General features: G+C 61.9%; 53 protein-coding genes (2 of these 53 running past the window's edge). 22 read left to right on the top strand and 31 right to left on the bottom strand.

The window, feature by feature from the left end:
• Positions 1-602, top strand: the 3' portion of a protein-coding gene (locus MUY21_RS13365) for a lytic murein transglycosylase (protein ID WP_248410906.1). The gene continues 145 nt to the left of window position 1, outside the view; only the last 602 of its 747 coding nucleotides appear in the window; its start codon lies beyond the left edge, outside the window; its stop codon occupies positions 600-602.
• A gap of 164 nt (positions 603-766) precedes the next feature.
• Positions 767-1,432, top strand: a complete 666-nt coding sequence (locus tag MUY21_RS13370) for a DUF6064 family protein (protein WP_248410846.1) — start codon at positions 767-769, stop codon at positions 1,430-1,432.
• A 25-nt stretch (positions 1,433-1,457) separates the two neighbouring features.
• Here MUY21_RS13370 and prfB read toward each other — a convergent pair whose 3' ends face one another.
• The 6 genes from prfB to MUY21_RS13400 form a co-directional block, all read right to left on the bottom strand.
• A complete protein-coding gene (gene prfB / locus MUY21_RS13375) occupies positions 1,458-2,585 on the bottom strand; it encodes a peptide chain release factor 2 (protein WP_248410847.1) in 1,128 nt (375 codons plus the stop codon).
• Between the two features lie 90 nt (positions 2,586-2,675).
• Positions 2,676-3,785, bottom strand: a complete 1,110-nt coding sequence (gene ugpC / locus MUY21_RS13380; RefSeq protein ID WP_248410848.1) for a sn-glycerol-3-phosphate ABC transporter ATP-binding protein UgpC — start codon at positions 3,783-3,785, stop codon at positions 2,676-2,678.
• Positions 3,786-5,444 (bottom strand): alpha-amylase family glycosyl hydrolase, encoded by a 1,659-nt coding sequence (locus tag MUY21_RS13385; protein WP_248410849.1) that lies wholly within the window; start codon positions 5,442-5,444, stop codon positions 3,786-3,788.
• A gap of 3 nt (positions 5,445-5,447) precedes the next feature.
• On the bottom strand, positions 5,448-6,584 hold the full coding sequence (locus MUY21_RS13390) for a carbohydrate ABC transporter permease (RefSeq protein WP_248410907.1): 1,137 nt from the start codon (positions 6,582-6,584) through the stop codon (positions 5,448-5,450).
• Positions 6,581-7,576, bottom strand: coding sequence for a sugar ABC transporter permease (locus MUY21_RS13395; RefSeq protein ID WP_248410850.1), 996 nt, complete (start codon positions 7,574-7,576; stop codon positions 6,581-6,583). Before MUY21_RS13395 ends, MUY21_RS13390 begins: the two co-directional genes overlap by 4 nt.
• A gap of 83 nt (positions 7,577-7,659) precedes the next feature.
• The gene (locus tag MUY21_RS13400; RefSeq protein WP_248410851.1) at positions 7,660-9,012 is read right to left on the bottom strand and encodes an ABC transporter substrate-binding protein; all 1,353 of its coding nucleotides are present in this window, start codon (positions 9,010-9,012) and stop codon (positions 7,660-7,662) included.
• A 284-nt stretch (positions 9,013-9,296) separates the two neighbouring features.
• Between MUY21_RS13400 and MUY21_RS13405 the strand changes: the two genes are divergently transcribed.
• From MUY21_RS13405 to MUY21_RS13420, 4 genes are read left to right on the top strand one after another with little or no spacing between them, the layout of a single operon-like run.
• Positions 9,297-10,358, top strand: a complete 1,062-nt coding sequence (locus MUY21_RS13405) for a substrate-binding domain-containing protein (protein WP_282569062.1) — start codon at positions 9,297-9,299, stop codon at positions 10,356-10,358.
• Between the two features lie 33 nt (positions 10,359-10,391).
• Positions 10,392-11,723, top strand: a complete 1,332-nt coding sequence (locus tag MUY21_RS13410; RefSeq protein ID WP_248410853.1) for a GH1 family beta-glucosidase — start codon at positions 10,392-10,394, stop codon at positions 11,721-11,723.
• On the top strand, positions 11,720-12,679 hold the full coding sequence (locus MUY21_RS13415; RefSeq protein WP_248410854.1) for an ROK family protein: 960 nt from the start codon (positions 11,720-11,722) through the stop codon (positions 12,677-12,679). The genes MUY21_RS13410 and MUY21_RS13415 overlap by 4 nt, the downstream gene beginning before the upstream one ends.
• A 39-nt stretch (positions 12,680-12,718) precedes the next feature.
• Positions 12,719-13,375, top strand: coding sequence for an NnrU family protein (locus MUY21_RS13420; protein WP_248410855.1), 657 nt, complete (start codon positions 12,719-12,721; stop codon positions 13,373-13,375).
• Here the strand turns inward: MUY21_RS13420 and MUY21_RS13425 are convergent.
• On the bottom strand, positions 13,350-14,324 hold the full coding sequence (locus MUY21_RS13425; protein WP_248410856.1) for a helix-turn-helix domain-containing protein: 975 nt from the start codon (positions 14,322-14,324) through the stop codon (positions 13,350-13,352). The two genes, MUY21_RS13420 and MUY21_RS13425, sit on opposite strands and share 26 nt — an antisense overlap.
• Positions 14,325-14,404: 80 nt before the next feature.
• On the opposite strand from MUY21_RS13425, the gene MUY21_RS13430 reads away from it, so the two are divergent.
• The 5 genes from MUY21_RS13430 (at position 14,405) to MUY21_RS13450 (ending at position 20,949) form a co-directional block, all read left to right on the top strand.
• A complete protein-coding gene (locus tag MUY21_RS13430; protein ID WP_248410857.1) occupies positions 14,405-15,316 on the top strand; it encodes a 3-keto-5-aminohexanoate cleavage protein in 912 nt (303 codons plus the stop codon).
• On the top strand, positions 15,313-16,707 hold the full coding sequence (locus tag MUY21_RS13435; protein ID WP_248410858.1) for a carnitine 3-dehydrogenase: 1,395 nt from the start codon (positions 15,313-15,315) through the stop codon (positions 16,705-16,707). Before MUY21_RS13430 ends, MUY21_RS13435 begins: the two co-directional genes overlap by 4 nt.
• The gene (locus MUY21_RS13440; RefSeq protein WP_248410859.1) at positions 16,707-17,867 is read left to right on the top strand and encodes an acyl-CoA dehydrogenase family protein; all 1,161 of its coding nucleotides are present in this window, start codon (positions 16,707-16,709) and stop codon (positions 17,865-17,867) included. Before MUY21_RS13435 ends, MUY21_RS13440 begins: the two co-directional genes overlap by 1 nt.
• A 262-nt stretch (positions 17,868-18,129) precedes the next feature.
• Positions 18,130-20,163, top strand: coding sequence for an acetate--CoA ligase family protein (locus MUY21_RS13445; RefSeq protein ID WP_248410860.1), 2,034 nt, complete (start codon positions 18,130-18,132; stop codon positions 20,161-20,163).
• Complete coding sequence (locus MUY21_RS13450; RefSeq protein ID WP_248410861.1) at positions 20,164-20,949, top strand: carnitinyl-CoA dehydratase; 786 nt, start codon at positions 20,164-20,166, stop codon at positions 20,947-20,949.
• 4 nt (positions 20,950-20,953) lie between these two features.
• Here MUY21_RS13450 and MUY21_RS13455 read toward each other — a convergent pair whose 3' ends face one another.
• On the bottom strand, positions 20,954-22,837 hold the full coding sequence (locus tag MUY21_RS13455; RefSeq protein ID WP_248410862.1) for an SLC13 family permease: 1,884 nt from the start codon (positions 22,835-22,837) through the stop codon (positions 20,954-20,956).
• Between the two features lie 226 nt (positions 22,838-23,063).
• Here MUY21_RS13455 and MUY21_RS13460 point away from each other — a divergent pair, with 226 nt between their 5' ends.
• Positions 23,064-23,543: a hypothetical protein gene (locus MUY21_RS13460; RefSeq protein WP_248410863.1), complete on the top strand. Its 480-nt coding sequence runs from the start codon at positions 23,064-23,066 to the stop codon at positions 23,541-23,543.
• A gap of 91 nt (positions 23,544-23,634) precedes the next feature.
• Here MUY21_RS13460 and MUY21_RS13465 read toward each other — a convergent pair whose 3' ends face one another.
• The 11 genes from MUY21_RS13465 to MUY21_RS13515 form a co-directional block, all read right to left on the bottom strand.
• Positions 23,635-24,117 (bottom strand): fasciclin domain-containing protein, encoded by a 483-nt coding sequence (locus tag MUY21_RS13465; RefSeq protein ID WP_248410864.1) that lies wholly within the window; start codon positions 24,115-24,117, stop codon positions 23,635-23,637.
• A 145-nt stretch (positions 24,118-24,262) separates the two neighbouring features.
• Positions 24,263-25,399, bottom strand: coding sequence for an N-acetylglucosamine-6-phosphate deacetylase (gene nagA, locus MUY21_RS13470; protein ID WP_248410865.1), 1,137 nt, complete (start codon positions 25,397-25,399; stop codon positions 24,263-24,265).
• Positions 25,399-26,640 (bottom strand): class II D-tagatose-bisphosphate aldolase, non-catalytic subunit, encoded by a 1,242-nt coding sequence (locus MUY21_RS13475; protein ID WP_248410866.1) that lies wholly within the window; start codon positions 26,638-26,640, stop codon positions 25,399-25,401. The genes nagA and MUY21_RS13475 overlap by 1 nt, the downstream gene beginning before the upstream one ends.
• On the bottom strand, positions 26,633-27,544 hold the full coding sequence (locus MUY21_RS13480; RefSeq protein WP_248410867.1) for an ROK family protein: 912 nt from the start codon (positions 27,542-27,544) through the stop codon (positions 26,633-26,635). The genes MUY21_RS13475 and MUY21_RS13480 overlap by 8 nt, the downstream gene beginning before the upstream one ends.
• On the bottom strand, positions 27,541-28,593 hold the full coding sequence (locus MUY21_RS13485) for a tagatose-bisphosphate aldolase (protein ID WP_191285696.1): 1,053 nt from the start codon (positions 28,591-28,593) through the stop codon (positions 27,541-27,543). The genes MUY21_RS13480 and MUY21_RS13485 overlap by 4 nt, the downstream gene beginning before the upstream one ends.
• Positions 28,590-29,594 carry an SIS domain-containing protein gene (locus MUY21_RS13490; RefSeq protein WP_229836576.1) on the bottom strand — a complete coding sequence of 335 codons (1,005 nt, stop codon included), beginning with the start codon at positions 29,592-29,594 and terminating at the stop codon, positions 28,590-28,592. Before MUY21_RS13490 ends, MUY21_RS13485 begins: the two co-directional genes overlap by 4 nt.
• Entirely contained in the window at positions 29,591-30,727 is a 1,137-nt protein-coding gene (locus MUY21_RS13495) for a Gfo/Idh/MocA family oxidoreductase (protein WP_248410868.1), read from the bottom strand. Before MUY21_RS13495 ends, MUY21_RS13490 begins: the two co-directional genes overlap by 4 nt.
• Positions 30,724-31,824 (bottom strand): sn-glycerol-3-phosphate ABC transporter ATP-binding protein UgpC, encoded by a 1,101-nt coding sequence (gene ugpC, locus MUY21_RS13500; RefSeq protein ID WP_248410869.1) that lies wholly within the window; start codon positions 31,822-31,824, stop codon positions 30,724-30,726. Before ugpC (MUY21_RS13500) ends, MUY21_RS13495 begins: the two co-directional genes overlap by 4 nt.
• Before the next feature lie 78 nt (positions 31,825-31,902).
• Positions 31,903-33,108 (bottom strand): sugar ABC transporter substrate-binding protein, encoded by a 1,206-nt coding sequence (locus MUY21_RS13505; RefSeq protein WP_248410870.1) that lies wholly within the window; start codon positions 33,106-33,108, stop codon positions 31,903-31,905.
• Positions 33,109-33,129: 21 nt separating this feature from the next.
• Positions 33,130-33,972 carry a carbohydrate ABC transporter permease gene (locus MUY21_RS13510; RefSeq protein WP_248410871.1) on the bottom strand — a complete coding sequence of 281 codons (843 nt, stop codon included), beginning with the start codon at positions 33,970-33,972 and terminating at the stop codon, positions 33,130-33,132.
• Position 33,973: 1 nt separating this feature from the next.
• Positions 33,974-34,906 carry a sugar ABC transporter permease gene (locus tag MUY21_RS13515; protein ID WP_248410872.1) on the bottom strand — a complete coding sequence of 311 codons (933 nt, stop codon included), beginning with the start codon at positions 34,904-34,906 and terminating at the stop codon, positions 33,974-33,976.
• Positions 34,907-35,127: 221 nt separating this feature from the next.
• On the opposite strand from MUY21_RS13515, the gene MUY21_RS13520 reads away from it, so the two are divergent.
• Both MUY21_RS13520 and MUY21_RS13525 read left to right on the top strand, forming a co-directional pair.
• Entirely contained in the window at positions 35,128-35,883 is a 756-nt protein-coding gene (locus MUY21_RS13520; protein WP_248410873.1) for a GntR family transcriptional regulator, read from the top strand.
• 1 nt (position 35,884) lies between these two features.
• Positions 35,885-37,663, top strand: a complete 1,779-nt coding sequence (locus MUY21_RS13525) for a family 20 glycosylhydrolase (protein ID WP_248410874.1) — start codon at positions 35,885-35,887, stop codon at positions 37,661-37,663.
• Positions 37,664-37,691: 28 nt separating this feature from the next.
• Here MUY21_RS13525 and MUY21_RS13530 read toward each other — a convergent pair whose 3' ends face one another.
• Together MUY21_RS13530 and MUY21_RS13535 are read right to left on the bottom strand one after the other, a co-directional pair.
• Positions 37,692-37,955, bottom strand: coding sequence for a hypothetical protein (locus MUY21_RS13530; protein WP_248410875.1), 264 nt, complete (start codon positions 37,953-37,955; stop codon positions 37,692-37,694).
• Between the two features lie 65 nt (positions 37,956-38,020).
• Positions 38,021-39,853 (bottom strand): Na/Pi symporter, encoded by a 1,833-nt coding sequence (locus MUY21_RS13535; RefSeq protein ID WP_248410876.1) that lies wholly within the window; start codon positions 39,851-39,853, stop codon positions 38,021-38,023.
• Between the two features lie 111 nt (positions 39,854-39,964).
• Between MUY21_RS13535 and MUY21_RS13540 the strand changes: the two genes are divergently transcribed.
• Genes MUY21_RS13540 through MUY21_RS13555 form a run of 4 tightly spaced genes read left to right on the top strand, consistent with a single transcriptional unit; the run spans position 39,965 to position 43,794 of the window.
• The gene (locus MUY21_RS13540) at positions 39,965-40,480 is read left to right on the top strand and encodes a TRAP transporter small permease subunit (protein ID WP_248410877.1); all 516 of its coding nucleotides are present in this window, start codon (positions 39,965-39,967) and stop codon (positions 40,478-40,480) included.
• Positions 40,477-41,790, top strand: coding sequence for a TRAP transporter large permease subunit (locus MUY21_RS13545; protein ID WP_248410878.1), 1,314 nt, complete (start codon positions 40,477-40,479; stop codon positions 41,788-41,790). Before MUY21_RS13540 ends, MUY21_RS13545 begins: the two co-directional genes overlap by 4 nt.
• 13 nt (positions 41,791-41,803) lie before the next feature.
• Positions 41,804-42,823, top strand: coding sequence for a TRAP transporter substrate-binding protein (locus MUY21_RS13550; RefSeq protein WP_248410879.1), 1,020 nt, complete (start codon positions 41,804-41,806; stop codon positions 42,821-42,823).
• A gap of 56 nt (positions 42,824-42,879) precedes the next feature.
• The gene (locus MUY21_RS13555) at positions 42,880-43,794 is read left to right on the top strand and encodes an alpha/beta fold hydrolase (protein ID WP_248410880.1); all 915 of its coding nucleotides are present in this window, start codon (positions 42,880-42,882) and stop codon (positions 43,792-43,794) included.
• On the opposite strand, the gene MUY21_RS13560 is transcribed toward MUY21_RS13555, so the two are convergent.
• From MUY21_RS13560 to MUY21_RS13575, 4 genes are read right to left on the bottom strand one after another with little or no spacing between them, the layout of a single operon-like run.
• Complete coding sequence (locus MUY21_RS13560; RefSeq protein WP_248410881.1) at positions 43,791-44,567, bottom strand: ABC transporter permease; 777 nt, start codon at positions 44,565-44,567, stop codon at positions 43,791-43,793. The genes MUY21_RS13555 and MUY21_RS13560 overlap by 4 nt on opposite strands.
• Positions 44,564-45,316 carry an ABC transporter permease gene (locus tag MUY21_RS13565; protein WP_248410882.1) on the bottom strand — a complete coding sequence of 251 codons (753 nt, stop codon included), beginning with the start codon at positions 45,314-45,316 and terminating at the stop codon, positions 44,564-44,566. The genes MUY21_RS13560 and MUY21_RS13565 overlap by 4 nt, the downstream gene beginning before the upstream one ends.
• A gap of 8 nt (positions 45,317-45,324) precedes the next feature.
• A complete protein-coding gene (locus MUY21_RS13570; protein WP_248410883.1) occupies positions 45,325-46,095 on the bottom strand; it encodes a transporter substrate-binding domain-containing protein in 771 nt (256 codons plus the stop codon).
• A 32-nt stretch (positions 46,096-46,127) separates the two neighbouring features.
• Complete coding sequence (locus MUY21_RS13575; RefSeq protein WP_248410884.1) at positions 46,128-46,928, bottom strand: ATP-binding cassette domain-containing protein; 801 nt, start codon at positions 46,926-46,928, stop codon at positions 46,128-46,130.
• An 83-nt stretch (positions 46,929-47,011) separates the two neighbouring features.
• On the opposite strand from MUY21_RS13575, the gene MUY21_RS13580 reads away from it, so the two are divergent.
• From MUY21_RS13580 to MUY21_RS13595, 4 genes are read left to right on the top strand one after another with little or no spacing between them, the layout of a single operon-like run.
• Positions 47,012-47,659 carry a TetR family transcriptional regulator C-terminal domain-containing protein gene (locus MUY21_RS13580; protein ID WP_248410885.1) on the top strand — a complete coding sequence of 216 codons (648 nt, stop codon included), beginning with the start codon at positions 47,012-47,014 and terminating at the stop codon, positions 47,657-47,659.
• Positions 47,656-48,843, top strand: a complete 1,188-nt coding sequence (locus MUY21_RS13585) for a pyridoxal phosphate-dependent aminotransferase (RefSeq protein ID WP_248410886.1) — start codon at positions 47,656-47,658, stop codon at positions 48,841-48,843. Before MUY21_RS13580 ends, MUY21_RS13585 begins: the two co-directional genes overlap by 4 nt.
• Entirely contained in the window at positions 48,840-50,432 is a 1,593-nt protein-coding gene (locus tag MUY21_RS13590; protein WP_248410887.1) for a 5-guanidino-2-oxopentanoate decarboxylase, read from the top strand. Before MUY21_RS13585 ends, MUY21_RS13590 begins: the two co-directional genes overlap by 4 nt.
• Positions 50,433-50,446: 14 nt before the next feature.
• Entirely contained in the window at positions 50,447-51,229 is a 783-nt protein-coding gene (locus MUY21_RS13595) for an arginine deiminase family protein (protein ID WP_248410888.1), read from the top strand.
• 62 nt (positions 51,230-51,291) lie between these two features.
• Here MUY21_RS13595 and MUY21_RS13600 read toward each other — a convergent pair whose 3' ends face one another.
• The 6 genes from MUY21_RS13600 to MUY21_RS16170 form a co-directional block, all read right to left on the bottom strand.
• Positions 51,292-52,959, bottom strand: coding sequence for a BCCT family transporter (locus MUY21_RS13600; protein ID WP_248410889.1), 1,668 nt, complete (start codon positions 52,957-52,959; stop codon positions 51,292-51,294).
• 44 nt (positions 52,960-53,003) lie between these two features.
• Positions 53,004-53,420, bottom strand: coding sequence for a universal stress protein (locus tag MUY21_RS13605; RefSeq protein WP_248410890.1), 417 nt, complete (start codon positions 53,418-53,420; stop codon positions 53,004-53,006).
• A gap of 300 nt (positions 53,421-53,720) precedes the next feature.
• The gene (locus MUY21_RS13610) at positions 53,721-55,106 is read right to left on the bottom strand and encodes a HAMP domain-containing sensor histidine kinase (protein WP_248410891.1); all 1,386 of its coding nucleotides are present in this window, start codon (positions 55,104-55,106) and stop codon (positions 53,721-53,723) included.
• Positions 55,103-55,768 (bottom strand): response regulator transcription factor, encoded by a 666-nt coding sequence (locus tag MUY21_RS13615; RefSeq protein ID WP_248410892.1) that lies wholly within the window; start codon positions 55,766-55,768, stop codon positions 55,103-55,105. The genes MUY21_RS13610 and MUY21_RS13615 overlap by 4 nt, the downstream gene beginning before the upstream one ends.
• Positions 55,769-56,362 (bottom strand): PepSY domain-containing protein, encoded by a 594-nt coding sequence (locus MUY21_RS13620; RefSeq protein ID WP_248410893.1) that lies wholly within the window; start codon positions 56,360-56,362, stop codon positions 55,769-55,771.
• A protein-coding gene (locus tag MUY21_RS16170) for a PqqD family protein (protein WP_248410894.1) crosses the window boundary here: on the bottom strand, positions 56,359-56,809 show its end. Its footprint extends 827 nt past the window's final position; only the last 451 of its 1,278 coding nucleotides appear in the window; its start codon lies off the right edge, out of view; the stop codon is at positions 56,359-56,361. The genes MUY21_RS13620 and MUY21_RS16170 overlap by 4 nt, the downstream gene beginning before the upstream one ends.

Here is a 56,809-nt window from a genome sequence, read left to right on the forward strand (position 1 = left end):
GCGCCGACCGCAACCAGAAGTCGTTCAAGTATTCCCTGTCCAAGTTCATGTCGGTGCGCGGGGCCGACACGATCGTCGCGCAGGCTCGCAAGCGCAAGGCCGGCAATCCGGGCTTCTATCAATCGCTCGAAAAACATTTCGGCGTGCCTGCCGGGGTGCTTCTGGCCATTCACGGGATGGAAACGGGGTTTGGCGGCTTCATGGGCGACACGCCCGTGGTCTCGGCGATCACCACGCTGGCCTATGATTGCCGCCGACCGCAGTTTTTCATTCCCCACGCCATCGGGGCGCTGAAGCTGGTCGACCGGGGCACGATCACCGCCAATACGCGCGGCGCAAAGCATGGAGAGCTGGGCCATACGCAATTCCTGCCGGGCAATGCCTATACCTATGGCATCGACGCTTCGGGGGATGGGCGCGTGGACCTTTACAACCTTGCCGATGCGTTGGCCTCGACTGCGAATTTCCTGCGCAAGAAGGGCTGGAAGCCCGGCAAAGGGTATCAAAAGGGCCAGCCCAATTATCGGGTGATCAAGGAATGGAACGCGGCCAGCGTCTATCAGCAGGCCATCGCGATCATGGCGGCGCGGATCGACGGCTGATCCATCGCGCCGCTACGTGACGGTGCGTAATGTGCGGTCACGATCTGTGCCAGCACAATCTCGCAACCCTTCATTGACGCGCGTCAATGAGGCATGCGCAGCTTCGCCTAGACTGGAAATGTTGATCCTTGCAGGTCGACATGTCTTTGCAGGAGGGCGCGAAAATGCTGAGTTCAGAGCAATGGTGGGGCATAATCGCCGTGTATGGCGAGCGGATCTGGCCCGCACAGATCATCCTGTATCTAGCGTCGCTTGGCGCGATGGCGCTGGTATTTGTCCGTCCGGGTATCGTCGCCGACACCGTGATGCGCACCTGTCTAGCTGCCTTGTTCGCCTGGATCAGTGTTGTGTTCTTTCTGACGATCGGTCGAGATCTGGCCGGGAATTATGTGTTTGCCGCACTGTTCGGCGTCGTTGCGCTCGTATTCGCGGCCGACCTGTTTCGCAAGAGGATGGCGTTCCGCCCTCCGGCGGCTGGATGGCAACGGCCCGTTGCGATGGTGCTGGCGGTCACGATCGCTGCCTATCCGGCGATCAGTCTTGCCATGGGACACACATTCCCCCGCACGATTTTCCTGGGCGCGTTTCCCTGCCCGACCAGTGCGCTTGCGCTGCTGATGCTGACCTTCGCGCTGCCGCGGGCCGACAAGATCGCCTATGGCGTGCTGCTGTTCTGGGCGGTTCCGTTACCGATTTTCATCCAGATCCCGAAATATGGCGTGTATGAAGACGCGATCATGTTGGTCGCCGGGCTTTATGCACTGGTATTATTGATCCTGCGCTGGTCGGACCCGGCCGCCGGGCGGACAGCCGTATCAAGGGCAAGCTGAGCGCGCCGGACAGGGGTGCCTGCGATCAGTCGTCCAAATTCGCCTCGGCCCGCGATTTCCCGGCCACGTCCTGCGCCAGAACGGCGGCCATGAACGCATCCAGATCGCCGTCCAGCACACCTTTAGTGTCCGAGGTTTCGTGCCCCGTCCGCAGGTCTTTCACCATCTGGTAAGGTTGCAGCACGTAGGACCGGATCTGGTTGCCCCAGCCCGCATCACCCTTGTTTTCATGGGCGGCGTTGATGGCTTCGTTTCGCTTATCCAGCTCCATCTGGTATAGCCGTGACTTCAGGGCCTTCATGGCGATATCGCGGTTCTGGTGCTGCGATTTCACCGAGCTGGTGGTCACGATTCCCGTTGGGATGTGAGTGATCCGCACCGCAGAATCGGTGGTGTTCACGTGTTGCCCGCCCGCACCGGATGACCGGTATGTGTCGATGCGAATGTCGGACGGGTTCACTTCAATCTCGATATTGTCGTCCACCACCGGATAGACCCAGACCGAGCTGAACGACGTGTGCCGCTTGGCCGCTGAATCATAGGGCGAGATGCGCACCAGCCGGTGCACGCCGCTTTCCGATTTCAGCCAGCCATAGGCATTGTGCCCGGAAATCTTGTAGGCGGCGGATTTGATCCCCGCTTCGTCCCCTGCGCTTTCAGATTGCAGCTCGACCTTATAGCCGTGCTTTTCGGCCCAACGGACATACATCCGCGCCAGCATCGACGCCCAGTCGCAGCTTTCCGTACCACCGGCACCCGCGTTGATTTCCAGAAACGTGTCATTGCTGTCGGCTTCGCCGTCCAAAAGCGCCTCCAACTCGGCGGCGGCGGCTTTTTCGACCAGCTTGGCCAGAGCGGCTTCGGCATCCGCAACGACCTCGGTGTCCTCTTCCATTTCGCCCAGTTCGATCAGGTCGATATTGTCCTGAAGATCCTGCGCCATGGCCTTGTAACTGTTGACGGAATCCAAAAGCGCCTGCCGTTCGCGCATCAGCTTCTGCGCGCGGTCGGGGTCGTTCCACAGATCCGGGTCTTCGGTCATCGCGTTGAATTCCTCCAACCGATGTTCGGCCGTGTCCCAACCGATCCGCTGACGCAACAGCGCCAGGGATTTTTCGATGGCCTCTACGTTGTTCTGAGCCTCTGCCCGCATGGGTGCGTCCCTTGTCCGAAAACCTGTCCCCCGCAATATCAACAGGGGCGCGGATGGGCAAGATGCGCGCGCAGGCCGCGGGTGCAAAACTCAACCGCGCATCGTCACCCCGTCATGGAAGATCTGCAGCTTCGAGGGGTCTGCCGTCAGGCCCACGGTCTGACCTTTCAACTGCTCGTGAATCCCCGGCAATTTCGCAAGCAGGTGGGTCTGGTTGGCGCTGTCCGCGCCCTCGCCCACTGACATTTTCGAGGGCAGATACAAAAGCGTAACCTCGCCCAAGGCTTCGACGATTTCAACCTTGCCGGTGAAAATCGCATCGCCATCGGTCTGCACCAGATCTTCTGGCCGGACACCCAGATTGACCTGTTTGCCCATGTCGGATTCGGTGGTGGCAATATCCGCCCGGCCCACGCCGCCCGCATCCAGCGTCACCTCGGTCTGCGGGCCGGTGGCGGTGATCTTACCGGGCAGAAGGTTCATGGCGGGCGATCCGATGAACTGGGCAACAAATTCAGTGCGGGGACGTTCGTAAAGCTCCAGCGGGCTGCCCACCTGCGCGATGCCTTTGTTGGCCAGCACCACGATCCGGTCGGCCAGCGTCATCGCCTCGACCTGATCATGGGTCACATAGATCATCGTGCTTTCGGGCATCGCCTCTTTCAGTTGCGAAATCTCGATCCGCGTCGCGACCCGCAAAGCGGCGTCGAGGTTCGAGAGCGGTTCGTCAAACAAATAGACCTTCGGATCGCGCACAATGGCCCGCCCGATGGCAACCCGCTGCCGCTGCCCGCCGGACAGCGCCTTGGGAAGGCGGTGCAGATACGGGTCCAGTTGCAGCGCCTTTGCCGCGCGGTCGACCGCCGCGTCGATCTCGGCCTTCGGCTTCTTGGCGATGTTCAGCGCAAAAGCCATGTTGTCGCGCACGGTCATATGCGGATACAGCGCATAGGACTGGAACACCATCGCAATGCCGCGCTGGCTGGGGGGCACATCGTTGACCACCTCGCCGTCGATTTGCAGCGTGCCATCGGTGATCTTCTCTAGCCCGGCAATCATCCGCAGCAGGGTGGACTTGCCGCAGCCCGAGGGGCCGACGAACACGATCAACTCTCCGGTCGTGATGTCCAGGTTGATGTCGCGAAGGACATTCACCTTGCCATAGGTCTTGACGACATTGGTCAGTGTCAGATTGGCCATTTACTTGTCTCCCTCGGGTTTCATCACCAGTGACTGCCAGGCACCCAGCATCACGGGCGCGCGCGCCGTCAGCGTAGTCTGCATTCCTTCCACCGCCGCCCATGTGCCTTCGGGCGGGGTCACGGTCTGATCCGCATCGCCAAGGTTGAAGGCACACCAAAGCACCTGATCCCCTGCCCGTCGCAGGAAGCTCAGCGCCGTGCCTTCCACGCGCATCGCCTCCATTGCGCCCTTTGCCAGCGCGGGATGCGCCCGCCTGAGCGCAATCGCACGGCGATAGTGATGTAGAAGCGATCCGGGTGCTTCGTCTGCAACGGCCACCGCGCGGCGCAGATGGTCCGACGCGACCGGAAGCCATGGTCTGACCGACGTGGTGAAACCGCCCTGACTGTTCGACGCCTCCCACACCATCGGGGTGCGGCAGCCATCGCGGCCCTTGAATTCGGGCCAGAACTCGATCCCATAGGGGTCTTGCAGGTCGTCAAAGGACAGTTCGGCCTCGGTCAGACCCAGTTCCTCGCCCTGATACAGACACGCCGACCCACGCAGGCACATCAGAAGCGTTGCAAAGAGTTTTTGCGCTTCTTCCGTCAGGTTCCAGCGCGTCGCGTGGCGCACCACATCGTGATTGGAATAGGCCCAGCAGGCCCAGCCGTCCCGCGCCACCTCTGCCACCCGATCCATCAAAGCGGCGATGCTTGTGGCATCCGGCCGGTCGCCCGACAACAGCTCGAACGCATAACACATCTGAACAAGGTCGTCGCCCGCGGTGTATTCGCCCATGATCTCCAGCCCGCGTTGGGCATCGCCCACCTCGCCAACGGCGGCGGCGCCATAGGGGTCCATCACGGCGCGCAGCTTGCGCAGGAACTCCAGCGTTTCCGGGCGGTTTTTATCGTAGATATGTTCCTGATGATTGTAAGGGTTCACCGCTGGCGCAATCGAGCTGTTGCGGCGTTCGGGCGGCAAGGGCGGGTTGTCGCGCAACTGGGCGTCGTGCGTATAGAAGTTGATCGTGTCCAGCCGGAACCCATCCACGCCACGTTCCAGCCAGAACCGGGCGACATCCAGCAACGCCTGTTGCACCGCCGGTTCGTGGAAATTCAGGTCCGGTTGCGACACAAGGAAATTGTGCAGGTAATACTGGCAGCGCCGCGTGTCCCACGTCCAGGCCGGGCCGCCGAAGATCGACAGCCAGTTGTTGGGCGGGGTGCCGTCCGGCCTGGCATCCGCCCAGACATACCAGTTCGCCTTGTCGTTATCGCGATCCGCGCGGCTTTCGGCAAACCATGGGTGCTGATCCGAACTGTGGCTCAGCACCAGGTCGATCATCACTTTCAAACCCAGCCCATGAGCCGTTTGCACCAGGGTCTCGAGATCCGCGAGCGTGCCGAACATCGGGTCCACATCACAATAGTCGGACACGTCATATCCGAAATCCTTCATCGGCGAGGTGAAGAAGGGCGAAATCCAGATTGCATCCACCCCCAACGACGCGATGTAAGGCAAGCGGCGCGTGATGCCCTTCAGATCGCCAATGCCATCGCCGCTGTCGTCCTGAAAGCTGCGCGGATAGATCTGATAGATCACCGCACCGCGCCACCAATCGGGCGATTTTTCAAGATGGACCAGATCGCATTTCGCGACGTTTGCATTCATGTCTCAGCCCCCTTTGACCGAGCCGGCCAACAGACCGCGCACAAGATAGCGTTGCAGTGAGAAAAAGACCGCGATCGGCACCGCGATCGACACAAAGGCCGAGGCCGCCAGGATTTCCCAATCCCCCCCGCGTGACCCCAGCAGATCGACAATGCGCCCGGTCATCACGACCTGATCCTCGCCGGTGCCCAGGAACACCTTGGCTACCAGAAGGTCGTTCCAGACCCACAGGAACTGGAAGATCGCAAAGGACGCCAGCGCCGGGAAGCTGAGCGGCAGGATGATCTTGCGGAAGATCGCGAAATCCGACGCGCCGTCGACGCGCGCGCTTTCAATGATCTCACCCGGCAACCCGGCCATGTAGTTTCGAAGCAGAAACACCGCAAGCGGCAAGCCGAACCCGGTATGGGCCAGCCAGATGCCCAGATATCCCTTGCCGATCCCGATATTGTTGTGAAGTTTCAGAAGCGGGATGAACGCGACCTGTAGCGGCACCACCAGAAGCCCCACGATCGCGGCAATCAACAGCGCCCGGCCCGGCATTTCCATCCACGCCAGCGCGTAAGCGGCGAAGGCAGCGACCAAGATGGGGATGATGGTCGCGGGAATGGTCACTGTCAGCGTGTTCAACAGCGCCTTGCCCATGCCTTCGGCAAACATCACCTCGCGGTAATTGTCCAGGGTGAAGCTGGGCGGACTTTCCGCACGCACGAACAGGCGCTGTCCGCGATTGCCGGACGGCTCTTCGGGATAGGTGATACGGTAGTCTCCATTGGCTTCGACGGTGATCTGATGGCCGCGGGCATGGGTCGCAACGTCACCGGGGGCGAAGGCTTCCGGTTCGCGTGATGTGATGCCGAATGCGGTGACATTGCCGCTGCCACTTTCGAAAACATTGCCGGTCAGAACCCAGACCGCGCCGTCCGGCTTGACCGTGTCGGGCGCATCCGCCCGCACGATGACGTTTTGCTCTGACGCCGACAGCGCCGTCCACCAGCCCGAGGTCGAAATCGCGTCACGGTCGCGAAACGAACTGACCAGAAGGCCGAAGGTGGGAATGATCCACAAAAGGACCAGAAACCCGACGGCCAGGTTGACCGCCCATGTCAGGCGGGATTTGGTACCAGCCATTTCCATCAGCGGTTCTCCTTATGTGCGTTCGAGATGTTCCAGATCATCACCGGCGTCACCAGCAGCATGATCACCATGACAATCGCCGACCCGCGCCCGAAATCGGGCGAGCCACGGAACATCCAGTCATACATGAGGTTGGCCAGAACCTGCGTACCCCATTGGCCGTTGGTCATGGCAAACACGATGTCGAACACTTTCAACACGGTGACGGTGATCGTGGTCCAGACCACCGCGATGGTGCCCCAGATCTGCGGGATCTTGATCTTGAAGAAGATCTGCAAGGGCGAGGCCCCGTCCAGATAGGCTGCTTCGATGGTTTCTTCGCTGATCCCCTTCAGGGCGGCGGACAGGATCACCATGGCAAATCCCGTCTGAATCCAGATCAGGATGATCATCAGGAAAATGTTGTTCCAGAACGGCATGGTGATCCAGGTTTGCGCGGTGCCGCCCAGCCCTTCGACAATCGCATTCAAAAGGCCGATCTGTTCGCCTTGATTGTCTCCGCGATAGTCATAGATGAATTTCCAGATGACCGAGGCGCCGACGAAGCTGATCGCCATCGGCATGAAGATCAGGCTTTGCGCGATTGACCCCCACTTGATCCGGTCTGTGAGCCCGGCCGCAACCAGCCCGAAGAACGTCGAGGCCGCCGGCACGATCACCAGCCACAAAAGGTTGTTCCCAAGGCTTTCACGAAACTTGTCGTCGCCGGCCAGCCAGACATAATTGTCCACGCCGACGAAATCCCCCCGCGTATCCCGCATCGACAGAAAGAACGTCGAAAACACCGGATAGACAAGATACAGCGCCAGCACCAGCAGGGCGGGCAACACGAACAACCAGGGCCGGATGGCGTTGGCCTTGTTGATGTTTGCGCCTGCGTTCGGCCCCTTGGAGGGAAAGATCCGGTCCAGCAGAATGTTCGAGAAATAGAAATAGGCGACGCAACCGAAGACGCCCACGATGATGGTTGAAACCGCGAAAAGCAACTGGTCCATAGTCCCCCCTGTCACCGCCCGGCGGTGCGAAACCTGATGATCCCCGGCACCGGTTCAGGCGCCGGGGACATGCGTTTGAATGGTTACTTGATCGACTCCCAGGTGGACTGGATCGACGCGGCCACCTCGGCTGCGTCCTTGCCACCGGCGTAATCCACCATACCCGTCCAGAACACACCGGCGCCAATGGCCCCCGGCATCAGGTCAGACCCATCAAACCGGAATGTGTCGGCGTTCAGCAGGATGTCATTCATCTTGGCCACGGTCGGGTCGGTATAGACCTCGGTGTTGACGCCGGTATGCGGGGTCAGGAAGCCCTTTTGCGCCATCCATACTTCATGCGCGATGGGGGATTTCAGAAACTCCATGAAGGCCTGCGCGCCCTTGGAATCGCTGGTGATCGCCCAGACGGTGCCCGCGCCCAGAACGGGCTTGCCCAGATCTTTTTCCGCATAGGCCGGGAAATAGAAGAAATCGGCATCCACGCCCACCTCGGTCCCTTCCGGGAAGAAGGTCGGGATGAAGCTGGCTTGACGGTGCATGTAACACTGCGGCGGCGAGGCAAAGAGGCCCTGCGGGCTGTCGCGGAAATCGGTCGTTGCAACCGCACCCGCCCCGCCCGACACGTAATCGTCATTGCGGGCAAAGGCGCCAAATTCCTCGATCGCGGCGATCACCTTGGGGTCATCGAAGGGCAGTTCGTTCGTCACCCACGCGTCATAGTCTTCGGGCGTGTTGATGCGCAGCATCATATCCTCGACCCAGTCGGTCGCGGGCCAGCCCGTGGCGCCGCCTGACCCCAGCCCGATGCACCAGGGCGTTTCGCCATCGGCAACGATCTGATCGGTCAGCGCCTTCAGTTCTTCCATCGTCTGCGGCACGTCATAGCCTGCGTCCTCGAAGTTTTCGGGCACATACCAAACCAAAGACTTCACATCGACCTTGTAGAAGAAGCCGTACAACGCCTCATTCCCGTCGGCCCCCGCATAGGTGCCCAGATCGACCCAGCTTTGCCCGGCGGCATAATTGTCGCGGATCCAGTCGGCGGTTTCTGCGGGCAGCGGCGCCAACAGGCCTTTCGAGGCCAAATCCGCCGCCAGACCGGGCTGTGGGAAGATCGCGATATTGGGCGGGCTGCCCGCCTCGGCATCAATCACGATCTGCTGTTCGAAACTGTCCGAACCGGAATATTCCACATCCGCGCCGGTGGCCTCTTCGAAATAGTGAACGACGCTTTCAATCAGTTCCTTGTCCGGCCCCAGCCAAGGGCCAAGGATCGAGATTTCTTCACCCGAAAGATCCATGGATTTCAGGGCTTCGAAACTGTCCCAACTGAACGCCCCTTCACCGGGTGCGAATTTCAGATGCTGGTCAGCCTGCGCCATGCCTGTCGACAGCGCCAACGCCGCCGCGCTTGCGTAGAATACGTGTTTCATTTGTCCTCCCAATGGTCCGACGGACCTGCCAGGTTTCTGAGACCGCCCCGCGGCCCCGGCGCCTGCTGCGCCTGGTGAATTCACCAAACCGGACGGAAAGCAGATTCGCAATCTTTCCAAACCGCTTTGAATACCCCAAGGTTGCGCAGAACCCCCCAACCTGTCAACATTACTGTTAGCGCAAACGAGAAATCGGGGAGCAATCCTAGTTTTGAAGCCAATTCATCAATCTTTCTTTGACCGCTGCCCCTTGGCTGGCTAACCTGACGGGTATTCAAACCGCTTTGGAGCGTCGCGCCCGACCCATGACCCTGAAAGAGCTCTCCGATCTTCTGGGCCTGTCCCCGACCACCGTCAGCCGCGCGCTGAACGGCTATCCCGAAGTATCGGAAGCCACGCGCAAACGGGTCGCCGCCGCGGCGCGCGAACATGGTTATGCGCCCAACACGCGGGCAAGGTCTCTGGCCACCGGGCGTGCCATGGCGATCGGTCACGTGATCCCGATCAGCGCCAAGCACGAAATGGTGAACCCGGTTTTCGGTGACTTCATCGCGGGCGCGGGCGAGGTTTATTCCCGCAACGGCTATGACATGCTGCTATCCGTCGTCCCTGATGCCGACGAAGAAGCCGCCTATCGCAGTTTTCTGACCAAGCGAAACGTGGATGGCATCATCCTGCACGCCCCCACCCTGACCGATCCGCGCATCCCTCTTCTGAATGCGCTTGGCCTGCCCTTCGTTGTACATGGGCGCAGCTCGGACATGGACGCCCCCTATGCCTGGGTGGACGTGAACAACACACGCGCCTTTCAGCGGGCCACCGAGTTTTTGCTGGATCTGGGGCATCGGCGCATCGCGCTGGTTAACGGGCTGGAACATATGGATTTCGCCATCCGCCGCCGCGCGGGATACGAGGCGGCGCTGACCGCGCGCGGCATCGCCCCTGACGCAGACCTGATGTTTGCAGGCGAAATGACCGAGGCACAGGGGCATGATATCACCCGCGGGCTTCTGGCTCAGCCGCACCCGCCAACCGCCATTCTGGTCAGTTCGATGATCACCGCCATTGGTGTGCGGCGCGGGATCGAGGAGATGGGGTTGCGCATGGGGCGCGACGTGTCGCTGATCACCCATGATGATGAACTCAGCTATTTCCGGAACGGGGCCGATATTCCTGTCTATACCGCCACGCGGTCTTCGGTGCGCGAGGCCGGACGCAAGGCGGCGCGCATGCTGGTCGACATCATCGAGGGGCAGGACACCCCCCGCGATATCCTGCTTGAGGCCGACCTGACCCTGGGGCGGTCGACCGGCCCGGCCGCGCCGCTTCGGATGGAAACCGGCTGACCAAAGGACAACATATCCCAGAAAGACATGAAGATGCTGCCACATCGCACTGATTTTCCAAGCGACTTCCTGTTTGGCACCGCCACCTCGGCCTATCAGATCGAAGGCCATGCCAAGGGCGGTGCCGGGCGCACCCATTGGGATGATTTCGCCGCCACACCCGGCAATGTCGCCGGGGCAGAAAACGGGGCCGTGGCTTGCGGACATCTGGACCTGTGGGCCGAGGATCTGGATCTTGTAAAGGGCGCCGGGTTCGACGTTTACCGCTTCTCGACCTCGTGGGCGCGGGTGCTGCCCGAGGGGCGCGGCACCCCCAACCCGGCGGGGCTGGATTTCTATGACCGGCTGATTGACGGGATGCTGGAACGCGGCATCAAACCCGCCGCGACGCTGTATCACTGGGAACTGCCCTCGCCGCTGTCTGATCTGGGCGGCTGGCGTAATCGCGATATTGCAAGTTGGTTTGCCGATTTCACCGAAATTATCATGTCGCGCATCGGAGATCGGGTCTGGTCTGCCGCGCCCATCAACGAACCTTGGTGCGTATCATGGCTCAGCCATTTCGAAGGCCACCACGCCCCCGGCCTGCGCGACATCCGCGCCACCGCCCGCGCCATGCACCATGTTCTTCTGGCCCATGGCCGCGCGACCGAGGTGATGCGCGGGCTGGGCATGGCGAACCTGGGCGCGGTCTGCAACATGGAATTTGCCGCCCCCGTCGACAACAGCGCGGGCGCGCAGCGCGCCGCACAGGTGCAAGACGCGATCTATAACCGGTTTTTCCTGTCGGGCATCACGAAAGGCAGCTATCCGACCGAGGTGCTGGAGGGAATCGAACCGCATCTTCCCCCCGGCTGGCAGGATGATTTCGCCATCATCACTGCGCCCATCGACTGGATTGGCGTGAACTACTACACCCGCAAGATCTATGGCCCGGTGGATGACCCCTCAGCCCCCTGGCCCGCAACGCGCGAGCATGACGGCCCCCTGCCCAAGACAGCCATGGGGTGGGAAATCTATCCGGACGGGCTGGCCCATTTCCTTAAGATGGTGCCGGAATACACCGGATCCCTGCCCATCTATGTCACCGAAAACGGGATGGCCGGGCTGGTCGAACGCCAAGGCGACCCGACCCGGGACCCCGACCGCATCGCCTATCTGGCCGATCACATGCATGTGGTGCAAGACGCCATCGCAGACGGCGTCCCGGTAAGAGGCTACTTTACCTGGTCGCTTCTGGACAATTATGAATGGGCCCTGGGCTATGCGCCGCGCTTCGGGCTGGTCCATGTCGATTTCAAGACCCTGACACGCACGCCAAAGGCGTCCTATCATGCACTCAGAAAGGCCTTGACGCGCCCATGACTTCCCTTTCGCTTGTCGCCGATGTGGGTGGCACCAATACCCGTGTCGCCCTTGCCCGCGGCAAAGACCTGTTGACCGACAGCATCGTCAAGCACCGCAACGCCGATCATGACGGATTGCCGCAATTGCTGTCGGCCTACCTTGAGGGTCAGGGCAACCCGGTCTGTAAACGGGCGGCGGTGGCCATTGCCGGGCCTGTCAAGGACGGCGCGGGGCGTCTGACCAACCTGAACTGGGACATCGACAAGGACCGGCTGGCGCGTGTCGCGGGGGCGGATCGTGGCGCGGTGATGAATGATCTGCAGGCACAGGGCCATGCGCTGGGGCATATCGACCCGAACAATCTGGTGACGTTGAAACAAGGCGCGGACGAGAACCCCAACGCCGCCATGCTGGTGATTGGCGTGGGCACCGGGTTCAACTGCGCCCCGGTGTTTCAAACCGCCAAGGGCCGGTTCGTGCCCCCGTCCGAGGCCGGGCACCTGACCTTCGCCGCGCGGGGGGCAGACCAGTGGGACCTGTCGCAATTTCTCGAGGCCAGGCTGGGCCATGTCGGGGTCGAAGACGTCCTGTCCGGGCGCGGGATGGAGCGGTGCTATGCCTGGGCCTCGGACCGGGCGGGCGATGGCAAAACCGCCACCACTGCCGAAGTGTTCGCGCAGGCCGATGCGGGCGACCCCGCGGCCTTGCGCGCCATCGGGGCCTTCGTCACCGCCTTGGGCAATGTAACCGGTGATCTGGCGCTGACGCTTCTGCCCTTTGGCGGCATCTATCTGATCGGCGGCATGTCCCGCGCGGTGGCCCCGTGGTTTGACCGCTGCGGGTTTGACGCGGCAATGACTGATAAAGGGCGGTTTGGCGAATTTCTGAACGCCTTTTCCGTCCGTCTGGTCGAGGACGATTATGCCGCACTGTCCGGCTGCGCACATTTTCTGGCACGCACGGACAATCAGTAATAGAAGACCCTCGGCAAACAGCATCAATCGGAGGCCACCATGACCGGATGGGGCGCGTATTTCCTGGCGTTTCTCGTGTTTTTCCTGACCCATTCCATTCCCGTCCGCCCAGCGGTGAAATCGCAGCTGGTCGGGGTTCTGGGGCCGCGCGGCTTTACGCTGGCCTATTCGGCGCTGTCAATTGCTGTGCTCGCGCTGGTGATCGTGGCCGCCGGGCGCGCGCCTGATGTGACGCTATGGCACTGGGAACCGTGGCAAAACCACGTGACGCTGACCGTGATGTTTCTTGTCTGCGTGATCGCGGCACTGGCGCTTGGCCGCCCCAATCCGCTGTCTTTCGGGGGCGCGCAGAACGACCGGTTCGACCCCGACCACCCCGGCCTGATCGGCTGGATGCGCCATCCCCTGTTGGTCGCGCTGTTTCTCTGGGCCTTTGGGCACATGGTTCCCAATGGCAACTTGGCCCACGTGATCCTGTTCGTGGTGTTTGCAGGTTTTGCCCTTCTGGGAATGTGGATCATCGACCGGCGCAAGAAGCGCATCCTGGGCCCGGATGAATGGTCACGGCTGGCCGATACGCGGCGCGAGATTGCCGTGACCCCTAACGGCCTGATCCGCGTCGGCATTGCGGTGGCGTTCTATGCCCTTCTGCTGTGGCTGCACGGCCCGGTCATCGGCGTCGAGCCGCTGTTGTAACCGGGGCATCGCGCGCGGCGTCGCGCGGGGTCAGGCCAAACTCGGCGCGAAAGGCGCGGGCGAAGGCGCTCGCATCGCCATAGCCTGCGCGCAGCGCCACCTCGGCAATCGAGGTGCCGCCTTCGGCCAGCATCCGTTTCGCCGCATTCAGCCGCAACCGGCGATAGACCTGCCGGGGCGTGGCCCCGAAGTGACGCGCGAACCGCTGTTCCAGATCGCGCAACCGGCAGCCCGAGCGACGGGCCAGATCCGGGATGGTCAGGGGCGTTTCGATATGCGCCTCCATCTCGCGCAGGCAGACCTCGACCCGGCGGTCGCCGCGCACCCGGGTCAGGGCATGGGGCGTGGTCATGCTGTCGGACATGAACAGCTGCGTGATTTCCAACAAAAGCGCCGCGCCGTGATCGTCCTTGATCAGGTCACAGGCCAGCTCATAGGCCGCCATCCCGCCGCTGCATGTGATCCGGTGGCGGTCCTTCACCCAGCGGGCGCGTTCAACCTCGATTGTCGGGAACCGTTCGGCAAACGCGTCCAGCAGGTCATAGTGGATGGTGGTCCGCCCGCCGTCCAGCAGCCCCGCCGCCGCCAAAAGCCAGCCCCCTGTATCAACCCCGGCCATGGTTTGAAACCGCCCGGCCAGCACGCGCAGGGTCTTGGCATTGCCCGGCGTGGCATGGGCCTGATAATCATAGCTCGCCACAGCAAACAGAATATCCCCCGGCCCCAGATCCGACAGCCGCACCGTCGGCATCACCGGCAAGCCGCTGGAGCTGTGCACCACACCGTTCTCCGGCGCACCGATCTGCCATTCATAGGCCTGCCGACCCAGCAGCATGTTGGCCGCCCGCAACGGTTCCAACAGGTTGGCAAGCGCCAGATTCGAGAAGCGATCGAACAGCAAAAAACCGATACGGCGTGGTTTCTGGGTGGATTTCGACCAAATCTGCATAATTTTGATTAATTCTGCATAGCACTCCCGTCAATCCCGGACATCATAAATGAACACGTGAACCAGATGCCGAGGACACCATGCCGCTCTCCATGAACACCGACGTTTTCATCACCTGCGCCGTGACGGGGTCAGGCAGCACGCAGGATCGGTCCCCCCATGTGCCGCGCAGCCCCAAGCAGATCGCCGACAGCGCGATTGCTGCTGCGAAAGCGGGTGCTGCCATCGTGCATTGCCATGTGCGCGACCCCGAGACGGGGACGCCTTCGCGCGATCTGAAGCTCTATCGTGAAGTCACGGACCGCATCCGCGATGCCGACGTGGACGTGGTCCTGAACCTGACTGCCGGCATGGGCGGCGACATCACCTTCGGCCCCACAGACGCGCCCCTGCCGGTGAACGATGCGGGCACCGACATGATCGGCGCGGCCGAACGCGTGGCCCATGTGGCCGAATGCCTGCCCGAAATCTGCACGCTGGATTGCGGCACCATGAACTTCGCCGAGGCCGATTATGTCATGACCAACACCCCCGGCATGTTGCGCGCCATGGGGCAGATGATGACCGACCTTGGCGTGAAACCCGAGATCGAGGCCTTCGACACCGGCCATCTGTGGTTCGCCAAGGAGTTGGTGAAAGAAGGCGTGTTGGACGCCCCTGCCCTTGTGCAACTTTGCATGGGCGTGCCGTGGGGGGCGCCCGACGATCTGAACACTTTCATGGCGATGGTGAACAATGTGCCGGACGACTGGACGTTCTCGGCCTTTTCGCTGGGGCGCAACCAGATGGCCTATGCCGCCGCCGCCGTGCTGGCGGGCGGCAACGTGCGCGTGGGGCTTGAGGATAACCTGTGGCTGGGCAAGGGCGAGCTTGCGACCAACGAACAGCTTGTTACCCGTGCGCGCGGCATCATTGAGGGCATGGGTGCCCGCTTGATTGGCCCGGACGAGGTGCGCAAGAAACTTGGCCTTGTAAAAAGGGCACCCAAATGAAGGCGGCCATCATTGGCGGCGGCGTCATCGGTGGCGGCTGGGCCGCGCGGTTTTTGCTGAACGGATGGGACGTGGCCGTGTTCGACCCCGACCCCGAGGCCGAACGCAAGATCAGCGAAGTTCTGATGAACGCCCGCCGCGCCCTGCCGGGGCTTTACGACACCGCGCTTCCGCCGGAAGGCAAGCTGACCTATCACAGTGATCTAGCCCAAGCAGTTTCGGGTGCCGACTGGGTGCAGGAAAGTGTGCCGGAGCGGCTGGAGTTGAAGCACAAAGTGCTCGCCGATCTGATGCAACACGCGCCCGGCACCGCAATCATCGGATCGTCAACATCAGGCTTCAAACCCTCGGAACTGAACGAAAAAGGCGCGCGTGCGATTGTCGCGCATCCGTTCAACCCGGTCTATCTTCTGCCCTTGATCGAACTGGTCGGCGACGCAGAGATCTGCAACCGTGCATCTGACATCCTCAGCGACATCGGAATGTTCCCCCTGAAGGTCCGCAAGGAAATCGACGCCCATATCGCCGACCGCTTTCTTGAAGCTGTCTGGCGCGAGGCGCTCTGGCTGGTCAAGGACGGCATCGCCACTACCGAGGAAATCGACGAGGCAATCCGCATGGGATTCGGCCTTCGCTGGGCGCAGATGGGCCTGTTTGAAACCTACCGCGTTGCGGGTGGCGAAGCGGGCATGAAGCACTTCATGGCGCAGTTCGGCCCCTGCCTCAGCTGGCCGTGGACCAAACTGATGGACGTGCCGGAGTTCACCGATGAACTGGTCGACCTGATCGCGGACCAATCCGATGCGCAATCCGGCCATATGTCGATCCGCGAGTTGGAACGTCTGCGCGATGACAACCTCGTGTCGATCCTGCGCGCCTTGAAGGCGCGCGGTCCGGGGTCTGGTGCGGGCCGCGTGATCCGCGACCACGAAACGGACCTGTGGCCCCCGCTGGACGACACCGCCCCCCTGCGCACGGTCACCCGTGACGTGCCCATCGACTGGACCGATTACAACGGCCACATGAACGAAGGGCGTTATGGACAGGTGTTTTCGGACGCTGCGGACCGCGTGATGGCCCACGTGGGCGCGGATGCAGATTACATCGCCTCGGGACTGAGTTATTTTACCGCCGAGACCCACATCAAGTATATGGATGAATGCCACGCGGGCGAAGCGGTTTACGTCGACAGCACTGTGACGCTTGGCGAGGGCAAGAAGCTGCGCCTGTGGCACGAGATGCGCCGTACGGCTGACGACAGTCTTCTGGCCACCTGCGACCAGTTCCTTCTGCATGTGGACCTGACCACCCGCAAATCCTGCCCACCCCGCGCCGATGTGGAAGCCCGCGTTGAAACACTGGCGGCCCTGCACGCGAGAGGAACAACCTGATGCATTTCGGATTGTCAGAAGAACAGGACATGATCGTCTCGACGGTGCGCAGCTTTGTCGAGAAAGAGATCTATCCCCACGAAGATCTGGTCGAACGCACCGGCCAGGTGCCCCACGAGTTGGGGCAAGAGATCAAGCAGAAGGTTATCGACCTTGGCTTCTATGCCTGCAACTTTCCCGAAGAGGTGGGCGGCGCGGGGCTGAGCCACCTCGATTTCACCCTTGTCGAACGCGAGCTTGGACGTGGGTCGATGGCGCTGACGCATTTCTTCGGACGACCCCAGAACATCCTGATGGCCTGCACAGGCGATCAGCGCGAGCGATACCTTCTGCCCGCCGTGCGGGGCGAAAGGATGGACGCGCTGGCGATGACCGAACCGGACGCCGGATCAGACGTGCGGGGCATGAAATGCTCGGCTGTGCGGGATGGCGGCGATTGGGTGCTGAACGGATCGAAACACTTCATCTCTGGCGCTGAACATGCTGATTTCTTTATTGTTTTCGTAGCAACAGGTGTTGATGACACCCCGCGCGGACCGAAGAAGCGCATCACCTGTTTCCTTGTCGACCGCGGCACGCCGGGGTTTGAGGTGCGCGACGGCTATGCCTCGGTTAGCCATAAAGGTTACAAGAATTGCATCCTTGATTTCGACAATTGCCGCCTGCCCGACGCCCAAGTGCTGGGCGAGGTTGATGGCGGCTTTGCGGTGATGAATGAATGGCTTTATGCCACCCGCCTGACAGTGGCGGCCTTCTGCGTTGGGCGCGCGCGGCGCTGCTTTGATATGGCGCTGAACTATGCTGCCGAACGCAAGCAATTCGGCCAACCCATCGCCAAGTTCCAAGGCGTCAGCTTTCAGGTCGCCGACATGATCACCGAAATCGACGCGGCAGACTGGCTGACGCTGGCTGGCGCGTGGCGGCTGGACCAGAACCTGCCCGCCAACCGCGAAATCGCCTCTGCCAAGCTCTACGCCTCCGAAATGCTGGCCCGCGTGACGGATACCACGCTGCAAATCTTCGGTGGCATGGGCCTGATGAACGACTTCCCAATCGAACGTTTCTGGCGCGACGCCCGCGTCGAACGCATCTGGGACGGCACATCCGAAATCCAGCGCCACATCATCAGCCGCGACCTGTTTCGCCCCCTGGGAGCATGAGATTCAATGCCTTCGGCGAGGATATTTGAAGCCAGAAGAAACGCAGGAGGACCCATCAGATCCCCCCGCGCGTTGAAACACCTGATTGTGCTTCTCCTGGCGCGGTCATCGGCGTCCCCGCCTGTACCGCTCGTTCCTTTTGCACGGACAAGGTTAATAAATCGTTGCTTCTTCTGGCCAGAAATATCCCGGGGGGAATTGGCCAACGGCCAAGGGGGGCAGCTCCCCCGCACCATCCACCCATTCGCCCGTGGGTGCGATCATGCAACCTGATCTCTCACGTCTGCTGCGGCCCAGGTCGATTGCCGTCATTGGCGGCGGCGCGTGGTGTGCGAACGTGATCGAACAGTGCCACAAGATGGGTTTCGCCGGTGATATCTGGCCGGTCCATCCCAACCACGATGCGCTGGCCAATCTGCGTGCTTACCCGTCTGTCGATGCTTTACCAGGCGCACCTGATGCCTGTTTCATCGGCGTCAATCGGCACGCGACGATCGAGGTGGTCCGCGCGCTGCGTGGTCGTGCAGCAGGTGGTGCGGTCTGTTTCGCATCGGGCTTTGCCGAAGCCAGCAGCGAATGTGCCGCAGGGGCGTCGCTTGCGGCGGATTTGCTGGGCGCGGCAGGCGATATGCCGATCCTTGGTCCCAATTGCTATGGGTTTCTGAATTACCTTGAAGGTGTGGCCCTGTGGCCGGATCAGCATGGCGGCATCCCCTGCCAAAGCGGTGTGGCGCTGATCACCCAAAGCTCGAACATCGCGATCAATCTAACCATGCAAACGCGTGGATTGCCCGTGGCCTATGTGGTCACGGCGGGCAATCAGGCGCAGGTCGGGTTGGCACAGATCGGTGCGGCCCTGCTGGATGACCCTCGGGTCACCGCGCTTGGTTTGCATATCGAAGGGGTCGGCGACATCCGCGCGCTGGAGGATCTGGCCGCAGGGGCACGCAAGCTGGGCAAACCGATTATCGCGCTGAAGGTCGGGCAGTCCGATCACGCGCGGGCGGCAACGATTTCGCACACGGCATCGCTTGCGGGAAGTGACGCGGGCGCGCGGGCCCTGTTTTCCCGCCTTGGCATTGGGCAGGTCACATCTCTGCCCGCCTTTCTTGAGGCATTGAAGCTCGTCCATGTAGCCGGGCCGCTTGCATCAAGTCGTGTGGCCGCGATGTCCTGCTCGGGGGGCGAGGCGAGCCTTGTCGCAGATGCGGCCCACGGAAAAGACATCTGCTTTCCACCGCTGGACACCGCCCGCGCCGCCCGCTTGCGCACCGCCTTGGGGCCGATGGTCGCGCTGGCCAACCCTTTGGATTACCACACCTATATCTGGGGCGATGCCCCTGCCATGGCCGAGACATTCACCGCCATGATGGCCCCGGACCTGGGATTTGGGTTTGTGGTGCTGGACTTTCCGCGTGGCGATCGCTGCTCGGCGGCGGATTGGGATGTGGTGATCGACACCGTCAAACACGCCCACGCAGCAAGCGGGGTGCCGATGGGCATCGTTGCCACGTTGTCCGAGAACATGCCCGAGCCGGTGGCCCGGCATTTGGTCGAGGCCGGAATCGTGCCCTTGTGCGGTCTTGACCATGCGATGGACGCGATCGAGGTCGCCGCTGCCCTTGGCCGTCCGCACACCCGGCCCGAACCAGTGTTTCTGGCCGAACCGCAGGGCACCGAAACGCTGAACGAGGCACAGGCCAAGGTGGCTCTTGCCCATCATGGCGCGACCATTCCGCGCGCCCATCGTGCCGACAGCCCCGACAAGATTGCCCGTCTGGCCCGCGATATCGGCTTTCCGGTCGTTTTGAAGGGCGAAGGGCTGGCACACAAGACCGAAGCAGGCGCGGTTAAACTGAACCTGGCGGACGGCGATGCAGTGCGCGCCGCCGCCGCGTCGATGACCTGCGACGGTTTTCTGGTTGAGGAAATGATAACCGACGCCATTGCCGAGCTGTTGATCGGTGTCACCCGCGACCCGGCGCATGGGTTTGTGCTGACCGTCGCGGCGGGAGGTGTCCTGACCGAGCTTTTGCAGGACAGCCAGTCGCTTCTGGTGCCCGCAACCCGGGCCGAGGTTCGCGACGCCCTGATGCGGCTGAAGATCGCCCCGCTGCTAATGGGCTATCGCGGGACCGCGCCCGCCGCGCTGGAGGCTGTGCTTGACACCGTGATGGCCGTTCAGGCTTTTGTCATGGCATCACCCGCGCATGAGATCGAGATTAACCCCCTGATCGTGACCGCCGACCGTGCTGTGGCGGCGGACGCCCTGATCCGGATTGAAGGAGACAGTTGAATGACCGATACCCCCATCAAGACCCACCGCGACGGCCATGTGCTTGAGGTCACGCTGGATCGCCCCAAGGCCAATGCCATCGACCTTGCCACCAGCCGCATCATGGGCGAGGTGTTCACCGATTTTCGCGATGACCCCGACCTGCGCGTGGCGATCATCACCGGCGCGGGCGACAAGTTCTTTTGCCCCGGATGGGATTTGAAAGCGGCGGCAGATGGTGACGCGGTTGACGGTGATTACGGGCTGGGCGGGTTTGGCGGCTTGCAGGAGCTGCGCGGGTTGAACAAGCCGGTGATTGGTGCCGTGAACGGCATCTGCTGCGGCGGCGGGCTAGAGCTTGCCCTGTCTGCCGACATCATTCTGGCCGCTGATCACGCCAGCTTTGCCCTGCCTGAAATCCGTTCCGGCACCGTGGCCGATGCCGCCAGCATCAAGCTGCCCAAACGCATCCCCTATCACATCGCGATGGAGATGCTGTTCACCGGTCGCTGGCTGGACGCGGACGAGGCCGCACGCTGGGGCTTGATCAATCACATCCATCCGGCCGCCGACCTGATGGCCGAGGCACGCAGGATGGCCGCGCTTATCGCGTCTGGCCCACCGCTCGTCAATGCGGCAATCAAGGAGATCGTGCGCGAGGCTGAGGACATGAAATTCCAGGACGCAATGAACCGGATCACAAAGAGCCAGTTTGAAACGGTCGAAAAGCTCTATCGGTCCGAGGATCAGCTGGAAGGCGCCCGCGCTTTCGCCGAAAAACGCGATCCGATCTGGAAGGGCAAGTGACGGCTCAGAACACCACGTTCAACATGACCAGTGACACGATCAGAAAGATCACCGTCATCACGCCGCCGCTTTTGACGAAGTCTTTCACCTTGTAGCCCGCAGGTCCCATGATCAGCGCGTTTACCTGATGGGTCGGGATGATGAAGGAATTTGACGTGGAGATCGCCACCGTCAGGGCAAACAGCGCCGGGTCCCCCCCGGCGGCGACCGCTATGGACACCGCCAGCGGCACTAAAAGCACCGTCGCCCCGACATTCGACATGACCAGCGAAAACGCGGTGGACAGAACCGCAATCCCGGTCTGCAAAGACCAAAGCGGCCAGCCGTCAAGAAGCGTCAGGATCTGCTGGGCGATCCATTCCGCCGTGCCCGTGTTCTGCACCGCCTGCCCCAGTGGAATAAGGCTTGCCAGAAGGAAGACCGTGTTCCAGCCGACCGCCTGATAGGCCTCGTCGATCGAGATCACGCGCGCCAGCAGCATCCCGACCGCGCCGGTCAACAGACAAAGAGACAGGCGAATGTCGGTGAACAGGATCATCGAGATCGAGATGGCGAAGAACAGAAGTGCCCAGCCGACCTTGTGGGGGCGCAGCTCCTCTTGCGGGAAGTCCGATGTGATGATGACGAAATCCCGGTTTTCCTTCAATCGGGTCAGGTTATCCCAGCGGGTATGGGCCACCAGCATGTCACCCACCTGAAACTTCACCAGTCCGATGGCGGTGGGCTTGTGATCTTCGGTTTCCACATGGCTCAGCGTTTCCTCGCCCCGGTGAATTGCCAAAAGCGACAGGCCATAGGTCTTGCGCAGCAAAAGTTCACGCGGGGATTTGCCGATCAGCTTGCTTTCGGGGGGGATGACGATCTCGGCGATGCCTGCATTGGTGGGGGCAAACTCTTCTGCGAACACATCGAGTTCCGGAAAGATCGACAGACCGTATCTTTTGGCGAATGTCTCGACCACCGACTTTTTCCCGATGATCGCCAACCGGCACGGGGCGGCGATCTCGGCCGTCAGCACCTGCACCATCGAGGTTTTGCCGCGATAGAAGGTCGAGATGATGTATAGGTTGTTTTCAAGGTTCACATCCGCAAGGATCTGCCCGACCAGCGGGCTGTTGGCAGGCACGTCAACCTCGTACACATTGGCTTTGATGCCATAGACCCGTTTCAGATAGGCCGACATACCCTGCCCCACGGACGCCCGGTCGGCAGAGGCCTGCTCGGGCAGCACCCAGCGCCCCAGAAGCAGGAAATAGAGAATACCGCTCAGGATCAGAACCGCGCCGATGGGGGTGACAGAAAAAAGCCCAAAGGCCGGAATTTGCTGCGCGTCAGGCAAGCTGGTGTTCGCGGTCTCGATCAGATCGTTCAGCAGGATCAGGGGGGACGAGCCGACCATCGTCATGGTGCCGCCAAGGATCGCGCAGAAGCCCATCGGCATCGCCAGTCGGTTTAGCGGAATGCCCGAGCGGGTCGAGATGCGGCTGATCACCGGCAAAAACAACGCCGCCGCGCCCACATTCTGCATGAAGCTGGAAATCACGCCCACGGTGGCCGCGACGATGGGCTGAATGCGCGCCTCGGTCGCGCCGCCGCGCTTCATGATCGTGGCGGCGACCTTGTTCATCAACCCGGTCTTGTCCAGCCCCGCCCCCACAATCATCACTGCGATGATCGAGATCACAGCGTTCGAGGCAAACCCGTCAAACAGGTGACTGACCTCGGCCAGATTGGACATGGCGGGGATATAGCTCAGGATACCCAGGATCACGAGGATCAGGATGGCGGCCAGATCGATCCGTACGACTTCGGTCACGAACAGGAAAACGGTGAAGGCCAGCATTGCGCAGACGACACCCATCTCAAGCGAAAAGGCCAATGTTTCCATGCTGTCCCCCCATGGTGTGCCACGATCCTTGCGCCGTGATCATCACCCATATCTTAACTTAGGGGGAACGTCCGCCTGAAATCAAATTCTAAGGACTTCAACGCAAGATGTGCGTGGGTCAGGCCATGGCTCATCGCGCTGCGCGCCCCGCGCAGTCGCGCACGCGCCTGCGGATCGGTGTCGTTTCGATCCGGGAACTTTTTGTCAGGGGCCGCGTTGACCCCCCATGAAACAGAAACGAACTACAAAATTGGTCCCGATCGCCTTTGCGATCACCGCCGCCTCGGCCCTGTCGGCAATGGCCTTGCAGAGCTTGCCAGATACGGGGGCAAATCCGGGCCTGCGCCCTGAACTTGCCCTGCCTGCCGCCTTTGACCCGGATCTTGTGGGTCGGGGCGCGGGTCAATTGAACATCTATGAACACGACCTCAACCCGATCCTGGGTGCCCCGGTTTATGACACGGCACGCAATTTCGCCGGGCACGTGGCCGAATTGATGGTCAGCGCCGAGGGCGACGTTCGCGGTATGGTCCTGACCGTGCCGCAGGCGGATGGCGTCAAAGTCAAGCGCGTCGCCGCCCAGGCATCGGAGTTTTCAGTGATCGACCCGACTGTGGGTGAAGTCGTCGTGCTGACCAACATCGCGCAGGCCGAACTGCAGGACCGGCCGGAGTTTGCTCCCGACTACGCCACGGATTTTCATTAACCCATCAAAGTCTTTTCATTGACCAATTGATAAAAAGAGAAACCCGGCAGCATGTCCCAGCTGCCGGGTTTCGTTCCGCGAGAAGGTTCGCTTACTTGGGCATGATCACCGCGTCGATCACGTGGATCACGCCGTTCGAGGCCTCGATGTCTGCCTGAACGACGCTTGCGCCGTCGATCTTCACACCGTCGGTTGCATCGACCATGGCCTTGGCACCATTCACGGTTTCGACATCCATGCTCTTGCCTGCGATGTCACCGGACATGACTTTGCCGGGCACCACGTGGTACGTGAGGATCGCGGTCAGCTGATCCTTGTTTTCAGGCATAAGCAACGTTTCGACCGTGCCTTCGGGCAAAGCTGCGAAGGCGTCGTCCGTTGGGGCGAATACGGTGAACGGACCTTCGCCTTTCAGGGTGTCGACCAAGCCTGCGGCCTCAACCGCAGCGACCAGCGTGGTGAAGCTACCGGCACCGACTGCGGTGTCAACGATGTCCATGGAGTGGTTGTCGGCCATGGCCGGGGTGGCCAGAAGCGCGGCGGTGGTGATCGAAAGAAAGGTTCTGCGAAGCATGTTATTTCCTTTTCTGTATCCCAGTTGGAAGTTGTATCGAGGATACGGAAGGGGGCGCGAGGTGGATCACTCTGCGCTGAATTATTTTTTCTGAAAGGCGTCCAAACCCAAGATTTTCACGGGAATGTTTCGCATTCAGACGCGGTCAGCCAGCAGCGGTCACATGCTTCAGATCGCCAAGAACTGCCGCAAGATCGCCGGTCAGATACAGGTCATCATCCAGCAGGATCACATCTTCGACGGGCCGTCCCACAAGCCGCCCGATGTCAGGCTGACCGATGCAATCGGCCGGGACCGAGGTCGCCATCCGCAACGCCTGCGTCAATGACGTGCCGGTGCGATCCACCAACCGTTTGACACCCTCGGCTTGCGTGACATGCGCGCCGGCCAGACTGCCTTCGGCATTGATCAAGCGGCCCTCTTTCAAAGCAATGTGTTGCCCATAGAGGTTGAAATGTTCCGGCCCCCCGACGGTCGCCATGGCGTCAGACACCAGAAACATGCGGTCTGGCACCGGGCGGGCACGGATGGCGAGCCCTACCATTTCATCCGCCACGTGATGACCGTCGCAAATGATCCCACTGTAATGGGTCGAGTTGATCACGGCCCCCACCGCTCCGGGCGCACGCCCCACCATCGGCGACATGGCGTTGAACAGGTGGGTGGCACAACTTGCCCCGGCCTTGAAGGCGGCCCTCATCATGTCGGCCGTCGCGTCCGTATGACCCAGCGAGACAACCGTGCCCATCCTGACAAGCTGGGCAATCTGGTCGGCTGTGGCCGCTTCGGGGGCCAGCGTGATCATCACGGACACATCCGCACCGCGCAAACGGCGCACCGTGTCCATCGTGCGCGCATCCAGCGGACGCACCAGATCGGGCGAATGGGTGCCGCGACGCGCCAAGGCGATATGCGGCCCTTCGACATGAAGCCCGACAATGCCCCGCTGTCCTTTGGCCGCGATCGCCGCGTCGGCTGCGCTGTCCAGAACTTCGGGCAGGTCGGTGATCACCGTGGGCAGAAGCGCGACGGTGCCAAAGCGCCGATGCGCATCGGCGATGATCTGCATCCCCTCGGGCGTCGGGGTCGAATTCAACTGCACGCCCCCCCCGCCATTGACCTGCAGATCCACGAAGCCGGGGGTCAAGAGGCCGGGCACACGGGCGGCATCCTTGCGAGCATCGGCCAAATCCACAACCCGGCCATCACGGATCAACACGGATACTCCGCTGTGCAGGTCGCGGCCATCAAACAGGCGGTCGGGTGTGATCCAATGCTCCATCATGCCGCCTCATCAAAGAAATAGGGATCGAGCGCAAGTTGTATCTGCGCGTCGATCAGTCGCTGCACGTGGTCGCCTGTCAGCTGTTCGGCGCGTGTCAGCACATCTTCACTGAACACCTCGCGCAGCTTCGCGTCCGTAATCGGCCCGTCAAACCCGCCGCGCAACGCCGCCACCGCCGCCTGCGCCGACGGATCGGGCCAATAGTACCGGATGCGGTCGGCCAGCCCGAAATGGCGCTGGTGCGACAGCGCGTCGGCATTCCCGTGATAATGCCCCTGCCAGTAGGCGGGGTTTTCGGTCATCACCCGCTCCATCACCACCTGAAGCGCACCGGGCGACGTGCTGATCTGGTCCAGCGCATAAAGTGCCTGACGATACGCAAAGGTCAGTGCGGGGCCGATTTTCTGGAAGGCAAAGCCAAGCTCGGCCAGTCGCGGAAAGACAGAGGGGTGTTGATAGTCGGTCGAATGCGCCTCCAGACAGACACCCGGCCAGCCGTTCAGCGCGGCCAGAAGGCCCGGATCACGGTCCAGCGGCATGTGATGCACGGCGGTGGGGCTGAATTCGACACCGGGCTGCACGACCAAACCGCCGATCATCGACGCCATATCTCCGAAACTGTCGCCATGCGCGGCCAGCGTGGCCTTGGCGGCAACCGGGTCGGTGGGGGGAATATCACCATCCTCGTCCATCCGCGCGCCACCCGGTGGGGGCACCTCGGTGCCAACGACAAAAAGCAGCCCGGTGGTGTCGCTGTCGCACGCCGCGACACAGACCCGCGCCAGATCGGCGGAGCGGGCGGCGGCCTCTGCGTCGCCCAACTGCGCAGCCTCGCCAGCACACCCTTCAGAACAATCCAGATGGATCTTGCGAAACCCGGCTTTGACGTAGTCGCGCACCAGAACGCGCGCTTTCTCCATCGCGGCGTCGGCGGGCATCGACCGCCACGCCTGTGGGCCAAGATGATCACCACCGAAGATGATCCGGTCGCGATCCACACCGGCCTTGTCGGCGATGTCTTGAACATATCCGATGAACCCGTCGGGGGTGATCCCGGTATAGCCGCCATCCTGATTGACCTGATTGCTCGTCGCCTCGATCACCACGGGGCGATCCAGGGCCTGCGCCCGCATGAGTGACGCGCGCAGCACATCGGGTTGCGCCGAACACACGGACGGAATGGCGGCCCGCTGGCCCGCCCTGTTGCGGGCGATTATATCACGCAGCGCATCAGCCATTATGCGCCCCCTCCGCTTGCCATGCGGCATAGGCCGCCCCACGGGCACCGCTGGTGTCGCCACCCTGCGCCAGAACCAGTTTGGCGGTGCCGAAATCACCGATCTGTGCCCGCTCGGCAGCGGCGGTCAGGTCATCGACCACGCCGTCAATCTGGCTCAACCCGCCGCCCAGAACGATCAGATCGGGATCGACCATCATCGTCAGCGTGTGCAAAAGCTCGGCGGCCATTTCGCACCAGACCGTCCAGACCTGCGCCATGTCGCCTGTGCGGCGTGCGGCGATCTGGGGCGGGTCGATGTGTTCGCCGGTCAGGGCCTTGGCCAGTCGGCTCATCCCCGGTCCGGCAATGTATGTCTCGGTGCAGCCGGGACGACCGCACCCACAGGTCACGACCGGCAGGTTGTATTTGGCAACAAGATGCGCGGGCGCTGCGGTATGGCCGAACTCACCCCCGGTCATGGTCGGGCCTTGCAGGATGGTGCCGTCCACGGCGATGCCGCCCCCGATGCCGGTGCCAAGGATCAGCGCAACGACCGTGCGCCGCCCCTGCCCGACGCCAAACACCGCCTCGGACAACGCCATGGCGCGGCAGTCATTGACATAGGTGATTGGGCGTCCGATCGCGGCCTCGATGTCACGCTGAAACGGCTTGCCAGATGCGGGAAGGTTTGCGGTCAGCGCAAGACCGGTCACAGGGTGCAAAAGCCCGGCAGCCCCCACGCCGACGGGAACGTACCGGCCCGCAATCTCATCCGCCCAACGGATCTGCTCGGCAATGGACGTGACCAGATCACCATAATCAGAGGGCGTCGGCACCCGATGGCGATGGGCCACCGCCCAGTCATCGCCGAACAGCTGCACCTCGATCTTGGTGCCGCCCAGATCAATGCCGGTCGCGATCATGACGCCACCGGATAGAGCTTCACGCCCGACACCACGCGGCTGAGCGTCCCCTGACCCGAAAACGGATCATCCACGTTCAACCCCAGCGCGCCCGCCCATTCCACGCCCGTCACCTGCGCCAGTGCGACGCATAGCGGCGCCGCCCAGGTGGGGCCGAAGGGCATGGGAATGTCGATATCCCCACCCGGACCGACCGCCATCACCCGCGCCTGCGGGAACTGCGCGCGCAGCTCGGCCACCAGATCGGAATCATAGTCGCGCGTGGGGGCATCGGGGCTGGTGAACACCGTGATCGCGGTGTCGTCACTCACAAAGGATTTCGGGCCGTGGCGGAAGCCCAATGTGCTGTCCCACAGCGCCGGGATTTGTCCGGCGGACAGTTCCATCACCTTCAACGCCGCCTCGCGGGCGGCAAAGGCCAAAGGGCCAGCGCCAACATAGACAGCCCGTTCAGGGCGCGGCATCCCGCGAAACTGCGGCAGAAGGGTGGATAAATGCCCCGCCAGCGCGTCCAGCCGCGACGGTACATTGCATGGCGCGTCAAACAGGGCCAGCGCGGTCAACAGCATGGTTGAAAAGCTGCTGGTCATCGCAAAGCCCGCGTCATGCGTGGCCTCGGGCAACACGATCACTTTCATCGGCCCTTGCGCGCCGCGCGTCGCCAGCGCGCCATCCTTGTTGCAGGTGATATGCAGCCGCGGCGCATCCGGCGCCAGCGCGTCCAACGCATCCAGCGTGCCGATGCTTTCGGTGCTGTTGCCCGACCGACCAAAGCTGACCACCAAGGGCTTCACGCCGTTCAGGAACGCCTTTGGCGCAGCCACAAGATCGGTGCTGGGCACGGCCCGCAGCCCCGGCACACCTGCCGCGATGATGTCACCGATATAGGCCGAAGTGCCAGCCCCGCAGAACCAGACCTCGTCATGGTCGACGCTTTTGATCCAGGCGCGCAGCCCGTCCACGTCCAGCGCCTTGCCCCAAGCCGACCAGATGGCAGGTTGGCGATGGATCTCGGCCCATGTGGCCCAATTGTCCAGAGCAGTCGTCATGTCGTTTGCGTCACTTTCGAAAGGGTTTCGGGGGTGTCAGGATCCAGACCCAGCGCCAGCGCGGTGTTCAGGATCACCGGATACATCACCGCCAGCAGAACCGCTGCCGCCGCAGCAGGCGTCAGGTCCGATACGCCAATATCTGCCGGCGAGATGCGATGCACATCGCAGCCAACCGCGCGGAACCGGGCCTCGGCCTTGTCCAGGCTCTCCTGAATGTGATCTGATCCCGTATCGAGGATCAGCACCATCAGCGGATTGGTCGCCAGTTGGAGCGGGCCATGCAGCACCTCGGAGGCAGAATAGTCCTCGGCATGCAGCGCGCAGCATTCCTTGAGCTTCAACGCCACCTCGATTGCCGCACCGTGGCCCGTGTCGCGTCCGATCACATAGACATTGCGCGCCCGCAAAAGGGCCGCTTGCAAGGCTTTGGCGCGGGGATGATGGGTCGTGATCCCCCTGAGTGCCTCTGCCGAGGCCTCGGCGCGCAGTTTATACTCAGGTTTGATCCCGCCCAGCAGCGCCATCCCGGCGGCAACCGACCCGATCACCGTTTTGGTGGCGGGCACCGCCAGTTCCGGTCCTGCCCCGATGGGCACAGTGGTTTCCGATGCGGCTTCGACCGGGCTGTCCGGCTGGTTGGTGATTGCCACCACGTCGGCCCCATTGCTGCGCGCACCTTTGGCGGCCCGGACAAGATCGTCGCTGGCCCCCGATTGGCTGATCACCAGCGCGCCCGCGCCGTCCATGTTGACCCCCGCTCCCAGTGAAAACACCGACGGCGGCAGAGAGGTGACAGGCACAGACAGCTCGCGCATGAGCTCGTAGGACAGGATATTGGCCGCCGCATCCGACGATCCGCGCGCGATGGTGTATATCGCCTTCGCATCCGCCAGCCTGCCTGCATCCACCGTTTGCGTGGCGGCTTGGCAGAACACCTTCAGCGCCTCGGCGCTTTCGCTGGCCATCAGATGGCCGTGGGTTTTCGTCTCAATGCTCATGCGCGTAGTCCATAGCTGTCAAATTCTTCCCAAGTGCCGCGCAGGTCGACCACGCCGCCATTGATCCGGGCCTCGTCCAGCGCCATGGCGACCAGTCCGGCCTCAAGCGCATCGACCACGCCGACGGGCAGGCTGTCAGTCTTGCCGCGCAGAAAATCGGCAATATCCGCGACCATCATGTGATCCGCCCCGTAATGCGCCGAGGCATGTTTCTGTTCCATCGTCGTATAGTCATGGTCGGCAATCACCGACCCATCGCGCGCCGTGGCCTTCAGATAGCCACGCACAAAGTCACCTTCGGCCATCCCCAAGGCCCCGAAGATGCAGAACCGCCGGTGATCGTCGGGCGCGTTCAGATTGGTGTGGAACGCCATCGACGCCCCGCTTTCATAGCGCAGGATCGCGGTCTGAAAGTCGATGATATCGCCATCCGAGTCGTAGGGGTCCGGGGCGCTTTCCCAGACGCTTGACTTGCGCTGCGCGATCTCGGTCTCGGTGTTGGTGGTGGGGGCGAACTCCGGCAGAAAGGACTTCTTGCCGCCAAAGCTCGCCACCTGCATGGGCCGTGAGCGGGTGACCATGTTGTAGATATCCAGATCGTGGCAGCATTTTTCCAGCATGAAGCCACCGGACAGCGCGCTTTTGCGCCGCCAGTCGCGCATGAAAAACGCACCGTGATAGGGCGGGATATGTTCGTTCGCTTCCAGCGAGGCGATGGGGCCAAGCCGGTCCAGCACCGCGCGCAGATCGACCATGTGCTGCGAATAGCGCAACACCAGCCCCACCATCACCTGATCGGTACCATGTTCGGCCAGTAGCCGGGCCAGTTCGAACGTGTCCGCGCGCGTCGTCACCACCGGCTTCTCGGTGAATATCCGCACCCCAGCTTCCAGCCCCAGCCTGATATGTTCAAGGTGATAGACATTGGGCGAGCCGACGAAGAACAGGTCCGGCTGCGTGTCCGAAAGCATCAAAGCCACATCGTCAAACCGCGGAACGTCCGTGCCGATCATCTCCAGATGCGACGGCTGCGGGTCGTAATACCCAACGAACTCCACCTCGGGCATCGCCTCTTTCAGGATCGACAGGACATGGCCTGCACGCAGACCAATTCCGGCAGTGACGACTTTCATGCCACCATCTCCGGTGCGGCCTGACGGCGCAACACGTCGCCATTGGCATCAAAGACATGGCAGTTCTCCGGCGCCACACTCAGCGTCAGGTTGCGCCCCTCTTCGATCGGCGCGTCGCCGGGCAATGCGGCGCAGAAGCGTGTGCCGTTGCCAATGGTGCCATAGGTGATCGAGGTGCCGCCCAGACGCTCCAGCACGTTGACCGAGATATCCAGACCGCTATCGCCCATACTGACATGCTCGGGGCGAATGCCGACCTCGACCTTGTCGCCCTTGTTCACTGTGGTTGACGCGACGGGCAATGCCATGCGGTGGCCGCCATCAAGTTCAACCATGACGCCGGAGCCGTCCACACCTGCCACGCGGGCCGGGATCAGGTTCATGTTGGGCTGACCGATGAACGAGGCCACGAATTTCGTCGCGGGGTGGTGATAGAGCTCCATCGGGCTGCCGAACTGTTCGACACGGCCGCCGTTCAGAACCACGATGCGATCCGCCATAGTCATCGCTTCGACCTGATCGTGGGTTACATAGACCATGGTGGCGTCCAGTTCGCGATGAAGCTGGCTCAGTTCCACGCGCATGTCACCGCGCAAAGCCGCATCGAGGTTCGACAGGGGCTCATCGAACAGGAATACCTTGGGATTGCGTACAATCGACCGCCCGATGGCGACCCGCTGGCGTTGACCACCCGACAATTGCCCCGGTTTCAGGTGCAGCTTGTCGGTCAGTTGCAGAATGCCCGCGGCTGTCTGCACGCGGCTGTCCAGTTCGGCGGCGTCCATCTTCTGCACGCGCAGCGGAAAGGCGATGTTCTCGTAAACGCTCAGATGCGGATACAGCGCATAGGACTGAAACACCATCGAGATACCGCGATCCACCGGGTTGGCGGTGCTGACATCCGTGCCGCCGATGACGATCTGGCCCGATGTGGCCTCTTCCAGCCCGGCGATGATGCGCAGCAAGGTGGATTTGCCGCAGCCCGAGGGGCCGACGAACACCACGAACTCCTTGTCCTTGATCGCAAGACTGATGTCATGCAGCACCTTCGCCGCGCCGAAGGATTTGTTGATCGCGTTCAGGTCAAGCGTTGCCATGGTCAAACCGTCCTTTTTCCAAAGATCCGAAGGCGGCCTGGGCGACGTTGGACGCCGCCCAAACCAGCGAGGATGAGATCAAAGAGCCTCGTCCAGCTCTTCCCCCGCGATGGTCACCAGGTTATCCACAGTGTCATCCTTCAGGATGATGCCCTGCACCATGTTGGTGAACACCGATTGCAGCGATTTGAAGTCTTCGACCAGCGGCTCGGGGCCACCTGTCGAAATCGTTGCGGTGAAATTCGGCCAGATGCCGCTTTCATAATACAGATCGGTCTTGCCCAGCGCGGCATAGTCAAGGATCGGCGTCAGGCCCCATGTGCTGTCCAGATCATACTGGCTGTCGCCCGAGGTGATCATCTGCGCCAGTTCATGCGCCAGATCTTCGTGACCCGTGCCCTTGAACACGACGATGCTGTCGGTGATCAGGATCGTGCCGCTTTCCCCCGACGGGCCTGCGGGCACCGGGGCCACCAACTGGTTGATGTCTTCGTTATGTTGGCCATAGCCCCACGGGCCTTGCACATACATCGCGATCTTGCCGTCATTGAACAGGTCACGAAGTTGGTCACGCTCCCACGCGGTGGGGCCTTCCTGCGCCACATCAACAAGTTTGCCATAGAACTCCAGCGTCTCGCGAGTTTCCTTGCTGTCCAGCTTGTTTTCCCCCGTGGCCGGGTCGATCACCACACCACCGTTGGAGTAGAGATAGTTCAGGAACTGGTGCATCGTGTTGTCGAAGTCCTTGCCCGCAAGGCCCACGCCCGCCACATCGGTGTTGTCGACAACGCCTTTGGCCATTGCATACATCTCGTCCCAGGTTTTGGGCGCGACACATTCCTGACCGCTTTCTTCGATGATACCGCAGTTGATATAAAGTGCTTTGGTCGAGAACGCGTGCGGATAACCCCAAGCCTGTCCTTCGATGGTGACGGTGTTCAACACACCTTCCTGATACGGGGCGTCTGCCGGGATTTGCGCTGGTACGATCAGGTCGTTATTGGCCATCTGGCGCAGGGTGCGCGAGCCCATATAGGCGATCGAGGGCGGATCACCGGCCGCTGCCAGCGTCAGCGACTTGTCCTGGCAGGTGCCCCACGGCACGGCCTCCAGATTGACAGTAACGCCTTCGTGCTTGGCGACAAACTCATCCACGGTTTTCTGATCCGCTTCGCGCACTTCGCCGCCGCACATGATGAAGTGCAGTTCGGTCGTATCAGCCGTGGCGGTCAGCGCCGAGCCTGACAGCAGCAGCGCCGCCAATGACAGTTTGGTTACATTCATTTTGTCTCTCCCTTGGTTGGTTCATTCCTTGACCGCACCGGCCGTCAGGCCCGCGACAAGGTATTTTTGCAGGAACAGGAAGATGACCATGACCGGCAGAACCCCCACCAGGGCCGCGGCCATCATCTCGTTCCAGGTCACCGACTGATAGCCGATGAATTCGTAAAGACCGGCGGGCAGCGGTTGCAGCTCGCGGGTCTGGTTGAACGTGATTGCGAACAGGAATTGCTGCGCATAGGCGCCGATGAACACAGCGACACCGACCACGATCAGCCCCGGCACCGCCAGGGGCAGCACCACGCGGCGCAGGGTGTACAGGCGCGATGCCCCGTCAACAAAGGCCGCTTCCTCCAACTCGCGCGGGATCTTTTCCAGATATGAGCGCAGCAGCCAGATGCCGGTGGGGATCAGGAAGGCCACGCCCGGCACGATCATCGCCCAATAGGTGTTCAAAAGCCCCATGGTGCGCAGCACCCGATAAAGCGGGATCAGCAGCACCGCACCCGTGAACATGTTGACGCCCAGAAAGAGGCCCAAGGACAGGTTTTTGAATGGAAACTGCAACCGCGCATAGGCATAGGCCGCCGGGACGACAAAGATCATCGTCAACCCCGTCACCATGAACGAGATATAGATCGAGTTGAAGATGTAGCGGCCCAAGAGCGGCACCGTGACCCACATCTGTTTGTAGGCATCGAAGCTGAAATCATCCGACCAGAACTGATAGGGGCTGCGGAACAGGTGTTCGAGCGGACGCAGCGACGCCATGAACATCTCGAAAAACGGCAGCAGGATGAAGGTCAGGAAGACCGCGAGGCACGCGTAAATGCCGAGAATCTGTAGCTTGGTGTAGCGATCCATCATCTTACTTCACTCCGTATTTCTTGTTCACCTTGTTCAGGAAGAACAGATAGGCGAGTGAGAACAGGCCAAGCAGCAACACGATGATCACCGCGCGCGCTGAGCCTTCGCCAAATTTGTAATTGCCGATGGCAGTCTTGTAGGTGTCGACGATCAGGGTGGTTGTCGCGCCGCGCGGGCCGCCTTCGGTCAGGATCCAGATGATCTCGAAACTGTTGAAGGTGAAAATGGCGGACAGAAGCGACATCGACACGATCACCGGCATGATCTGCGGAATGGTGATGCGGCGGAACCGATACCAGCGCCCTGCCCCATCGACCCAGGCGGCCTCGTAAAGATCGCGGCTCACGCCTTGCATGGCGGCCAGGAAGAACAGCGTAACCATCGGCACCCCGACCCAGACATCGGTGACGATGGCGGAATAGAAAGCCGATTGCTTCTGGGCCAGAAACTCGAACGGTGCATCGGTGATGCCCAGATGCATCATGACACCGGACAGCACGCCGAAATAGCCGTTATAGAGCCACAGCCAGCCGATACAGCCGATGGCGATGGGAATGACCCAAGGCGGCATGACCAGCACCCGGAACAGCGCCCGCCCCGGAATGGCAGCGTTCAGAAGCGTCGCACCGATCAGACCCAACACCAGCTTCAGCGCAACGGAAAGGAACATCCAGTAGAAGGTGCGCACAATGGTCTGGTGAAACTTCCGGCTCTCGACCAGCTCTTCGTAATTTGCAAGGCCGACGAAGGTCTCGCCCCCCAGCCCGGCCTCCATGAAGGACAGGCGGATGGTTTCGGCCAGGGGCCAGGCGACGATGACAGCGATGAAGATCATGGCGGGGCCGACCAGAAGCCAGGCGAACACGCTTTCAGGCAAGGCTTTGCGTACGCCCTTTGCCGTTGACGACTCTTCTGCATGCATCACGTCTGCCATCTATGTCCCCCCATGGCACCCCGGCGAATCGAGGCGTATACCAATTCATACCATTACAAGCCTATTTTGACTACCATTATAATACCATTAAATGCACCTCTATGAATATATGGGCCGTTTCAATGCGTTAACCACTAGATCGGCAGCTGCGCCGAACTAACATCTTGCCAAGCGGGCTTCTTTGGTATTATTTTTTGATACCAAACAGGATCGGACACAAGATGCAGACGCAGACTGAATGGCTTTCACCGGAGGTGTGGTATCAGCAGGGGCGCGGGCCGCGTTACCTGCAACTGCACCGCCATATCAGGGCAACGATCCAGTCAGGCGATCTTGGCCCGGACGATCAGCTTCCGCCCGAACGCGACCTGGCCGAGGCCGCCGATGTCAGCCGCGTCACAGTGCGCAAGGCCATCGCGAAATTGGTCGAAGACGGGTTGATCGAACAACGTCAGGGGGCCGGGTCATTCGTGCGCGCCGCCGCACCCAAGCTGGAACAATCCCTGTCCTCGCTCGTGTCCTTTACCGAGAACATGCAGGCGCGTGGCATGACCTCGACCAGTGAAACGCTGTCGTTGGGTCTGTTTCGCCCCACCAGCGAAGAGATGATGTCGCTGGGCCTGTCCGCCAATGATCGGGTTGCCCGCATCGAACGGCTGCGCAGCGCCAGCGGCACACCGATGGCGCTGGAACGCTCGTCCCTGCCCGGTGATATCCTGCCCCACCCCGAACAGATCGACGTGTCGCTTTATGCGCTTCTGCGCAAGACAGGTCAGGCCCCCACCCGCGCCATTCAGCGGGTCACCGCAACCAACCTGACCGCCGCGGACGCCCAGATGTTCAACCTTCCCGAAGGGGCAGCGGTTCTAAAAATCGAACGCACCGGATACCTGACCACCGGTCGCCCGATCGAGTTTACAAGCGGCCTCTACCGCTCTGATATCTATGACTTTGTGTCTGAATTAAGATTGGACTGATATGGAATATACCTGCCGCCTGGATGGCGCGAAAATGATCTGCTCCATCACGTCGGATCGGGACCTTGCGGCCCCGATCTTATGCTTTTCCGGCATGGCGCCGATGACGGCCACGAAAGGTGGTGAACGGCTGCGCGGGATGGGGAGTTTCACCGAAGTGGCCCTGCCCGACCTGAAAGCAGGTCACCCGCACGAGGTGGTGGTGGAATACACCGACGGCCACCGCGCGGCCAACCGGGCGTGGTTGCCGCTTGGCCCCTATCTGCGTGCACAAGGCGAAGCAATCGCCCTGCCATACCACCCCAAAGGCCGCGTGCCGCCCCTCTTGCCCGACCTTGGCCCCATTGATGGCCTGCCCCTTGTGCCGCAACCGGTAAATTGGACGCCCAGCGATGGCACGGTCGACGTGACCGGGGTGCAGTGTGGTGACGACGCCCTGACAGCCGTTGCCGATCTGGCCGCCCGGCGAGGGTGGCGGTTTGACGGAGATTTCCCCGTCAGGATCACGACCGCCGATATGGCCGCAGATGCCTATCGGTTGCAGATCACCCCGAAATCCATTCACATCACGGCGGGTGACTACGGTGGGCGGTTTTATGCAGGGGTCACTCTTCTGACACTGATGCAGGCCGGGCCGCTGCCCTGTGGCGTGATCAGTGACGCCCCGCGGTTTGGCTGGCGCGGGCAGCATCTGGACACCGCGCGCCATTATTACCAACCGCAGACCATTCTGGATCTACTGGACCTGATGGCGCTGTTGAAACTGAACCGCTTCCACTGGCATTTCGCGGATGACGAGGCGTTCCGGCTGGAAATCGACAGCTTCCCCGAGCTTTGGCAAAAGACAGCGTTCTGCGGCGAAGGCCATCTGCTGCCCGCGCTGTTCGCGGGGGGCATCAAGGCGGGCGGCAGTTACTCCAAGGCGACGGCCCGCCAGATCATCGCCCGTGCTGCGACCCTGAACATCGAAGTGATGCCGGAAATCGAAGCCCCGGCCCACGCGCTTGCCATGACCCATGTGTTCCCCGACATGCGCGACCCGGCGGATAACGGTCCCGAGACCTCGGTGCAGGGGTATCAGGGCAATTGCGTGAACCCGGCCATGCCCAGAACATGGGACGTCCTTGACGCGATTGCGATAGAGGTCGGCAACCTGTTTCCCTTTGGTCACTTGCATCTTGGATGTGATGAGTTGCCCAAGGACACATGGATGGGATCGCCTAAGGCGCGCGCCTTGATGAAGGAAAAGGGTTTGAACACCACACAAGACCTGCAAGGCTGGACCATCGCAAAACTCGCTGAAACCGTCGTTCAGAATGGCCAGCGCCCCGCCGCCTGGGAAGAGGCTGCGCAAGGGGCCAACGGCGGTATCGGACATGACGCCATCCTGTTCAGTTGGACCGGACAAGGGCCGGGGCTGGAAGCTGCCCGCGCGGGTTATGACGTGGTGATGTCGCCCGCCCAGCATGTCTATCTGGACATGGCGCACAGCGCCGATCCCGACGACTGGGGCGCAAGCTGGGCGGCGTTTATCTCGCTCGCCGATACGATCAACTGGGATCCGGTTCCCGACCCTGCACTGGCCGACAGGATCATCGGGGTGCAAGGCACCTTCTGGTCCGAGTTCACGACCGAAGACAGCCAGATCTGGCCGATGCTGATGCCCCGGATGTTGGGTGTGGCCGTCAAGGCATGGCAGGTGGATCCGATCAGCGCCGATAACCTGACCCGCCTTGCGGTCAGCTATCAACGCATTTGGCCGGTCGACCGGGCCGGGTGATGCATGGCCGCCGTGCCCATCTGACAGATCATTCCTTTTTGGCTTCGGCAATCTGCTCTCGCAGCCAGCGGGCGCGGTCCAGTTGTTCGCTCACAAGGTCGATCTTCTGCTGCAACCGCTGCTTTTTGGTTTCTTTCGTGGCCACTTCAAGATCGGATCGAAGCGCGGTGGCTTTGGCCTCCAGCTTCTTCATGATCTTCTCGACATGGGTCGGCTTGATCTTCTGCGCCTTCCCCTTCTCCAGACGCGTGAAATAGCTGTCCAGTTTTTCGGTCGTGCTTTCAAGTCCCATCACGGTCTCCTTTTCGGTGTCGGGCCGTTCAGCCCCCCGGGCGACGACAGAATGGGTGGCTGCCCTTATCGGGTGCCCCCCTTCTCCTTGTCACGTAACGCCTCCATGACGATGGCCATCAACTCGTCATCATCCAGCGCCAGAATGCGTTCGACCTCGGCCATCGCGTCCTCTTGTGCGATGTAATACGCCCGCGCAGCCCCAAGCAGATCGCGCATCGCGGAATAGGCATAGCTGGAATCGTTCAGGAACGACGTTGCAACCGCGGCATCCAGTTCGCGCTGGCGGATCAGGGCTTCGATCCGCGTGTTTGCCTCGCGTTCATCTGTTTCCACCTGCATGCGTTCCTGATCCAGCCACAGGCTGGAACGGTCATCGGGGTCGGCCATGTCAAGGTTGCGGATTTCGACCAGAATGCGCGCGATCTCGATGCGCAACTGGTCATAGATATCGGTGACAGCCCCCTGCCGGCGCGTGGTATAGCGGGTGACGTTGCGCCGCAGATGTTTCACCGCCTTCACCGCGCGCACGATCCGCCCGGCCACGTCACGCAACGTATAGATGTCGTCCATCACATCGGCGGGCATATCCTTGGCCCCGATCCGCGTGGCAAATTCAACAATGGCGGAATAGAGCGTCTTGATCCGCGCCTCGTAGCGTTCGTCGATGTCAAATTCGAACGGTTTCCGGCTGGCCCGGACGGTCGCGGCAATGTCGGTTGACGAAAACACCGCGTCCCGGTGCAGGTTCAGCCCGTGCAGGATCAATTCGACCGCGTTGTCATAAAGGTGTTTGACCTCGTGCCGCATGGCCACGGCGATGGTCTGTGGAAACTCGTCGACCGCTTCGGTCAGGTATTTCGGCTGGCTCAGATCCTCGACCGGGGACGGGATGGTCTGTTCCAGAAAGCCGATCAGGCGGGGCAGAAGCGGCAGCATCAGCACCACTCCGAGCGTGTTGAAGATGGTGTGAAACACGGCGAGCTTCAGGGCGTAATCCGTGTCCGGGATCCCGACACCGGCGGCAACCAGATCGACGCCATCACGGATCGGCGCAAGGAAAATCAGCGCGACACCGGCGGTCACCAGATTGAAGATCAGATGCGCCAGCGCCAACCGCTTGCCCTGATAGTTGGACGTCACCGCCCCGATGATCGCGGTGATCGTGGTGCCGATATTCGCCCCGATCGCCAGCGCCAGCGCGTTTTCATAGGATATCTGCCCAGCCGCCAGCGCGGTGATGATCAGGGTCATCGTGGCATGGCTGGATTGCATGACCACCGTGGCCGCCGCCCCGACAAGCGTATAGACCGCAAGCCCGGCCAGCCCGGTCATGGCAAACCGGGTCAGATCGAACTGGCCCTTGAAGGCGTCGAACCCCTCTTTCATGTGGTGAATGCCCAGAAACAGAAATCCCAGCCCGGCCAGAACCAACCCTGCCCCGCGCAGGTACTTGTTCTTTTGAAACACCAGCACGATGGCCACCGCCAGCATCGGCAGCGCGAAAGAGGCGATGTTGACCTTCAACCCGAACCCCGCCACCAGCCACGCCCCCGTGGTGGTGCCGATATTGGCGCCAAAGATGATCCCGACCCCCGCCATCAGCGTGATCAGCCCTGCCGACAGGAAGGATATGGTAATCACCGACACCAGCGAACTGGACTGCATGATTGTGGTCGACAGGATCCCGAACCCCATCGACCTGGGGACCGAGGCCGTGGCTTTTTCCAAAAGGCTTTCAAGGAACCCGCCACTGAACAGCTTGAACCCGTCTTCCAGCATCAGCATGCCAAACAGGAATATGGCGACGCCGGCCGCGATTTCCTGAAAATCACGGCTGAGCCAGAAGCCAAGGCCAAGCGCCAGAAGGATCACCGGCAACAGAAGTTTCTTCATCATGGCGGCATGATCGCGCGCCCGCGTGGCCTCTGCCTTGTCGCAGGTCAATTCACTGAAACATTGCGCCCGGGGGAAATTTATCGTTCCCTGTGGCCCAATTGGGGGCGCGCATTGGAACGACTGAAATCAGCCACGATGAAGATACTGGCCATCGCCCTGATCGCCATGATGTGCGCGATCGTGGTGCAAGTTGTGTGCAGCGCGTTCGACATCAATCCTATCCTGAGCTTCACATCGCCCCTGCCCCTGTTGGGCAAGGCGGTCACGTTGAACTCGCTACTTGACCTGCAATGGCACCTGTTGGTGGTCACCGGGTCGATTCCGGCCGGGATAGTCTGGTTGTCAAACAAGCATGTGCGGGTGGACTTTCTGTATCAAAACCGCAGCGACCGGACACGCGCCCGCATTGATCTGCTGGGCAACTTGCTGTTCGCGGTGCCGTTCTTTGCCTTGGGGCTGCCCGCGGCGTGGTCTTTTATGACGCGCGCCTGGTCCTCGGACGAAGGCGGACGCAATGGCGGGTTGAACGACCTTTGGTTGATCAAGGCGGCGCTGCCGCTGGGGTTGGGTCTGCTGGCCGTCGCGATCCTGATCGAGACCCTCCGCCTGATCCGGGCCAGCCGATGAGCGACAGTTTGCTGCCCCTCGCGATGGCGGGACTGACCCTGACCGCAATTTTCGCCGGTTATCGCGTCGGCATGGTGTTGGCGGGGTCCGCGGCGCTGTTTATCCTGATCTCGGACCTGCCAATCGCCTATTTCAATCTGCTGATCAGCCGGATTTATGCCAATGTCCTGTCCAACTGGCTGCTGGTCGCGGTGCCGATGTTCATCTTCATGGGGCTGATCCTTGAGATTTCAGGCGCAGCCGAGCGTTCGCTGAAAGCCGCCCAACGCGCCTTGGGCGGCAGTGCGGCGGGGATGGGGTTTTCGGTTCTGGTGATCGGGGTCTTGCTGGCCGCCTCCTCCGGCATCGTCGGCGCATCGGTGGTGCTTCTGGCCCTGCTGGCCCTGCCCCGGTTGGAAGAGGTCGGTTATGACAAGCAAACCTCGGCAGGGTTGATCGCGGCCTCGGGCACGCTGGCGATCCTGATCCCGCCCTCGGTCATGCTGATCGTCTTGGGCGATCAGTTGCAAACCCCGGTGCCCGACATGTTTGCTGGCGCCATCGGGCCGGGGCTTTTGCTGGTGCTGGCTTATAGCGCCTATGTCATCTGGCGCGCGCGAGGGTTGCCTGCGCAACCCCGCCACGACCGCATCTCGCTACCGCGTCTGATCTTCGACCTCGCCCCGCTGTTGGCGCTGGTCATCTCGGTCCTTGGCTCGATCGTTGCAGGCATCGCCACCCCGACCGAGGCCAGCGGCCTTGGCGCGTTTGGCGCGGTCATGATCACCCTGCTCTATCGCAGGTTCAGCGTTGCCATGTTGATGGAGGCCGCCACCCGCACCGTCACCACCACATCGGTCGTGTTGTTCGTGATGATCGGCGCCACCTGCTTTTCCGCCGTGTTCAAAGGCGTGGGTGGCGATGACCTGGTCGAGGCCGGCATCACCGCTTTCGGCACCGACCCTTACACGGTGCTGGCCGTGGTCATGGGGGCGATCTTCCTTCTGGGCTTCGTGCTGGACTGGCTGGAAATTACCCTTATCCTCATGCCCATCTTTGCGCCCATCGTGGCGGGGCTGGATTTCGGCAATGGGCTGACGGGCGACACACTTCTGATCTGGTTCGGCATACTGGTAGCAGTAAACCTGCAAACATCGTTCCTGACCCCGCCCTTCGGCTTTTCGCTGTTCTATCTGCGTGGTGCGGCGGGCGACAGCCTGACGACACCGCAAATCTATCGCGGCGTGTTGCCCTTCATCGCGCTTCAGGTGCTGGTGTTGGTGCTGCTGATCCTGTTTCCCGGTTTGATCACCGGGCTTACGTCATATTAATCGGAGGACCCTTATGAAAACGACCTACATGCTGGCCACTGTCGCCGCCCTTGCCGCGTCAAGCGCAACGGCCGAGACCTTCACCCTGCAAAGCGCCTTTGGCGGTCTGCCGGTGCTGGATCCCACCGCCAAACGCTTCGTGGCGAACGTCTCTGCCCTGACCGGCGGCGAGGTGGAGTTCAAATATCTTCTGGCCGGTGAAATGTCCCCGCCGTTCGAGATTTTCGACAATGTGAGCGTCGGCGCGATTGATGCAGGCTGGTCCTTTGCCGCCTATGCCAGTGGCAAGGAACCGGCAGCCGCCCTGTTCGGCTCGGTGCCTTTTGGCGGCGACCCTCTCTCCTATGTCAGCTGGTTGCACCACGGCGGCGGGTTGGAGCTGTGGCGCGAGATATATGCCCCCTACAACCTTGTGCCCATGGCCTGTGGCGTGATCCTGTCCGAAGCGGGTGGTTGGTATACCAAAGAAATCAACGCCCCCGAAGACCTGCAAGGGCTGAACATCCGCATCGGCGGGCTGGGGGGAGATATCCTTGCCAAGCTGGGCGCGAACGCGATGTCCCTGCCCACCGGCGAGATTTCCACATCGCTGGAAACCGGACGGCTGGACGCGACCGAACTCAGCTTCCCGCTGGTCGACAAGCTGTTGGGCTTCGACAAGGTGGCCAAGAACTACTATTTCCCCGGCTGGCACCAACCGGCGGGCTTTATCGAGTTCTATATGAACAAAGATAAATGGGACGGCCTAACCGACAGCCAGCGCACCGCGATCGAAGTCTCCTGCGCCGATGCCAACCTTTATGCGCTGGGGTCTGCCGCCGGGGCGCAAAGCGAGGTGCTGGATGGGTTCCGCGCCAATGGTGTGAACGTCGCCCGCCTGCCCGACAGCGTGATGGAGGCGTTGCGCGCCGCCGCTGACGCGGTCTATGCCGAAGAATCCGCCGAGGACGAGATGTTCAAGCGGGTGATCGACAGCTATCGCGCCTATGCCGCGAATTATCGCGAATATCAGGACCTTACCGACCTGAATTGATCCTGCATGCCGCGCCTCGATCCGGGGCGCGGCTGCTTTGCGAAGAAGGTTGCCCGATGTCCTACGCCCTGACAGATTTCGGTTCCTACACCGTGGGCGGGCGGCTTTTGCACGTGACCGAAGGCACCCCGCGCAAGGTGCAGTTCACCCGCAGCGTGTCGTTTACCGTTGATCCGCGCGGACATTTCGCCGTCGAACATGCCTATGTGCAGTATTTCGTGCCGCAAGACCGCCGCCCCGGCCCGCCTGTGGTGCTGGTCCATGGTGGCGGCATGTCCGGCAGTTGTTGGGAGACGACGCCGGACGGGCGGCCAGGCTGGCTGCATATTCTGCTGACACGCGGATACGAGGTGCATGTGGTCGACAATGTCGAACGGGGTCGCGCGGGATTTGCACCCAGCTTGTGGGAGGGCGACCCGATCCTGCGCGGCCTCGAAGAAGCGTGGACCTTGTTCCGCATCGGCCCTGCCGATGGTTTCCCCACGCGCACACCCTTCCCCGGCCAGCTTTTCCCCGTGGACCACGTCGAACCCCTTGCGCGCCAATTTGTGCCGCGCTGGCTGGGCACAACGCCGCTTCAATCCGCAGCCCTGCAAGCGGTATTGGAGCGGACCGGACCGGCCTTGGTGATCTGTCACAGCCAGGGGGCCGAGGTGACCTTTGACGCATTGTCCAGCACCCCGGAACTGTTCATGGGGATCATTGCCGTTGAACCCTCTGGCCTGCCCGATGATACAAACCACGCGCCCGATCCGCCCATCGTGATCTGCGCTGGTGATTTCCTTGACACCGACCCCGACTGGCAAGCCCGCGCTCTGGGGTGGGATCAGTTTGCAAAGCAGAAAAATGCCGCGCGCGTCCTTGGGGCGTCCGCATTCAGACCCGGCAACAGTCATATGATGATGATGGATGCCAACAATGCCGAGGTGTTGGATATTGCGTTGGACACGTTGGCGACGATCAGCCTCTAAACCCGACTGCCCGTCTTGAGTTCAAACCGCCGGAACAGAAGTGCAATGATCCCGGCGATGATCATGTAGAACAGCGCCAAAAGCAACAATGGCTCGTAGACGATAAACAAGTCTGACCGCACGCGGGACGAGACCGCATAAATCTCGACCACCGTAATCGTGGCGACCAGTGGGGTCGCCTTGAGTTGCAGGATGGTCTCACCCCCCAGCGTCGGCAGGACATTGCGGATCGCCTGCGGCAACCAGATGCGGCGGAACATGGTGAAACGGGGCATGCCGAATGCGTTTGCGGCCTCTAACTGGCCCTTGTTGACGCCTGCGAACGCACCGCGCATCACCTCGCCTTCGTAGCCCGCATAAGACAGGGTCAAGGCCAGCACCGCATAGGGCCAGGCCTGCCGCAGATAGGGCCACAGCTCGCTGCCACGGATCCACGGGATTTGCGGGAACAGCGAGCCCAGCCCGTAGTAGAGCAACCAGATTTGCAGCAAAAGCGGCGTGCCGCGAATAATTGTGCAGAACGTTTTGGCCGGTGCCGACAGATACCAAGGCCCGACCGCCTGCGCGAGGCCAAGGGGGATGGCCAGAAGAAACCCGGCCACCGTCGTCACGACCAAAATCCAGATCGTCCGCCAAGCGCCTTCAATCGCCAGCGGTGTGTATTGCGGGATCCAGTCCCAGCGAAGCGAGACCGCGCACCAGACCACCAGCCCGGCAAACAGCGCCATCAGCACGATGCGGTGCGGTTGCAGAAGGCTGCGCCATCCGGTCATTTGCCCGCCCCCCGCAAAGATGGCTGACCGCGGCGCGCCCATTTTTCGATCCGCGCAAAGATCGCACCGGAAAACAGCGTGACGATCATGTAAAGCGCGCCGGCTGCCAGAAAGAAGGTGAAATAGGCGCGGGTGCTGGACGCCGCCTGCCGGGTTTCAAGCGTCAGTTCACTGAAGCCCACGATGGCCAGAAGGGCGGTGTCCTTGGTGGCGATCAGCCACAGGTTTGCCAAACCCGGCGTTGCATAGGACATCATCGCCGGAATCGTCACCCGTCGCATCAGCATCAGGGGCGGCATGCCGAAGGCGCGCGCGGCTTCGATCTGGCCTTGCGGGATTGCCTGAATGGCACCCCGCAGCACCTCGGTCGCATAGGCGCCCTGAACAATGCCCAAAACCCAGATGCCCGCCACCACACCGCTGATTTCCACGCGTCCATATCCCAACGCGCTTGCCGCCTGATTGATCAGGTCGGTGCCGACATAATAAAGGATCAGGATCAACACCAGTTCCGGCACCGCCCGGATCACCGTTGTGTAAATAGCAAGGAGGTCACGGACGACCACCCCGCCATGCAGTTTTCCCGACGCGCCGAACAGCCCGATCACCAACCCGAACCCGAAGGCCCCCAAGGCGATCTGAAGCGAGTTGGCAAGGCCGCGCAGAAGGTTGCCGCCCCACCCCGGAGGGCTGAGCGACAGCAATTCTGCGCTTCTGGCCAGGCCAAGCGTGTCGAGGATCAGCTCCAAACCGAGGTTTACTCGCTATAGATGCTGGTCGTGAAGTAGCGCGACGTGATCTCGGCATGAGTGCCGTCGGCCAGAATGGCGGCGATCCCCTTGTTCAGGCTTTCACGCAGCGCATCATCGCCCTTGCGCACACCGGCCCCGACGCCCTTGCCCAAAATAGCTTCGTCATTGGCGACGGCGCCCTTGATTTCGCAGCACTGGCCCGCGTCCGAGTTGACGAAATCCGCCATCGCAATGCTGTCGGCCTGGGTGGCGTCAATGCGGCCCGCAACAAGATCCTGATTGGCTTCATCCTGGGTCTGATAGACACGAATTTCGGCGGCATCCCCGAAATAGGTGTTGGCATAGGTCTGGTGGATGGTCGATGCCTGAATGCCGACGATCTTGCCTGCAAGCGAGTCCGGTGTCGGCTCAATATCCATCGACTTGTCGGCCACGATCACGGCGGGCGTGTTGTAGTAAGGATCGCTGAAATCAATGGTTTTCATGCGTTCTTCGGTGATCGACATGGACGCCATGATCGCGTCGATCTGCTGGCCGGTCAGTGACGGGATGATCCCATCCCACGCCACGGGGGTAATCACGCAGTCCAGTTCCGCCGCTGCGCAAATGGCGTCGGCCACCTCGATTTCCCAGCCAACCCAGTTGCCCGAAGCATCAAGCGAAGCAAAGGGCGGATAGGGTTCGGCGGCAATGCCGATCTTGACTTCGGCCGATGCAGTCCCTGCGGCCAGCAGAGATGAGGCAAGGCCCACGGCCAGGTATGTCTTGAGTTTCATTGGTAATCTCCCGTTGGTTGGTTTCATTGTTCTCAGCCGACTGTCTTCAGAAACTGTTGCAGCCGTGCGGATTGCGGATTGCCGAACACCTCGGCAGGTGGGCCTTGTTCTTCGATCCGTCCTTCAAAAAGATACACCACATGGGTTGCCACTTCGCGGGCAAACTTCATCTCGTGCGTGACCAGAAGCATGGTACGCCCCTCCGCCGCCAGATCGCGGATCACGGTCAGCACCTCGCCCACAAGTTCCGGGTCCAGTGCGCTGGTCGGTTCGTCAAACAGCATCACGCTGGGGTCAACCGCCAAAGCGCGCGCAATCGCCGCCCGCTGCTGCTGCCCGCCGGACAGGTAGGACGGGAACGTATCGGCCTTGTCGCCCAGCCCGACCCGCTCCAACAGCTCTTTCGCGCGTTCAATCGCCTTGTCGCGCGGCACTTTCAACACATACACCGGCACTTCGATCACGTTTTCCAGAAGCGTGCGGTGGGTCCACAGGTTGAACGCCTGAAACACCATGCCCAGCCGCGTGCGGATGCGTTCGATCTGACGGCGCTTGACGGGGGTGCCATCGGGACGCAACAGCACCTCTTCGCCATTGATGACGATCTGGCCAGAGCTGGGCGTTTCCAGAAAGTTGATGCAGCGCAGAAAGGTCGATTTGCCCGACCCGCTGCCCCCGATGATCGCCACGACATCGCCCTTGTGCGCCGTCAGCGAGACCCCTTTCAGCACCTCGAGCGTGCCAAAGGACTTGTGCAGATCCGTCACCCGAATGGCTTCGGTTTCTTCGGCTTGCACCGGTGTTTCGCTGGCCGTCACGTCCGGCGTTGCCATCATTACCCCCCCGATTTCCGGCTTGTAGTAAGCCGCGATTTCCGCAATTATGCAAGCGTATAATTAGACTGTCGAGAGATGCGGTGACACAGACCCCTCGCAAATTCAGGCGCGAACCTGCCGAACAACGCATGGACGCGTTGATCCAGGCCGCGCTTGCGCTGATTGCCGAACGCGGGGTGCGGGGTGCCACCGTGCGCGCCATCGCCGAACGCGCCAATGTCACGCAAGGCTTGATTCGACATTATTTCACATCAAAGGAAGACCTGATTTCAGCGGCCTATGCGTATCACATGGGGCGCATGACCGATTTGACCACGGCGCCCGACGTATCCCAGGGCGCCACGGCCCGGGCGCGTCTGGCTGCGTTTGTGACGGCAGGTCTGCGCCCGCCGGTGGTCGATCCGGCGTCGGTCTCGCTTTGGGCCAGCTTTCTGAACAAGGTGCGCGAAGATGCGCGGATGCGCGCCATCCACGAACAAACCTACCACGATTTTCGCGACCGTCTGGAAGGGTTGATCGCCATGGCCCTGGCCGAAGCAGGCATCGCCACGACCCCCACGCAGCTGAGACATCTGGCGATCGCCTGCAATGCGGTGATCGACGGGTTGTGGATGGAGGGCGGCGCGCTGCCCGATGCGTTTGAACCGGGAGAGCTGCCCCGGATCGGATTGCGCTCGATCAGCGCGATCATCGGCTTAGACTTGCAGGAAACAGGACATCCATCATGAAATACGCAGAAATTACCCGCCGCCTTGCCGGTCTGGGCGGTGCGAAATGGGACGTTCACGTCCGGGCAAGAGCCTTGCGCGCCAAGGGGTGCGATGTGATCGAACTGACGATTGGCGAACCTGATGTGCCCACTCCGCCGGCCCTGATCGACGCGGCAGCCGCGGCCATGCAGGCCGGGCGCACCGGCTATTCCAACGGGCGCGGCGAGCCCGGGCTGCGCAGCGCCTTGGCAGAACGCTATACACACCGGACAGGGCGTGCGATCAGCGCCGATCAGGTGATGTGCTTTCCCGGCACGCAAACCGCGTTGTTCACCGTTTTGATGGGGTTGGCCGAACCGGGATGCGAGGTCCTGGTGGGTGATCCGATGTATGCGACCTATGAAGGCGTGATCCGCGCCAGCGGGGCCGACATGGTGCCCGTGCCCCTGCGCCCGGAAAACGGCTTTCGGCTGGCCGCAGACGACATCGCCGCCCGGATCACGCCCCAAACCCGTGCGATCCTGCTGACCACGCCGCACAATCCCACCGGGTCCATTCTGACACCTTCTGACATCGACGCCATTGGCGCGCTGGCATTGCAGCATGATCTGTGGATCATCTCGGACGAGGTCTATGAAGACCTGGTGTTTGACGGCGAAACCTTCACCTCGCCCCTGTCACGCGCTCAGCTTGCGGATCGGGTGGTTGTGGTCTCGTCGATCTCGAAATCACATGCCGCACCCGGCTTTCGCAGCGGTTGGTGCGTCGGTCCCGAGGCATTCACCGATGCGCTGCTGCCGCTGGCCGAGACCATGTTGTTCGGCAACCAGCCCTTTATCGCGGACATGACCGAACAGGCCGTGCGCGATGGGTCCGAGGTGGCCCCGGGCATGGCCCGCCGGTTTGCCGCCCGCGCGCGTCACCTTGCCGACCGGTTGGGCGGGGGGAGCGATCTGGTGGTGCACACGCCGCAGGCCGGGATGTTTGCCATGATCGACGTGTCCTCGACCGGGATGAGCGGCCACGCCTATGCCCTGCATCTGCTGGAGCACGCCCATGTCGCGGTGATGCCGGGGGCGTCTTTCGGCACCACGCTGGACGGATGGGTGCGCGTCGCCCTGACCGTCGATGACGATGCCTTTGATACCGCGTGTACCCGGATCATCGACCACGCCGCCCATCTGCACCGCGAGACAGCATGAAGACCGTCGGACAAGCCCTTGTTGCTGAATTGGAAAACCGCGATGTGACCTGCGTGTTCGGCATTCCCGGCGTTCACACGATCGAGCTGTATCGCGGGCTGGCGGAATCGTCGATCCGTCATGTCACGCCCCGGCATGAACAGGGCGCCGGGTTTATGGCCGATGGCTATGCGCGGGTGTCCGGCAAGCCCGGCGTGGCTTTCGTGATCACCGGGCCGGGCCTGACCAACACGCTGACCGCAATGGGCCAGGCGCGCGCAGACAGCGTGCCGATGCTGGTGGTGTCGGGCATGAACGCCCTGCCCGATCTTGGCAAGGGTCTGGGTCATTTGCACGAATTACCCGACCAGCAGGCATTGGCGCGCAGCGTCGCCCTGGTGTCGGAACGGGTGAGCAGCCCCGACAGCCTTGCACCCGCGCTGGATGCCGCATTCGCCGCCATGCAGGCCGGACGTCCCGGCCCGGTCCATATCGACATTCCGCTGGATGTGGCGGGGCAGCAGGTGACGCAGGATGTGCCGCCCGCTGCCCCCCTGCCTGAACGCGCGTTGGATGCAGCCACACTCGCCCGCACGGCGGATCTGCTGGCGAAAGCGCGCACGCCTGTCATTCTGGCCGGAGGCGGGGCGCGGACGGCGGCACTTGCGCTGCGCGACATCGCCGAACGGCTGGATGCGCCTGTCGTGCAGACCGTCAATGCGCGTGGTGCCATGTATGCCCATCCGCTGGGCGTCCCGGCCAGCCCCAGCCTTCGCGCGGTGCGCGACCTGATCGACGCCGCCGACGTGGTGCTGGCGGTCGGGACCGAGCTTGGGCCGACGGATTACGATATGTATGCCACCGGAAAGTTGCCGGTGCTGAACAACCTGATCCGCATCGACCTGTGCCCCGATCAACTGGCCCGCCACCCCGCCGAGGTTCCGATCCTTGGCGATGCCACGCACGTGCTGACGACGCTGGGCACGCATTTCAAAAACCATGACGTTAATAGGAACGGGGACCAGCGTGCCGAAGCAACCCGACACACCGCCTATGACGAGATCGGCCCCGAGATGCAGGCGCTGACCCGTGTTCTGAACGTGGTCCGAGACACCGTTCCCAATGCCATCATCGTCGGCGACTCCGCGCAGCCGATCTATGCCGGAAACCTCTATTACGACCACGACCGGCCCGGCGGCTGGTTCAATGCCGCAACCGGGTTCGGGGCGCTGGGATACGGCATTCCGGCGGCGATTGGCGCGGCGATGGCGGACCCGAGCGCCCCGGTGATCTGCCTGACCGGCGATGGCGGGGCGCAGTTCAGCCTGCCCGAGCTGATGTGCGCCGTGGATGAAAACCTGCCGATCACCTTCGTGATCTGGAACAACCATGGCTATCAGGAAATCGCGACCTCGATGCAGGCGGCGGGGGTGACCGTTGTGGGCTGCGACCCGACGCCACCCGATTTCGAGCATGTGGCCCGATCCTGCGGGATGCCGTTCTGGCGCTGCGGCCCGGATGGGATTGCCGCAGCACTCGGCGCGGCACGTGCTGTATCCGGCCCGACCCTGATCGACATCCGCGCCCCCAATCTTGCGCATTCCAACTAGAAAGCGAGACCCCGATGACCGACCCGACCTATGAGTTCACCCGCGCCATCACCCGCAGCCCCTCGGCCAGCATCACCGACGGGTTGCGCGCCGAAGACACCGGCACGCCGGACCTTGACCAGATGCTGAGGGATCACGCGCATTATGTCGCGACCTTGAAAAAGACCGGGGCCGAGGTGGTCGAACTGCCCCCGCTGGAGGACTTTCCCGACGCGGTCTTCGTCGAAGACACGGCACTGTGTCTGCCCCAGGGCGCGGTTCTGATGCGGCCGGGGGCACCGAGCCGCATGGGGGAAGTGGCGCATATGGCCCCTGCCCTGCGCGACTTTTATCCCGACGTGCGGGAAATTGTCGGACCGGGTCATATCGAAGGGGGCGACATTCTGGTTACGGGGCGGGAAATCCTTGTCGGACGCTCCGACCGGACCGATGCGGCCGGGGTTGCCGAACTGACCCGGATCGTCAGCGATTGGGGGCATAATCTGCGCGAGGTTTTTACCCCGCCGGGCGTGTTGCATTTCAAGACCGATTGTTCGCTTCTGGATGGGGATACCATCATGTCCACCCAGCGGCTTGGTGCGTCGGGCTGTTTTGACGGCTACCGTGTTCTACATGTGGCGGATGGGGAAGAGGCCGCGGCCAACAGCATCCGCTTCAACCAGTTTGTGCTGATGCCCGCGGGCTTTCCCCGCACGGCTGAAATGTTGGACAAGGCCGGGTTCGACGTTGTGGAAATCAACAATTCGGAATGCGCCAAACTGGATGGCGGCATGTCCTGCCTGTCGCTTAGGTTCTGATCACGCTGACCGCGCCGAGAAAAGAAAAGACCGCCTTGATTGAGGCGGTCTTTGTCGTTGTTTTATTCGGCGTCTTTGACCGAACGCCGCTCGGACGACAACCCCTTGCCGATTGCGACGCACATCAAAAGCAGTACGACGGTAAAGGGCAGCCCGGTGGAAATCACCATGGATTGCAGCGACTGCAACCCGCCCGCGCTGAGCAGAAGCACAATGGCCACCGCCCCTTCAAAGATGCACCAGAAGGCCCGCTGCGGCACCGGGGCGTCGATCTTGCCCCCTGCCGTGATCGTGTCGATCACCAGCGAACCGGAATCCGACGAGGTGACGAAGAACACGACCACCAGCATGATCCCGACCAGCGAGGTGATGCCAGCCAGCGGCATCACGTCCAGCATCTTGAACAACTTGAGCTCCAGCGCGGCTTCCTGCGCCAGCGTATAGCCGTCATTGACGACCTGATGCAGCGCCGTGCCGCCGAAAACGGTCATCCACAGCACACAGACCATCGACGGGATCAGAAGAACGCAGATGATGAACTCGCGCACCGTCCGGCCCCGGCTGACGCGGGCGATGAACATGCCCACGAAGGGGGACCAACTGATCCACCACGCCCAATAGAACGAAGTCCAGCCCTGCATGAAGTTCACGTCTTCACGTCCGACCGGATTGGACAGCGCCGGCAGGTATTGCAGATATGCTCCCAGCGAGCTGAAGAACAGCTTCACCAGATAGACTGTCGGGCCGACCAGCAACACGAACAAGAGCAGCAGGAAAGCCAGACCCATGTTGATTTCCGACAGCACCTTCACGCCGCCATCAAGCCCACGCAGCACCGAGACCAGCGCAATCGCGGTGATGACCGAGATCAAAACAACCTCGGTCGTCGACCCGATGGGCAAACCGAACAGCTCATTCAGACCGGCATTCGCCTGCGTGGCCCCAAAGCCCAGCGAGGTCGCCAAACCAAAGAGCGTGGCAAACACCGCCAGCGTGTCGATGATGTGCCCGACCCAGCCCCAGACCGCATCCCCGAAAATCGGATAGAAGGCCGAACGGATCGTCAGCGGCAGACCCTTGTTATAGGAAAACAAGGCCAGCGACAGCGCCACAATCGCATAGATCGCCCAGGGGTGAAGCCCCCAATGAAAGATCGTAGCGGCCATACCAAGGCGTACGGCAGCATCCGTATCCCCGCCGGCAGCTCCAAGCGGAGCCCAGTCGGTCCGCACACCGTTCTCAGACGCGGTGCCGCCCAACGAGGACGAGAAGTGGCTCATTGGCTCAGAGACACCATAGAACATCAGCCCGATGCCCATACCGGCTGCAAACAACATCGCGAACCACCCGATATAGCTGTAATCGGGTGTCGCCTCGGTCCCGCCAAGACGCACATTCCCCCACGGGGTGACGATCAGCACAAGGCAGAACAGGACAAAGATGTTGGCAGCGCCAAGAAAGAACCAGTCAAAGCCCTTTGTCACGGCGCCGAACAGCCAGCTGAACAGCGCGTTTGACTGCTCGGGCAGCGCCAGCGTGTAGAACACGAAGGCGACGATCGAAAGACCCGAGATCAGAAAGACCGGGTTGTGAATGTCAAAGCCGAAGGGTCCAAGACTGCCTTCGACGTTGTCCTCTCCTATTTCATATTCTGTTTCAATAAGTTGGGTGGTGCCATCCGGGCTGGGTATGCCCTCAAGCTCCTCCGTGTCGGGTGATTGGTCGACCATACGGCGTCCTTTCTGTTTTTTGTGTGCGCGTGGAATGCGCGCGATCAGCCACGGATCAGCATGACCGAGGCGGCGCTGTGCGCGGCCAGATGAGCCCCGTGACCAGACCAAAAATAGTCGCTCACGCCGGGGGGATGTGTCGCCATAACGACCAAATCGGCCCCGATTTCGGTCACCGCGTCCTCAAGCTCCTGATTCATCTGCACCGCCGGATCGTGGCTGACGATCGCGTGGCTTGATGTCGGCACCCCCAGAGTCGTGCGCTGTTCAGCGGCAAAACTCTCAAGTTGCTTGCGATATTCTTCTGGCGTGCGGGCCAGTTCGCTGGGCGTGGACCCTGTGACACCGACAAAGCAGACCTCGGCCCCGTAGGTCCGGGCCAATTCGCCCGTGACCGCCAACGCTTTTTCAAGTTTGTCGACATGGGCAAGATCGACCGGTGATACGATTTTCTTGAACATTGTCCCTCCTGTATCCGACGGCAATGGATTGCCGCTTGTTGCCGGGTGCCGTGACGGTCACGTCACGACAATGCAAACCGGCCGCATCTGTTGCCGGCGCGAATGCCGGGCAGACGACCCGTCTGTCGGCGCCAGTCTTGCACTCAAACCATTGACAATCAACCCAAGGTCCAAACCAGCGTGATTTGGCCCCGGCACTGGCAATCTCCAACGGCAGACAATTCGCAACCGTATGGTCAAGCCCCTCCGGTGCGCCGCGCAAGATGTCCGAGCGCGGCGCAATTGGGGTTCACAGGCTGTTCAGGGGGTAAATCGGGGCCAACTCAGCCTGACCGACAACCCGCCGGATGGGCTGCGGGACAGCTCCAGCGTGCATCCGGCCGTCTTTGCCATGTCGTGAACGATCGTCAAGCCAAGCCCGGCCCCCAGCTCTGACACCGCTTGCGCGTCAGCCTCCGTGGCGGCGCGGGTCTGATCGTCCGACAGTTGTTTTCCCCGCTCCAGCACCTGGCCCCGAAGGCTTTCTGAAATTCCCGGACCGTTGTCGTCGATGCGCAGCACGTCCCGATCCCCGTCATGCGTTGCGGACACGCGGATGTGATCCCGCGTCCATTTCATCGCATTGTCCATCAGGTTGCCCAGCAACTCGGTCAGGTCGTGCGGGTCGAACGGGGCCAGAACGTCGTCCACCACGTCGAGTTCCCATGAGATATGCGCGGCGTTCGGCTGTTGCTTCAGCACATTCACCAACCGCTGGGCAGACGGTTTCACGCGGCTGTACCGGCGCGCCGTCGCGCTGTTGCGCACCGATGCAAGCTCGCGTTCGACAATGTGGCGCATATTCTCAAGCTCGGTCTCGATATGGGTCGCCACCTGCGCCTCTCCCTTGCCGCGCAGGGTGCGCGCGGCGTTCTGCAGGATGGTCAGAGGGGTTTTCAGCCCGTGCGCCAGATTGCCGGAATGGGTGCGCGCCTTATCCAACGCGGTCTCGTTGGCATCCAGCAGGTTGTTGACCTCGCGGGCAAGCGGCTGAACCTCGCGCGGATAGTCGTGCGACAGGCGGGAATTGGACGAGGTCATGATCTGCGTGACCTCGGCGCGGATCTTTTCCAGCGGTTTCAACCCCAGGCGCACCTGCAACCACGCCGCAAGGATCAGAACCGCCCCCATGATTGCAAGCCACAGTGCGGAACTGCGGAAAAACCCCGCCGCCGACAGATCAATGTCAGAGCGATCCATCGCCACGATCACGAACACGTCCTGCGCATGTGTCGGATCGCCCATCGACAATCGCCAACTGGCCAGCGACAGCTGGGTTTCGGCATCGACCTCGACCCGGTCATATTGCACCTGACCATGGGCTTGCGGGCGCGGCACGTCGAGCGGTGCGGCCCAGAACGAGGGCGACAGCATCGGTGGATCGTCGTTGATCTGGATCTGCCAGTAATAGCCGGACAAGGGCTGATCGAAGCGTGGATCGGCTATCGGCGCCAAAGCCACTGCGCCCGTGTCGTCGATGCCAAGGTGGCCCGTGATCATGAACAGGTGGGTGTCCAGCTCCTGCGCGATCCGGTCCTCGAAATACTCCTGAAACAGCAGGTTCAGGAACAGCGCGGTCGAGACAAGGGCCACGCTTGTGGACACCATGGCCAGAAGCAACAGGCGAAGGCTGAGCGACGAGGTCATGGCTCAGACCTGGTGAACACATATCCAAATCCACGCCGGGTTTGGATGATGTCCTCGCCCAGCTTGCGCCGCAACCGGCCCACCAGCACCTCAAGCGCGTTGCTGTCCGGTTCCTGGTCGCGGGAATAGATGCTTTCGGCCAGTTCCGGCTGGCTGATCACGCGGTCCGGATTGTGCATGACATAGGCCAGCAGGCGGTATTCCAGCGGGGTCAGCTTGACCGGTCGCCCTGCCCGCGTGACCTGCATGCGCTTCATGTCCAGCCGCACATCCCCGGTTTCCAGCACGGTGGATTTCTGCGCCCCGCTGCGCCGCAAAAGCGCGCGCAGGCGGGCGACAAGCTCTTCCATCTGGAACGGCTTGCCCAGATAGTCGTCGGCCCCCGCGTCGATGCCCGCGACGCGTTCGTTCCAGCTACTGCGCGCCGTCAGCAGGATCACCGGCATGTCGACCCCTTCGGACCGCCAGTTCCTGAGCACCGACAACCCGTCCATCTCGGGCAGGCCGATATCCAGTATCGCCGCCACATAGGCTTCGGTGCTGCCCAGAAACCAGCCTTCCTTGCCATCCTGCGCCACTTCGGCAATGAACCCTTCGCTTTCCAGAACGGCCGCGATCAGGTCGGATATCTTTGCTTCGTCTTCTACGATCAAGACCCTCATTCAGCATCTCCGTGCCTTGAGTATGGTGCCCGATCGCGCGGAAATCGTTACGGCGATCACTTCGCCCGATCCGGTGACGATCTGGATGTGGTATTGCGGTTCGCCCCGATTCGTCGAAAACCCGACGCGCACAGGCTGGCCGGGATAGCGGCGTTGGGCGATCCGCACGATCTCGCCCAGGGGCCGTGCCTGACCTTGCCGGATTGCCGCCTGCGCCTGCCGGTATTCCTGCCTTGAAATCGTCATCTGCCCACCCGACCGGGACACCCGACAATCGTCACGGCTTCCCGACGCACCGGACACGGATGAGGGGGCGTCAGATCCGCCCCCGCCCCCGCTCCCGCCATTGCCCGCGCCGGGTCCGTCATTGCCCGATGGTCCCGATGGCGCGGTGGGGCGCGAGGCTTTGCTGGGCGGTGAGGCACGGCTGGGGGCCGAGGCCGGGCTTGGGGGGGTGGCGCGGCTGGCGGGCGACGCGGTCGAGGCGCGCGCCTGGCTCAGCCCCAGCACTGCCGGGGCCACATAGGCCGTCGCAGCCCCCAGCCCGATGCGGGCCAGCGCCTGACGACGGGATATGAGGTCTTTGCGCGTCATCCGCGCCCGCTGTGTTGAGCGTTCTGGTCGATCTGGGACGCTGCCATGCTATTCCGTGCCATTTCAATCAGCCGTGCCTGTGCAAACAGTTGCAAACACTGGGTTGCATCAATCCGGATCTGGTCCGGGTCGATCTGCGGAAAGGCCGCGCACATGACCTCGACCACCTCGTCCAGGCTGGCCGGTTCGTCCAGGATTCGCCAGATTGCCAGCGACCCCTGGTTCAGTTGGTGGATCGCCTGCCCATTGGCATCGGCCAGAAAGAACGCGTCCTCGACCTGGGTTTCGACCAGACCAGGCGCCCGAGCATAGATCGCCAAAGGATCGAACGGCTGGCCCGGAGCCGCGTCCCGGTCATAGGACTGCACAAGCTCATCCGAAACCCCGTGCGCGATCCGCGCTTCGGGCAGATCGCGCAGTTTCTCCGACCGGGCAAGCCAGTCTGCG

It is taken from the genome of Aliiroseovarius sp. S2029, assembly GCF_023195575.1.
GTDB lineage: Bacteria > Pseudomonadota > Alphaproteobacteria > Rhodobacterales > Rhodobacteraceae > Aliiroseovarius > Aliiroseovarius zhejiangensis.

What these genes read in the sequence shown, in the direction of transcription:
- MUY21_RS13370 (WP_248410846.1), top strand. Translation starts at nt 767, where the DNA reads ATGCTGAGTTCAGAGCAATGGTGGGGCATAATCGCCGTGTATGGCGAG.
- prfB (WP_248410847.1), bottom strand. Translation starts at nt 2,585, where the DNA reads ATGCGGGCAGAGGCTCAGAACAACGTAGAGGCCATCGAAAAATCCCTG.
- ugpC (WP_248410848.1), bottom strand. Translation starts at nt 3,785, where the DNA reads ATGGCCAATCTGACACTGACCAATGTCGTCAAGACCTATGGCAAGGTG.
- MUY21_RS13385 (WP_248410849.1), bottom strand. Translation starts at nt 5,444, where the DNA reads ATGAATGCAAACGTCGCGAAATGCGATCTGGTCCATCTTGAAAAATCG.
- MUY21_RS13395 (WP_248410850.1), bottom strand. Translation starts at nt 7,576, where the DNA reads ATGGACCAGTTGCTTTTCGCGGTTTCAACCATCATCGTGGGCGTCTTC.
- MUY21_RS13400 (WP_248410851.1), bottom strand. Translation starts at nt 9,012, where the DNA reads ATGAAACACGTATTCTACGCAAGCGCGGCGGCGTTGGCGCTGTCGACA.
- MUY21_RS13410 (WP_248410853.1), top strand. Translation starts at nt 10,392, where the DNA reads ATGCTGCCACATCGCACTGATTTTCCAAGCGACTTCCTGTTTGGCACC.
- MUY21_RS13415 (WP_248410854.1), top strand. Translation starts at nt 11,720, where the DNA reads ATGACTTCCCTTTCGCTTGTCGCCGATGTGGGTGGCACCAATACCCGT.
- MUY21_RS13420 (WP_248410855.1), top strand. Translation starts at nt 12,719, where the DNA reads ATGACCGGATGGGGCGCGTATTTCCTGGCGTTTCTCGTGTTTTTCCTG.
- MUY21_RS13425 (WP_248410856.1), bottom strand. Translation starts at nt 14,324, where the DNA reads ATGCAGATTTGGTCGAAATCCACCCAGAAACCACGCCGTATCGGTTTT.
- MUY21_RS13430 (WP_248410857.1), top strand. Translation starts at nt 14,405, where the DNA reads ATGCCGCTCTCCATGAACACCGACGTTTTCATCACCTGCGCCGTGACG.
- MUY21_RS13435 (WP_248410858.1), top strand. Translation starts at nt 15,313, where the DNA reads ATGAAGGCGGCCATCATTGGCGGCGGCGTCATCGGTGGCGGCTGGGCC.
- MUY21_RS13440 (WP_248410859.1), top strand. Translation starts at nt 16,707, where the DNA reads ATGCATTTCGGATTGTCAGAAGAACAGGACATGATCGTCTCGACGGTG.
- MUY21_RS13445 (WP_248410860.1), top strand. Translation starts at nt 18,130, where the DNA reads ATGCAACCTGATCTCTCACGTCTGCTGCGGCCCAGGTCGATTGCCGTC.
- MUY21_RS13450 (WP_248410861.1), top strand. Translation starts at nt 20,164, where the DNA reads ATGACCGATACCCCCATCAAGACCCACCGCGACGGCCATGTGCTTGAG.
- MUY21_RS13455 (WP_248410862.1), bottom strand. Translation starts at nt 22,837, where the DNA reads ATGGAAACATTGGCCTTTTCGCTTGAGATGGGTGTCGTCTGCGCAATG.
- MUY21_RS13460 (WP_248410863.1), top strand. Translation starts at nt 23,064, where the DNA reads ATGAAACAGAAACGAACTACAAAATTGGTCCCGATCGCCTTTGCGATC.
- MUY21_RS13465 (WP_248410864.1), bottom strand. Translation starts at nt 24,117, where the DNA reads ATGCTTCGCAGAACCTTTCTTTCGATCACCACCGCCGCGCTTCTGGCC.
- nagA (WP_248410865.1), bottom strand. Translation starts at nt 25,399, where the DNA reads ATGGAGCATTGGATCACACCCGACCGCCTGTTTGATGGCCGCGACCTG.
- MUY21_RS13475 (WP_248410866.1), bottom strand. Translation starts at nt 26,640, where the DNA reads ATGGCTGATGCGCTGCGTGATATAATCGCCCGCAACAGGGCGGGCCAG.
- MUY21_RS13480 (WP_248410867.1), bottom strand. Translation starts at nt 27,544, where the DNA reads ATGATCGCGACCGGCATTGATCTGGGCGGCACCAAGATCGAGGTGCAG.
- MUY21_RS13485 (WP_191285696.1), bottom strand. Translation starts at nt 28,593, where the DNA reads ATGACGACTGCTCTGGACAATTGGGCCACATGGGCCGAGATCCATCGC.
- MUY21_RS13490 (WP_229836576.1), bottom strand. Translation starts at nt 29,594, where the DNA reads ATGAGCATTGAGACGAAAACCCACGGCCATCTGATGGCCAGCGAAAGC.
- MUY21_RS13495 (WP_248410868.1), bottom strand. Translation starts at nt 30,727, where the DNA reads ATGAAAGTCGTCACTGCCGGAATTGGTCTGCGTGCAGGCCATGTCCTG.
- ugpC (WP_248410869.1), bottom strand. Translation starts at nt 31,824, where the DNA reads ATGGCAACGCTTGACCTGAACGCGATCAACAAATCCTTCGGCGCGGCG.
- MUY21_RS13505 (WP_248410870.1), bottom strand. Translation starts at nt 33,108, where the DNA reads ATGAATGTAACCAAACTGTCATTGGCGGCGCTGCTGCTGTCAGGCTCG.
- MUY21_RS13510 (WP_248410871.1), bottom strand. Translation starts at nt 33,972, where the DNA reads ATGATGGATCGCTACACCAAGCTACAGATTCTCGGCATTTACGCGTGC.
- MUY21_RS13515 (WP_248410872.1), bottom strand. Translation starts at nt 34,906, where the DNA reads ATGGCAGACGTGATGCATGCAGAAGAGTCGTCAACGGCAAAGGGCGTA.
- MUY21_RS13520 (WP_248410873.1), top strand. Translation starts at nt 35,128, where the DNA reads ATGCAGACGCAGACTGAATGGCTTTCACCGGAGGTGTGGTATCAGCAG.
- MUY21_RS13525 (WP_248410874.1), top strand. Translation starts at nt 35,885, where the DNA reads ATGGAATATACCTGCCGCCTGGATGGCGCGAAAATGATCTGCTCCATC.
- MUY21_RS13530 (WP_248410875.1), bottom strand. Translation starts at nt 37,955, where the DNA reads ATGGGACTTGAAAGCACGACCGAAAAACTGGACAGCTATTTCACGCGT.
- MUY21_RS13535 (WP_248410876.1), bottom strand. Translation starts at nt 39,853, where the DNA reads ATGATGAAGAAACTTCTGTTGCCGGTGATCCTTCTGGCGCTTGGCCTT.
- MUY21_RS13545 (WP_248410878.1), top strand. Translation starts at nt 40,477, where the DNA reads ATGAGCGACAGTTTGCTGCCCCTCGCGATGGCGGGACTGACCCTGACC.
- MUY21_RS13550 (WP_248410879.1), top strand. Translation starts at nt 41,804, where the DNA reads ATGAAAACGACCTACATGCTGGCCACTGTCGCCGCCCTTGCCGCGTCA.
- MUY21_RS13555 (WP_248410880.1), top strand. Translation starts at nt 42,880, where the DNA reads ATGTCCTACGCCCTGACAGATTTCGGTTCCTACACCGTGGGCGGGCGG.
- MUY21_RS13560 (WP_248410881.1), bottom strand. Translation starts at nt 44,567, where the DNA reads ATGACCGGATGGCGCAGCCTTCTGCAACCGCACCGCATCGTGCTGATG.
- MUY21_RS13570 (WP_248410883.1), bottom strand. Translation starts at nt 46,095, where the DNA reads ATGAAACTCAAGACATACCTGGCCGTGGGCCTTGCCTCATCTCTGCTG.
- MUY21_RS13575 (WP_248410884.1), bottom strand. Translation starts at nt 46,928, where the DNA reads ATGGCAACGCCGGACGTGACGGCCAGCGAAACACCGGTGCAAGCCGAA.
- MUY21_RS13585 (WP_248410886.1), top strand. Translation starts at nt 47,656, where the DNA reads ATGAAATACGCAGAAATTACCCGCCGCCTTGCCGGTCTGGGCGGTGCG.
- MUY21_RS13590 (WP_248410887.1), top strand. Translation starts at nt 48,840, where the DNA reads ATGAAGACCGTCGGACAAGCCCTTGTTGCTGAATTGGAAAACCGCGAT.
- MUY21_RS13595 (WP_248410888.1), top strand. Translation starts at nt 50,447, where the DNA reads ATGACCGACCCGACCTATGAGTTCACCCGCGCCATCACCCGCAGCCCC.
- MUY21_RS13600 (WP_248410889.1), bottom strand. Translation starts at nt 52,959, where the DNA reads ATGGTCGACCAATCACCCGACACGGAGGAGCTTGAGGGCATACCCAGC.
- MUY21_RS13605 (WP_248410890.1), bottom strand. Translation starts at nt 53,420, where the DNA reads ATGTTCAAGAAAATCGTATCACCGGTCGATCTTGCCCATGTCGACAAA.
- MUY21_RS13610 (WP_248410891.1), bottom strand. Translation starts at nt 55,106, where the DNA reads ATGACCTCGTCGCTCAGCCTTCGCCTGTTGCTTCTGGCCATGGTGTCC.
- MUY21_RS13615 (WP_248410892.1), bottom strand. Translation starts at nt 55,768, where the DNA reads ATGAGGGTCTTGATCGTAGAAGACGAAGCAAAGATATCCGACCTGATC.
- MUY21_RS13620 (WP_248410893.1), bottom strand. Translation starts at nt 56,362, where the DNA reads ATGACGCGCAAAGACCTCATATCCCGTCGTCAGGCGCTGGCCCGCATC.